The sequence below is a fragment of the Sphingobacterium sp. UBA5670 genome (assembly GCF_002420705.1).
In the GTDB taxonomy this organism is placed as follows: Bacteria; Bacteroidota; Bacteroidia; order Sphingobacteriales; family Sphingobacteriaceae; genus Sphingobacterium.
Genome location: NZ_DIIM01000021.1, coordinates 577,595 through 635,265 on the forward strand (window position 1 = coordinate 577,595; position 57,671 = coordinate 635,265).

The following is a 57,671-nucleotide window of genomic DNA, read 5'->3' on the forward strand; positions in this document are numbered from 1 at the left end:
GGGCAGATGACAATGTACTGTTCCAGGCCAGGCGGCCAAACGCATACCAGTTGGCTTGGGCAAAATGATGCCCCGTCCAATTGATATCCTCACCAATATTGGCAACAGCGGCAATGGCAGTTTTCCGTCCCGGATGCCCCCTGCTGCCAGTCAATTTTGCCACCGTTTCGCCATTGCCATTGGCATACGTTTCACTGTTTAACACCTCCTTAAACAAAGGAGCCAGATAAACCAGATGGTTAGAAAATCCTAGATACTCCTGTGTCAATTGAAACTCGAGCATTTTTACCGTATTTGGCATCGCTCCCAATAAAGGGTTAAAAGGTTCCCGGGGCTGAAAATCTATTGGGCCATTTTTTACCTGAAGGATCACGTTTTCCCGAAACTGCCCATCCAGGGGCACAAACTCTTGATAAGCCTGTTTCGCGCGGTCATCTTTAGTCGGATGATAGACAAAAGCCCGCCAAAATACAGTTCCCCCATAGGGACGTAGCGCATCGGCAAGCATGTTGGCACCATCCGCATGCGTGCGACCATAATCTTGCGGACCTGGCTGTCCTTCCGAGTTTGCTTTGACCAAAAATCCGCCGAAATCTGGAATCAGCCCATAAATCTCCTTTGCTTTGGATTTCCACCACTGCTGAACATCCTGATTTAACGGATCCGAATTAGATAACCCTCCTAAATTTTTTGGTGCCGAGAAATTGACCGACAAATAAACTTTGATACCATATTTACGAAAGACATCCGCCAGTGCTTTAACTTTCAGCAGATAATCCGTCTTCAATAGTTCTGAAGAAGCATTAACATTATTCAATACGGTGGCATTAATGCCAACAGATGCATTGGCCCGTGCATATTGCTCATATCTGGATGAAAGTTTATACGGCAATTCCTCCCATTTCCAGAGTGAATGCCCTGCATAGCCCCGTTCTATAGTTCCGTCCAAATTATCCCAATGATTCAAAATCCGGATATCATAAGAGGGTATTTCTGTGAGTCCCGCATTCGGTATTTGACCTTCCGTCTCCTGAAGACGCAGTAAATGATAGGCAGCATATAATAGCCCTACCGATCGGCCAGCGACCACATGAACCTGATTTCCATGCTGCCTTATTTGATAACCATCTTTTAATTCCTTTCTCCGATGATCAAGCTTTAAAATGACATCCATACCCTTCCAGTAAAGCTGCAGCTCCTGCTTTGCTAACATGAGGGTTGCATCCGCTGATTCTCCGCCTGCAATCCGGACGGTACCCGTAGGTTTTCCCTGTTTTGAAAATCGCAGCCACAATTGGCTACCGTCCTCTGCCCGTACGACAAAAGGAACAGCAGCTAAAAATGCCAACAACAAGCAATATAAACGCATGATAGGCCTCATTCGTACTAAAAATTAAGAAGTCAATCCGTCGATAGGCTTAATACAGCCATTTTCATCATACTCCAGCTCAATCACTTTCATACTTCTTAGCCAGGTCTTTCCGCCAGATGGGACCGAGTCATGATAAAAAAGGTACCACTTATCTTTGAATTTCAGAATACTGTGATGAGTTGTCCATCCAACAACTGGTGACAAAATAACGCCTTGGTAGGTAAACGGCCCGTAGGGATTGTCTCCCGTTGCATAACAGATCAGATGGCTGTCTCCTGTAGAATATGAAAAATAGTATTTATCCTGATATTTATGCATCCAGGAAGCTTCAAAAAACCGCTTTTCCGTATCACCATGCTTCAAAGGTTTTCCATCTTCATCTAAAATAACGAGATCACGTGGCTGTTCCGCAAATTCCAGCATGTCGGCAGACATCCTGACAACCTTTGGAGACAATGCGGGTTCATCAGGTTGAGGCAATTCATTGGGAGAAACAATCTTATTATTTCGATAAAACTGCAGCTGCCCGCCCCAGATACCGCCAAAATACAAGTAGTATGTACCATCTTCATCTTTAAAAGCACAGGGGTCTATGCTATAACTTCCCTTAATTGGATTGTCCTGGGGCACAAATGGTCCATACGGATGATCTGCGATAGCGACACCAAGTCTAAAAATATCGTTTTTGTCTTTCATCGAGAAATACATATAGTATTTCCCGTCTTTCTCCGTCACATCAGAGTCCCAAAGCTGACGACCAGCCCAGGGAATGTCCTTAAGATCCAATACTTTCCCATGATCAACCACCTCGGCATGGCTATCTTCAAGTGAAAATACATGGTAATCCTGCATATCAAAATGATCACCATTGTCATTTTCGGGCATTCCGCTCTCCCGGTCATGGGAAGGATAGATATAAATCTTGTTTGCAAAAACATGCGCTGATGGATCAGCCATATAATCCCCCGCAAATAAGTATCTGCTCTTGTTCATATTTCTTATTTCTTTTTTTTTTGAGTCAATGCAATAATATCCTTCACAAATGGTTTAGGTTGATAATTCCGGTCGAATAGTAAGGGATAATCTGTACGTCCGGGAATAGGCCAGCCATTCTTCCATGAATCCCCATCGCCGACACCCCACAAAGTCACACGGGATATTTTATCATGATGTTTGAGATACAAGCTAAAAAAGTCAACATACCTCTTCCCAAGCTCTTCCATTTTCTCGGCAGGCAGACCTTCTTCATAAGGATTCATTTCTTTACTGTACGCGTGGCGTTCCCCAATTTCTGCCCCCATATCAGGACGTACATGCGGGAGAACCGAAATATCCATTTCAGTAACCATTACCTTCACACCAAGACCTGCAAATCCAAGGATGGTTTTTTCAACTTCGCTGATTGATGGATTGTCCAGTCCATTATGCTCCTGCATACCAAGGCCACTGACATGACCACCCGCAGCCTTTACCTGCCGGACCATAGCTATAATTCCATTCCTTTTTGCAGGAATGGCTGTTGAATAATCATTATAATATAATTCAGCTTTAGGGTCTGCCTCATGGGCAAATTTGAAAGCCAATTCAATAAATTGAGATCCAATAATCTGATAGAATTTGCTTTTACGCCATTCACCATTATCCAATATCGCCTCATTCACCACATCCCACCCGAACACCCGGCCTTTATAACGGGATACAACGGTCTGTATATGCTTCTTCATCCTTGCGATAAGGACCTCACGAGAGACATCTTTACCATTTTTATCAACAAAAAACCAGGCCGGAGTCTGCGAATGCCAAATCAGTGTATGACCGATAATCTGCATCTTATTTTTTTCACCAAACGCAACAAAACGATCTGCATCCTTAAAATTGAATACGCCCTCCTGCGGCTGCAAAAACATACTTTTCATACAATTTTCGGCAACGATGGAGTTAAACTGTGTTTTCACCACAGCAACAGCCTTCGAATCCCGCTCCCAGATCTGATCAAGATTTAGGGCCGTTCCTATAAAAAATTTATTTTCAAAAGCATCTTTCAAGATCACCGAATCCGTTGCTTGTTTAGCGCTTTGAATAGCTGCTGAAGCAGAAGTAGCGATCAATAAAGCCGTTACGGCCGTCGTCATAGTTTTTAATATTTTCATGGTCTATTTTTGATTAATAAATGGATCTGGATTCAATATCCCGATTGATTTTATCGATGGTCACATCATCCAGTTCGTATTTGGAAATAACATACATGGCCAACACCAAAAGTATGGCAGGAATAACGGCCACCAACCATAGAATTCCTTTTTCAGCCATAGGAGATTGTGTTGTTGCATTATCTTTATCAAATTCTACATAAGCCAGTACCAAACCCGGAACAACTCCGCCTAGTGCCATCCCTGCTTTGTAAAAAATACCGGTCAGCGCATTGACGATACCAGAGATACGTTTACCGGTTTTATATTCACCGTAGGATATGACCTCAGGCACCAGGGCCCACATATAACCAGTGGCAACGATCACACCGGTTGATTTAATAAACTGAGCACCCAACACCAGTCCGATATTTCCCTTCAGGTTATCGTTGGATGAAATAACGTATAACATCAGCATGCCAAGGATTGCAATACCCAAAAAAACATAGAACATTTGCTTTTTGCCTATTGCACGTTTGATAGCCGGAACCAGTGGCATAAAAATAAACGCAGGCAATGATCCCAGTGCCATAAAATAAGGCAACATATCCGGCGCATTTACATTGTAGATCATGTAGTAGGATCCGGCCGAATTACCGATAGCCATCATCGCAAATGCGGTAATGAAGAAAAATGCCAAAATACGCAAGGGCCTGTTATACTTAAACTCCTGCCAGAGATCAGACACCCGAACATTATCTGTATCCTTCTCGTCCATAATAACACGTTCCTTTGTTTGTGAAAAACAAAAAAATAAAAGAACTAATCCGGTTAGCGCATAAATTAGCATCGTCGTGAACCAGGCTTCTGCCGAATCCTTCGAATTAATCTTGCCATCTGCTGAAAAATATTTTACCACAAGGGGCACCCCGTATCCGACAGCCAGCCCCCCCACATTAGCCATAAACATCCGTGTGGAAGTTAGTTTTGTCACCTCATTTGTATCCCTCGTCAGGGAAGCATTTAAAGCACCATAAGGAACATTAATCAGTGTATACAACATGGATAGGCCAACATACGTGATATACGCATAGGTTAGAGATCCCGAAAAGCCATTCCAAAAGCACAGAATAGCAAAGCCTGTCAAGGGAATCCCCCCCAAAATGAGATAGGATCTATACTTCCCCATCCGCGGATTCCGCTTATCGACAAATGCCCCTACCATGGGATCCCACAAGACATCAACAACGCGAACAATAAGGAACATCACTCCCGCCGAGGCAGCGGAAATTCCATAAACATTGGTGTAGAAAATCAATAGATACATTGAAACAGTCTGATAAATAAGGTTCTGTGCGAGATCGCCAGCACCAAATCCCACACGCTGTTTCATTGAAAGTTTGTAAAAGCCTTTTAAAGACTTTACCTCTGTCATACTTTGGTCCATACAATTGGTTATTCGATTAGTTGAATTACAGCAGTAAAACTACAAGTCCACTTTAGCCGGCACCCGATACAAATGTTTTATATTCCAATAAAAATGTTTAAAAAGACTTCCTATAAAAGAAATTACCATAGAAAAAGGGAACCCTACTGGATTCCCTTCCCCAACACTACAGAAGCCCCCGATCTCTTAATTGGATCAATTCGCTACATATTTCACCATATAGCTTTTCGTTTGCCCTTTGTAAACACAATCGACCTGTGCGAAATCGGTCAACGAATGGGCTTGTTTAACCTTGATTTCAACTTCAGGGTTATTTGCCAGAGCCTTCACTACAGGAATCTTCTTGTCCTTGGCTTCCATTGGAAAAGCAACTTCATAATGGTTGTAACCAACAATACCGTTCTCGTCGGTAGATCTCACAGGAATCGAAGGCAACACTAGTTTTTTGCCATTCACGGTAATCGTGACCGAAGGTGGTACCGGACGTTCAATTTTTTTGTCTTTCGAACTAAATCCCAGTCCTATAAAATCAAAAAGGGGCTTGCCTTCTTCACCTTCGGCGACCAGAAACAAAGCATGTTTGCCATCCAGTTGATCGACGTAGCGAGAAACATCTACCGTAAATTGCTTTACTGTCGCCGCAGTATTGGCTGGCACAGTTATCTGAGCAATCCGTTTCCCTTTCCAGGTATCGTTATCCCAAGGGCCATCCAGCCAAACATTGACTTTAAATGAAGTTTGTGTTTTTGGAGCAATAAATAGATTAAAAGCTGTGAGGTTCCCTTTTTCCGTCCCCTTAAACGCCTTCAAACCAAACTTATCCTCTTTCAGGCCACCAAATCCAAAATATTTAAAACCAGCAATATTTCCATTTTTCATATTTGTCACAGGCATATGGTTGTCCCATACATCCCATGAATCCTGCTGCAGACTGATATCTGAAAGATAACAGGCATATCCAGCCGAATAATACTGATAAGGATCCAATCCATAAAAATGAAATCCCTCCGATGTTACCTCAGCACCTTTATATTCTTTTCCCTGCTTATCTTTGATCGTCAAATTTTCCTGAAAAGGATCAAAAGCCCGGATAGAAACCATTCCGCCTTCCTTTACGCTTTTTTCATCCCACGAAACTTTGATTGGTTCGACCACAGCCTGACGTGCAAAACCAAATCCACGTGGTGGCCTATGGTAAAATACATACCATTGGCCATTGATCAGTTCGATACTGCCATGGGTATTATGACCCGCATTGCTGGTTTCAATGCCCGAACCGTCCTTATTTAATACCGGCGCACGCGAATCGACCAAGACACCGCCACTCTTCCATGGCCCTAGTGGCGAATCTGCTACAGCATAACGCAGGGTTGAATTTGAGCTACCTACTCCATATTCCGGACCTGAATAACCACTATATACCGAAACATACTTGTTCCCTACTTTACGGATTGATGACGCTTCAAAGAAATTGAATGTTCCTAAATCCTCCCCCTCAAAAATATTAGGGTATAAAGTACCTTTGGGATCACGTAATTCACCATACCGTGCACTTGCCGGCAATAAATAATTGATAATTTCCGTACCGGGCCGCAGCGAATACATCGTTTTCTGATCTAATTGTGCCGCCATGGAGCGTTGAAAACCCCAGAAACCGTATGCACGGAATCCGATTTCAAAATCAGGATCTTTCGGATCCGTAACATATTCAATGTAAACCGCAGGATCAAATCCAAGGATACTTCCAGGCAGGGTACGCTTGCCATCTTCGGTGAGATTTATGGGTTTAAATGGACCGTTCGGCCGATCGCCTTTCACAACCATTGCCTCCCGTTTATCGCCCCTGCTGTGTGGAAACAGGTAGTATTCTTTTTTCCCATCTTTGCGTTTCACCTCTACCAGATCTGGAGCATACATCACATCCCATTTTCCATCGATCGGATAGGTAAAAATAGCCCCCTCATCGCGCCAACTCGATAAATTTTCAATCGGTGCAGACCACATTCTGATATCAGGGCCACAATAACTGCTAAAACGTAAATCATGGGAGCCAATGATATAAGCACGATATTTACCTGGCTGGTCGGGATCTTCAAAAACACGGGGTTCACCATCAGGAAGATGCTCCCAAAGCGGTAGGTAAGGATTACCAATGGATTGGTGTACATAACCTTTACTGTAATCCTTCAGGATATTTTGCTGCTGTCCTAACACGCTTGTTGCTGATAAAATTCCCGTAACGGATAATAAAAATACCATTGTCCGTTTTTTTAAGACAATATTTAGTCCCTTCATAAACTGATTAAATTAATTACTTAAATTATTGCTGAATTATATGATATGTTCAATTGACTTTCCTTAACTCAAATTACTTTATGCTACCAGTTATCGGTACGAAATGGCACAGCTAACAATCCCTCCTTATTGATTAGATTTGCATCTTCGGGATTATTGCTCCAAGCGTAGCGCACCGCCTTGGGATCGCTGAGGTTTGGATGGCTCACCACCACTTCATTTCCCCGTATCACTGCATTCGCCCATAGGAATTTGCGATCCGAACCGGCAATTGCAAAGTGCTGCAGTTTTTTACCATGACCGATAGCCAGTCCTTTTCCGGTCTGCTCAAAGGAAATGACAACCTGATCGCCCTCCACCCGCATACGCTGATACTGCGGTCCGGAGGCGACGACATCTTCGCCATACAGCATCTTACGCGCACATAGAAATAATCGCTTTGCCATGTCTTTTTTATTTAGCGGGTGTATATCGTTCCACTCCCCTACATCATAAGTTACCGCCAATGCGGTGAAAGGGATCTCCTTGCTCGCCTGAAATTGAGCTTCCCTGATTCGGGCCCAATTCGATTCCCCCGGCACCGTATCTTTGGCCATAAAGTTGGGCAGCTGCACTAGCAAAAAAGGAAGCTGTGGCTGACCAAAATGCACACGCCAACTGCTAACCAACGAAGTAAGATAATCCCGGTAATGTGTAGGATCGGCGGTATTTGCTTCCCCTTGGTACCAGAGCACACCTTTTAATCCGTAGTCGCGCAAAGGATGGATCATTCCATTATACAAGCCCGAACCAACCTGGTTCATATGCCGAAGACGGTTTTTATACCCATCAATTTTATCCTGGTCAAGCGCAATTTGCCAATGCCATTCGCCTACCAGATCAATACGCACATCATCCAGCTTGATTTTATAGGATTTATCCGGCGTAAACCCGCCATCTCGTCCATCCGTTCGCAGACGGACGGTTAAATTATTATTTCCTGCGTGTAGCACACCTGCAGGTATATCGTAAATCCGCGGCGGATATCGATAGGATGTAGAACCGACAAAATGACCATTGACATACACCGAGTCGCTATCGGCCAAAGTCCCCAGATATAACTTAGCGTGCCGTCCTTCCTTAGCTGCCGGAACAACAAAACTCCGCCTAAAATAACTGACCCCTCTATGGGTCTGCTGTGGTCTGCTCCAGTACTCGGGCACTTGCACTATGGGCCAATTTGAATCGTTATAGTGTTCTTCAGTCCACAAATCCGCTCCCCGATCTCTTTCGGCCAACCGAAGGCTATCGATCGCATGCCGATCGATCAGCAACTCAGGAAATTTTTTCAAATATTTCTGATCGATCCAATGCGTTATCCCCGATCCCCCCAGGCTAGATACGATCATCCCGACAGGGATCCCATTATGCTGATAAGACTCCAATGCATAAAAATAAGCCAGTGCAGTCCAGTTCATGACATCAGAGGCAATCCCCGAATGCCATCGTTCAACGGGTGGTATATCTTCCTTTACATCGGTCAGACTATTTTGCGTCGGAACCTTGAAATAGCGGATCATATGATGATTAGATTCATTGATTTCAGGAAAACGTTCGACGAGTCGCTTAATTGGCGTTTCCATATTAGACTGGCCCGAACAGAGCCAGACATCGCCGATTAACACATCCCGAATGACCATATCATTGATCTCCATCATATAGGGGCCACCATAACGTTGTGGCGGGATCCGCACATGCCACTTGCCATCCTCTCCCCCTTCGGTGTAATAATATGCCCCCCTAAACCGCAGCGTAACCTTCTCACCTTTCGTTGCCCATCCCCAGATGTTGAGATCGACATCCCGTTGCAGCACCATTTGGTCCCCCATAATTGCGGGGAGCCGTACACGGGCAACACTCGTTAGCCCGCAAAAAAGCAAAACAAAAATCAGTGTCAGATGACAGAAAAAAGAGGAAAGACAAAAGAATTTTTTAAATCTAAAAGCCATATGCTGCCACCTTACCGTCCAAATTTCCAACAATCGAAAAACAGGATATTGGATGGAGCCTTGCCTTTAAAGACAAAGTATAGATCGTGTATCCCTTTTACACTATCCGGCAGAATAGTCTCTACGGTAGTCCATCTATCATCGCCTCCTGTCATAGGAACCTGTATGGTGGCTAATAAAGGCCCGTCTGTAGCCCCCGATCGCACCTCCATACTGACACCGCCATGATGTGTCGTTCCTACCCGGGCAAAAAAATTGCGGGCTCCTTTCTCACCAAAGTCAACGTTTTTCACAACGATATAGGCGCCGTCTTTCTTCGCTTTAATAAAAACACCTACTTTTTTGTTTTGATAGGATTTAACATGCTCAGACCAGGCAATCATTTCGGCCTGATTAAGCGCGTAGGGGTTCACTGTCGCAAGTGCATTCGTAATTCCGGCAGTCATTTTTATCGGCGGGATACTGCCGTCCGGATGAAAATTCAATTCCTGAACAGCGACCGAACGCGTGAAACCTCCCCCTCCGGGCAATGCACCATTATGGTAAAAGAAATAACTTTTCCCTTTAAAATCCACAACACCGGGATGATTTGTAAATGCTTTTCCTTCAGCCGGCATCAGCACCCCACCATACTTCCAGGGACCCTCTGCTTTTTTACTCGTCGAATACCCAATAAATTCCGGAAGAGGACCTCCCGGCCAGAAAAGATAATACAAACTGTTTCTTTTGTACAACCAGGGGCCCTCCTCATAATTAGAAGGACGTTTAGGGTCGCCCTCTCTTTTTCCAAACGATGCCGCCGTCATCGGAACCTCAACGATATCACCTGTATAGGAGATCATATCCTCATTCAGCTTGACATATTTCAGCTTCGGATTACCCCAATACATATGGGCCTGACCATCGTCATCAACAAATACTGTAGGGTCGATATCGCCCCATTCACTCTGCAGCAACGGCTTTCCCAAAGGATCATGAAATGGCCCCAGTGGACTATCGCCCACAGCAACACCGATTGCACCACGATTGTTCAGCTTAGAAATCACAGGCACATACAAATAAAATTTGCCGTTTCTTTCAACACATTGTGCCGCCCAGGCATCACCTTTTGCCCATTCAAAATCAGTGTAAGAGAGAATTGCGCCGTGATCGGTCCAGTTCACCATATCATTGGTTGAATATACACGCCAATTGTTCATATTAAACCAGGTGGATTCCTCTTCATCCTGCGTGGTATAAAGATAAAGACGGTTGTTATACACCAATGGTGCCGGATCTGCAGTATAGGACGTCTGTACAATCGGATTCTGCGCCCTTAATACATTTATCGTGACCACGAACATCATCAGAAGCCCAAACTGTAATCGTGTAAAAAATTGTTTTCTCATATCATCTTAATTTGTGGTCAAATGGAAGTAATCAACATCTACATAGCCGCCGGCTGCTTTGCTCGCATAATTAAAAATTCCGAACCGATACCCCATAAAATGAGGTATCGTATAGCTCATTGCCAGCTCATCACCAATTGTATTCCAATGCTGTCCATCCATACTATAAAAAAATTGAGCCCTGTCCCTTCTGTCGGTAAAATCGCAGCTCGCTTTGAGATATACACGCGTCTGTTTGACACCGATCCTAGCCAGTTCTCGCGGTACACCTGTTGCTGCATTGAGCATAACCAATGATCTGGTATTTCCTTCCATACGAATTCCCACTAATCCATAATTTTTCTGCAGCAGCGATAGGCCCGCAAAATCACCATCTTTCATTTTAGAAACCTCAAGAGCGATAGAAGCGCTGCATTTTGGTCCCGTGGTACGTTGCGTCAATGTATTTCTGGCGGCCAGAAAATCATCGGTACGCTCGCCGGTACGCAGTCTCAGAAAACCGCTGCGTTCGGTCACCGACCATAGGCTGGAGTCTGGGTTATGGTTCCATTGCCATACCAAAGGGAGAGCTGCCTGACCAGCTTTCCTGTCAAAATTATCCGAATTAACGATTCCGGGACTTAAACTTTTATTTGCAGGAAGATCCAATGTAGCTGGGACTTTTCCGTCAAGACCAAGTATAGGCCACCCATCTTCCCATTTGACGGGAACCAAAAACGGAATTCGGCCTACTGCACCGTAATCCTGAAAAAGGTACGCATACCACTGTCCACCCGGCATATCGATCAGACCACCTTGCGCCACACCCTGATCCTGTAGCCCCACTTTACCTTCATAGGGACCTTCTAGTTGACTCGCCCGATGCACAATCACGGTGCGCATTCCTCCTGCTGGCCATGAAATATTAAAAAGATAATACATGCCATTGATCTTAAATAGCTGGGATCCCTCTGCCGGTAAACCACCTTTGCCCTCTTTAGGCTTGGCGGGTAAGGAGGCATCGTCTATCAAAACACGTTGTGTCTCCGCCTTTATCCCTGAAAAATCTGGTAATAATTCAGCCATATTGATCCGGCCTCCACCCCAGATCATATAGATTTTCCCTTGGTCAAAGAATAAGCTGTGATCATGCATCATCGGTCTAAATTCGGTTGAAACCCAAGGTCCATGCTCAATATCACGTGTGCGATAGATATGTGTTTTCCCAGTGTTGGCAGAAAATGTGCTCACAAAGTACTGCCCCTCATGAAAACGTAAACTGCTCGCCCAAGAACCATGTCCATAGGCATTTTTTTTGTCTGACAATTGAAGTTCATCCTGATCTCCAAGGCGATCGTACGCGTAGTTGACCAAGGTCCAATTGACCAGATCTTTGGATTTCATAATCGGAACACCGGGACTCATATGCATCGTGGTACTGCTCATATAGTAGGTATCACCGACACGTATCATGGACATATCGGGTACATCGGCAAAGATGATTGGATTATGGGCCTGTTGCGCTGTTGCCCAAAAAAACAGGTTCATCAAGCAGAACACCAAAGCGCTGATTTTCATTCTTAACATATTGACAGGATTAATTAATTGCATTAATTCAGTTGCTCCCTAAACGTGTAGTTCTTCCCCGGCAAGGTCAGCACATCGTATTCATAAACACTTGGCAATTCAATTCCTTTCAAATGTGAATCTGCCGACTGAATAGGCCCTGGTATTTGTATTGGATTTAAAAGAGGGTTTGTCTGATTCCCTTTTGCGACCTGGAGCCCAGGGCCTTTTAATGGGAATCTTGTACGCAAGCGCAAATTGCCCCCTAATGCCGAAAATACCTGAAGCTCCTTTACCTTTCCTTTTTTCCACTGCAGGTCAATTTCAAACCCACCGCGCGTTTTTATTCCTTTTACCCATCCCTCTTTCCACAGCTCCGGAATAGCCGGCAGCAGATGCACAGCTCCATCGTGGCTTTGAATCAGCATTTCGGCGATACCCGCAGTTAGGCCAAAATTACCATCGATCTGAAATGGTGGATGTGCAGTAAACAGGTTTGGATAGGTACGTCCATCAGGATGATTTTCATCGGAGACTGTCAGCATTTTTTTTATAATCTCGTAAGCATGGTTTCCATCCAGTAGACGCGCCCATAAATTTATTTTCCATCCGATTGACCATCCTGTGGCAAAATCTCCCCGATAGACCAATGAATTACGCGCCGCTTCAAACAGTTCAGGCGTGCGGAAAGGCGAGATCTGATTTCCGGGAAATAATCCATATAAATGTGATACATGCCGATGTTGATTTTGAGGGTCATCGACATCCTCCAGCCATTCTTGTAGCTGATTATATTTTCCGATATGCATCGGTGGAATACGCCGCGCCGTAGCCAGCAGTGTATCTTTATAGATGGAATCGATCCCCAGCGCTTCTGCGGCTGAGGCCGTACGGGTCAACATAGCATAGCAGAGCTGATTATCCATCGTTACTCCTGCAGCGAGCGGCCCCTGTTCTGGCGAAATGGAAGGGCTTAATACAAGCCATTTTTCCGCAGGATAACCGCGATGCGTTATCAGCGTGGACAAGAGAAAATCACAAGCCCCCTTCATAACAGGGTAATATTGCCTTAAAAACATCTTATCGCCCGTAAAAAGATAATGCTCCCACAGATGCTGAGACAACCATAGCCCCCCACTGGGCCACATTCCGGCAGCCGCAAAATCAATCGGACTGGTCACACGCCAGATATCTGTATTGTGATGAGCCACCCAGCCCCGTGCATTGTACATGCTCTTCGCTGTTTCTGCTCCACTTTCACTGAGCTCTTTGATCATGGAAAATAATGGTGCATGCGTACTGGAAAGATTAGTGACCTCAGCTGGCCAGTAATTCATCTCGGTATTTATATTGATTGTATATTTACTGTCCCATGCAGGTTGCATGGACCTGTTCCAGATGCCTTGAAGATTGGCCGGCTGACCACCCGGCTGCGAAGAGCAGATAAGCAAATAGCGTCCAAACTGAGCCAACAGTGTCACAAGTGCCGGATCCTGTGTACGGGCAAAATTTGCAATACGCGATGGTATGGGCTCCAGCTGTTCGCTGCTATCGCTCCCCAAATGGAGTTGAAAACGACTAAATTGTTTATGATAAGCGACCGTATGTTGCCGCAAAGCGAGCTGATAATCCTTGCCCATGGCCTTTTGCAGCCGTTCTGCCGCCAGCGTATAAGGATCAGCTCCCAATTGTTTATAATTCTGGAAATTGCTCGCAATTGAAATATAGATACGAATGCTGCTCGCTTGCTGTATATCGATCGTCGAGTCCCTTACGACAATATTACCATCTGTATGCTGTAAGCCTGTATGAATTTGGTAGACAACCTGTCCGTTTATCCCCTCATGATCCGTCCCCCTACCCGCTAAAATAAGATTTTGCCCCTTTTTAAAAATACGATGCCTCGCTTCATTTTCATAGGTCAATGTACCGTTGAGCGCTCCCTTCTTGCTTGATGTAATCTGCATGATAATCACATCGTCGGCAAATGAAGTAAAAACTTCTCTGGTAAAAGTCACCCCATCAACTTGATAGCGTGACAAGGAGATTGCCCGTTCAAGATCCAGTTCACGATAATAATCCTGAAACTGTTCATGACCCCGAAATTGGAGCAGAAGGTCACCCGCTGTCTGATAAGGCATCCCATGTGTCTTAGTGAAAAAAGTTTCATTGGCCAGCCGGTCAGCTTCAGCAGATTTTCCATCGAATATATAATTCTGAATGGTTTGCAATGCCGCCCCGCCCTTCTTATTATCATTTCGATAAGGTCCTCCGGCCCAAATTGTTTCTTCATTGAGTTGTATTCTCTCAACAGCTGGAATTCCGTAAACCATAGCTCCCAACCTTCCATTACCGAGCGGCAGGGCTTGCTCCCATACCTTAGCATCGGCAGGACGATCATACCACATCGTTAATGCCGATCGTTTCTGGGCAAATGTACTGTTCAGTGATAACATCACGAACAGTACACCAACACATTTAAAAATAAATTTTCCGATCATTTCTCTTACTTGCATCATCTACTGTTTCGAATTATTTTTTCAGGTATTCCATCCCCTATTGAGATCTACCGATCCAGCGTGCCGAACAGGAATCTTCTGATTTATATCGTAGCCGGACACTATTTCACTTCCTTACTTTTTGTTCCCTTAAACAACAACTGGGAGACATTATAGAGGTCATTTCTCCATACATTGAAATCATGTCCTCCCGGTTCTAAATAATATACATGCGGAACCTGATGCTCCAGCAAATAATCATGGGTCCGCTTACTGATATTGAGCAAGCCATCCTGGTCGCCACAGGAGATCCACAGCAGCTTGAGCCTGTCTTTAGCTTCTTTCGGAACAGGTAGCAATTCCTGCGGTAACTTCGTGTTAGGTGCCGAAGAAAAACCACCGACCCAAGCAAACGTGTCGATATGGCCAAGTCCGAAATTCAGGGCCTGCCCCCCACCCATGGACAATCCAAAAATTGCCCGGTGTTCGCGGTCCTTTTTGACGGAGAATCTAGATTCTACATAAGGGATCAGATCATCGAGGAGATCTTTTTCAAAAGTTGAAAATGCAGCGACCCGATCCGGAGCCATGACATTTCCACCGGCGCGGTCATCTGTCATGGCACGGCCATTGGGCATAATAACCAGCATAGGTTCCATTTTTCCTTGCGCATAGAGGTTATCAAAAATAACCTGGGGATTTCCATGTCTCAACCATTCTCGCTCATCTCCTCCAATTCCATGCAACAGATAAAGCACAGGATATTTCTTTGTCGTATTATATCCCGGTGGTGTATATATGACCGCTTTTCTAGATACACCTACAGTTTTTGATGGATAAACTATAGAATCTATTTTCCCGGTTGATGCCAGTTGCTGCTCAACATCAAATCCTTTGGGTGCAACCTGTTGTGCCTGTGCGATCAGGTTGACGGACAAAACGCACAGCGCCGTGCAGATCATCTTTTTCATATTATAATTGGTTTAACAGTACATAAATATCAGGTTAAGCATTCCTATTATTAACAACCCAATTTCAATTAAGCCATCACTTTCCTTTTCAGTACCCGTAATACCGCTGCTACAATAGCGTCGGCGTTTAGGCCATATTTATCCATCAGTGCACTTGGCGGCCCCGATTCACCGAAGCTATCGTCTACAGCCACATATTCCTGTGGAGTGGGCATTTGCTTGACCAGCAGCTGTGCCACACTATCTCCGAGTCCGCCGATCCGGTTGTGTTCTTCAGCCGTAACGACACAGCCTGTTTTGGCAACAGAACGGAGTATCGCTTTCTCGTCCAGAGGTTTGATGGTGTGTATATTGATGATTTCGGCATCGATACCCAATGTTTCCAATTCTTCCCCTGCACGTATGGCCTCCCAGACCAGATGTCCCGTCGCCAGAATAGTCACTGCAGTACCCGGATTGAGCAGCACAGCTTTTCCGATCACAAATTCCTGATCTTCTGGCGTAAATACCGGAACTACAGGACGACCAAAGCGTAGGTAAATTGGTCCTTGGTGCCTTGCAGCTGCAATCGTAGCCGCTTTCGTCTGATTATAATCGCAGGGATTGATAACCGTCATCCCCGGAAGCATTTTCATTAATCCGATATCTTCCAATATCTGATGTGTTGCTCCGTCTTCGCCCAAAGTCAGACCTGCATGCGAAGCCGCGATCTTCACATTCTTATCCGAATAGGCGATAGACTGTCTAATCTGATCGTAGACCCGTCCCGTAGAAAAATTGGCAAAGGTACCCGTAAAAGGTATTTTTCCACCGATCGTAAGGCCCGCCGCGATCCCCATCATATTTGCTTCGGCAATACCGATCTGAAAAAAGCGTTCTGGAAATGCCTTGATAAAATCATTCATTTTGAGGGAACCGATAAGGTCTGCACAGAGTGCAACTACATTTTCATTTTCCTTTCCTGCTTCCAGCAAACCTGCACCAAATCCAGAACGTGTGTCTTTGGACGCTGTATATGTATATTTTTTCATGTTATCTCGTTCGAAATCTCCTTATTTACGAGACGATGTAATCGCCTAATGTTTCTGCATTTTGGTTTAAAGCCGAGGACAGCTGTTCATCGCTAGGAGCTATGCCATGCCACTTATGCGACCCCATCATAAAATCAACTCCATTCCCCATTTCGGTATGTAGCAGGACCATCACCGGCACTCGGTTTGCTGCCAAGGCTTGCGCTTTTCGAAAACCTGAAATCACAGATCCAATATCATTTCCGCGCATGATTTCAATAACCTTCCAGCCGAATGCCATCCATTTGCGTGGTAAATCGCCCAGCGAGAGGACATCGTTGGTCGCCCCATCGATCTGGGCTCCATTATAATCGACAATAGCAATCAGGTTGTCCATTTCATTGTGCGCAGCATACATGGCCGCTTCCCATACCTGACCTTCCTGCAATTCGCCATCCCCCATCAGCACATACACCAAGTGATGATCCTGATTTAGTTTTTTGGCCTGCGCAGCACCAATAGCGACAGAAAGGCCTTGCCCCAAGGATCCCGAAGCAACGCGTATCCCCGGTAGCCCCTCATGCGTGGCTGGATGTCCCTGAAGCCGTGAATTGAGTTTCCTAAATGTGGCAAGTTCATCCACTGGAAAATAACTCGCCCGCGCCAATACACTATAAAATACCGGTGATATATGCCCATTGGACAGAAAAAACAGATCTTCGCCCCCTCCATTCAGATCGAACTCCGCCTTTCGCTGCATCAATTCAAAATACAGGCAAACCAACAATTCGGTACAGCCTAAGGATCCGCCAGGATGTCCAGATTGGCAGCCATGCACCATACGGACGATATCTCTTCGGACCTGCTTCACAATAGCTTCTAAATTATGGATACTATGTTTTGTCATGACCATCTCAATTGTTGTTTTGCGCAGCGACACGTTTGTGGTCGGCTAAAAACTGAGCCAGCCCACTATCCGTCAGCGGGTGTTTTAATAAAGAATAGATCGCCTGCAGCGGTCCTGTCATCACATCAGCACCGATCTTCGCACAGCCCAGGATATGGGCACTATGACGTACCGAAGCCGCAAGAATCTGGGTTGGAAAAGCATAATTATCGTAGATCGTACGTATTTCACGTATCAATGCCAGGCCATCAACAGATATGTCATCCAGGCGACCGACAAATGGAGATACGTAAGCTGCTCCCGCCTTAGCTGCCAAGAGGGCCTGACCAGCGGAAAAGACCAGGGTACAGTTTGTCTTAATTTGTTTTGTACTAAAATATTTGATTGCTTTAATCCCATCTTCGGTCATCGGGACCTTCACAACAATCTTGTTGTCCAGTGCCGCCAAGAGCAGTCCCTCCTCAATCATTGTTTGATAATCGGTCGAAATGACCTCTGCACTTACATCGCCATCAACTATGGCACATATTGCTCTATAATGTGCATGTACTTGAGCCGTGCCCGAGATCCCCTCTTTTGCCATCAGCGAAGGGTTGGTAGTTACCCCATCCAAGACACCTAGATTTTGAGCCATACGAATCTCAGAGAGACTTGCTGTATCGATAAAAAATTTCATTTTTTTGAGTTGATTAGTTTAGTATTCGCCAGACTTCCAGCGATTGGTTATAAAGCAAAACTATAGCTTTCAACAAGATACGGTTGCAACAAATAAAAAAAAGAAGGGTAAAAATGTTTAAAACAGATTACCCTTCCGAAAAATAGATCCAAAATGATCTTTTTAAATAACAATTCAACAGACCGCCTTACACCGAAGTGCTTTTTTGCAGCTGAATATATTCACTCGGTGTCATCTGATATTTAGCTTTGAAAACTTTTGTAAAGTAATTCGGGTTAGCGAACCCCGTTTCATAAGCGATTTCAGAAATAGACTTATCACTTTTTTCCAATAGGTTCGCTGCTTTCTCCAGTTTTACTGAACGAATAAAATCCACCGGCGACATGCCTGTAAGTTCCAGCAGCTTGTTGTATAAGGAGGCTCTACTCATCGATGTATGCGCACTCAAAGCCTCCACCGATAATTGAGGATTATCAATATTATCGTGAACATAATTCAACACTTTTTGTAGAAATTTGTCCTTTTCGGAGTTGATCGTCAATTCCGGAGGTAAAATAGAAACCTGTTTGCTATAGACTTCCTTAAACGCTTGATTCAGCTGGAGCAAGCTATTTATCTTCGCAATCAGCACATCCATATCAAAGGGCTTGGTCAGGTAGCCTACGGCACCGGACTCTAGACCACAGACAAGGCCATTATCGACCTGTGAAGCCGTCAGCAACACCACAGGAATGTGTTTCGTCCGTTTATCCTGTGCAAGTTTCTGCGAAAATTCCATCCCGTTTAGGTATGGCATCTGTACATCGCTCACCACAATGTCGGGATGATGGAAAAGCGCCTTTTGCCAGCCATCTTTTCCATTGGTCGCCTCAATAATCTGGTAATGCTCTTTTAAGGACTCTTTGAGATAATACCTAAAGTCTTCATCATCTTCGATAATCAGCACCAAGGGGCTCTGTCTAGCTTCCACAGGTTGCACCAGCGTGATAGCTTCCTGTTCAGGTATCCCGTCGTATACCGGCTCAGCTTGGTCTAACCACAAATCAAATTTAAAACTACTGCCTTTCGCAGGCTGACTGCTCACCGAGATTTCGCCATCATACATCTGAACAAAAGATTGTGCGATCGAGAGTCCAATACCTGAACCTTGGCTAGCCATCTTACCATCATTATCATACTGAAAGAAACTCTCAAATATCGATTGCTGTAACTGCTCAGGAATCCCGATACCGGTATCTCGTACTTCGAGGTAAACATGCAGCTTTTTGTCAACCACGCTCACAGATGATATACTTACGGCGATATCCCCATCCTTTTTCGTAAACTTAAAGGCGTTATAGATTAAATTAAATAAAACGCGCTCCACCTTATTGCGGTCAAAACGGCAATGTAATTTTTCTTGACAGGGGAAAAAAGAATAGTCTATACCTTTTTGCAAGGCCATGTCCTGAAACGAGCGGTATACCTCCTGCACAAAAGAGACCAATTCACCATCTTCATCCTGCAGCTTGAGTTCATGATACTCCATCTTTCGAAAATCAAGCAACTGATTGACCAGATTTAAAAGCCGGCGTGCATTACGACTGATCAAATTAAGCTGATCAGCAAGTTTGCTATCTTTATTTTTCCCAATCAGCGCATCAATAGGTCCCATAATCAGCGAGATTGGCGTGCGGAATTCATGACTTAAATTGGTTAAAAACCTGATTTTCATTGCATCCAACTGATGTTTGGTCTCAGCATCTCTTTTTTGTTGCTCAATGAGCTGTTTCGCCTGGGTACGCTCCTGCTCAATCGCAAATTTTTGCTTTAGCTTTTCAATCCCACGATGTCTCATCCATAGAAGTACCCCCACGGCTGCGAACACATAAAATAGATAAGCATAAATCGTGCGCCAAAACGGTGGAGCAACATGTATAGCAATCGATTTGATTTCCTTGTTCCAAATTCCGTCGTTGTTACTCGCACGTACCTCAAAGACATAATCTCCCGGATCCAGATTAGTGTAATAGACACTATTTTCTTTTCCGTTGCGAATCCAGTTCTTATCAAAGCCGACAAGACGGTACTCATATTGGTTATCCTCCGGCACAGTGAGGTTTAGTGCAGCAAAAGAAATTGAAAAATTCTGTTTATATTTTAGTTCGATACGATCAGCGGTCAACAACGACTGCTGTATTGGACCTTTCTCCGCCGATTGAATGATTACATTATCAATTTTTAGATCAGTTAGTGCAACCTTAGCAGGATTACTGTTTGTTTTTAAATGAGCTGGATAAAAATGATTAAAACCCTTCTGACCACCAAAGTAGATTTCTCCATCGCTCGTTTTTAGCGAGGCACCGAGCATAAAAGCGCCCTCTTGCAACCCTACAGCATTCGAATAATTTTTAAACTTATTTTGTGCCGGAGAATAACAGCTCAGGCCTTTGTTCGTTGAAAACCAAATCCGTCCCTTATCGTCTTCGACAATACTCTGGATAGCGCCATTAGCCAGTCCGTCCTTCTCAGAAAGTGTCTCAAAAACTAATTTCCCTTTTCGCAGCAACCCTATCCCATTGCCATTGGTTCCAACCCATAAATTCCCTTTTTTATCAGTATATATTGCTAATATATAATTGCTGGGTAGCTTGTTGTTTGCCTTATCAAAAATTTTGGAGCGCTTTGTCAAAGGATCATACATCACCAATCCCGAGCCATAAGTACCGATCCACATGTGCTGTTCCCGATCTTCCGCCAGCGCCCGTATAAAATTCCCTGGCACCTGGATTCCATCGCCTAAATGATCATCCCGCTTATATTTCTTGACAATTCCACTCCCTTTTTGAATGATGTTAACACCACCTCCATTGGTCCCAACCCATGTATTCCCCTTAAAGTCGACTTTTAAACAGAAAATATCGTTATTATTCAGATTATCTTCTTTATTGCCAACAATGTACCTTTTTAGATTTCCGTTAACGAGGTCATAACAAACGACGCCTTGCTGATAGGTCCCGATCCAAAGCTGATCGAGCTTTCTCTCCAAAGTGAGCACCGTTAGATCTCTGGGTAGATTGGCAGAAAGGCTGACGGATGATAATCGATCAGTCTCCCTGTCGTATTTCCAGACACCGCCACCGTCGACGCCTAAAAAAATCTTATTTTGATAGGCCGCAAACGAGGTTACTATGGCCGGATCGCCGGTCATTCCTTCCAGAAAATCCAGACTTTTTAATCTAAATTGACTTAAATTGGTGTCGAATTTATTCAACCCTCCCTGAAAAGTACCTATCCAGTAAATTCCGCTATTATCTACAAAAATAGACCGTATCGATTTGTGAGAAAGACTATGCACATTACTTGGATCAGGCTTAAAGGTGCGAACTGTAAAATTATTGGTATTAAGCACATCCAAACCATTGTCCGTTCCGATCCATAGATCCTGCTTTTGATTGTGGCACAAGGTATAAATCCGGGGACTGCTTAATGCCCCATTCCCCTGCTTCGCAATAAACTTATTGAACTCCGAATCGCCAGGATTGAGGTATTTAAGTCCCAGCATAGACCCGATCCAGATCCGACCCTTATCATCTTCAACAATGGAGCTGACTTCAATCCCGTTCCCATATCCTTCCTGTTCCGATAGGACTTCAAAACGTTTTATTGTTTTGAAGTCTGCCGAGAGACGGAATATTCCATTCTCTGAGGATACCCACATATTGTTTTGCCGATCGCGAAATACACAGCTCGTCACTTTGCCGGCAAAAGTTTCGACAATACGCCGATAGGTTGGATCCATTTTCTTTTGTAGATTATTGACATCCAGTATATATAAAGCACCATAGGAAGCGACCCAAATATTTCCATTGGCATCCGTATCGACAGCATTAATTGCGGTACTGAGCCATTTCCCATCAGGTGTAAGATTATACGAACGGATGCGGTCTGCTTCACGATCATAATAACTCAATCCCCCGCCGTTGGTACCAATCCAGATTCTTCCCTTCTTGTCTTCACACAGAGCCGAAATATGATTGGCCATTAAACTATTCTCTTGGTTGGCATCATATCGATAGACATTATACCGACGCCCATCGAAGCGGTTCAGTCCATCTTCTGTGCCCAACCAAAGAAAACCATAGCTATCTCGATAGATACAATAGATCGTATTGGAGGAAAGTCCATCTTTTGAAGAATAACGCTGAAATGTTACAGGATGGTTTTGCCCGTACGAAAAAAACGTCAGCAACATCCAGCTTAATGCCAGTAAAATGCGTATCATATATTTAGGTAAATAAGCTCCACCACAAAAATTTGAAGTGAACTGTGAACTAAATTATCAAATTAATCCCTTCCAAACTAGCCTCGATCATAATTTATGCGCTATTGCCGGTCATTTTTGACATTCTTATCCTTCATTTAAACATTCTTGCTATCCGTCAAAATTTACATTGGCTAGCTTTGGTCTACAATTATAAACTGCTTTGAAAGGTTTCCCTATCATGGGAAAATTACACACCAACAATGCAACCGGTTGCGGCAACGTGAAGATCGGAAAAATTAACCAATTATTAAACAAAATATGACAGCACAAAACGGTCCGTAAATGGCGTTTATTTTTATCAAAAATGAGCCCAATACAGGTATTAGTCTACCTAACAAATTCAAGAAAATTTAACCAAGATTTTTTAAACCTATTTATCAATCCACAAATGCTATGATGATTACATTTACAATCACACTAGTAAGGCATTGGAAAAAGCTATGGGGTATAGCTAAGCCATTTACTTTACTGCTGTTCCTGATCTATATGGGACAGTCCACACTACATGCTCAGACCAAAAGACAGGTAAGAGGTGTTGTAGTCGATAGCAACCATAAAAAGATCGCTGGCGCGTCCATTAAGATAAAGGGGACTTCATTGGCTACAGCTAGTGACGACAACGGCAATTTCACCCTTCAAGTACCTGCGGATAAAAACTTATTGACCATTTCCAAGCTGGGGTATGGTCAAATTGAAGTCGACATCAACAATAAGAATACCGTAGAGATACAGCTGATCGACAAATCGATTGAAATCGAAGAAACAATTGTTGTCGGTTATGGCCGTCAGAAAAAAGAAACCGTCGTTGGAGCCATCGCCCAGACTTCAGGCAGAGTTTTAGAGCGTGCTGGAGGTGTTTCGAGTGTAGGGGCTGCGCTGACGGGCAACGTGCCGGGAGTAATAACCACAGCAAGTACCGGAATGCCCGGAGAGGAAGATCCCCGTATTGTAATCCGCGGACGCAGTACCTGGAATAATACCGATCCTTTAGTCATGGTTGATGGTGTAGAAAGACCGCTATCTGCCGTTGATATCAGTTCCATTGAAACCATCTCCGTACTCAAAGACGCATCAGCAACCGCTGTTTACGGTGTAAGAGGAGCCAATGGCGTAATCTTAATCACCACCAAACGTGGTATGGAAGGGCAGATGCTGATACGTGGTACTGTCAACAATATCATCAAAACAGTTTCGCAGCTTCCCGGTAAAATGGATTCATATGATGCCCTGATGTTGCGCAACAAGGTTATCGAAAATGAATTAGGCATCTCACCTGCCAGCTGGGCCAACTATCTTCCACAGGATATCATCAACAAATACCGTTTTCCTGCCGACCAGACAGAACGCGAACGCTATGTAAATACGGACTGGGCAAAAGAATTATTTAAGAGCCAAGCTTTTTCACAAAATAGCAGCGTCAATATTGCCGGTGGTACACCCTTTGTCAAGTATTTTGCCAATGCAGATTTTCTTTACGAAGGCGATATGTTCCGTCAATTCGAAAATGCACGCGGTTATAAAGCCGGTTACGGATTTAACCGTCTGAATGTACGTTCCAATCTGGATTTCCAGCTCACCCCCACAACTAAATTCTCCACCAACCTGGCAGGATCCCGTGGTGTCAAAAAAAGCCCATGGGGCGGTGGCAACGATTATTCGTATTGGATTGCGGCCTATACCGTAGCACCTGACGTTATCTATCCACGTTACGCCGATGGAACATGGGGCTACTATGTGTTAAACACGCAAGCAGGAATAAACTCCGCCCGCGTGCTGGCGATCAGCGGTACTGAATATGTAACCACAAGCCGTATTACGACGGATTTTACACTCGAACAAGATCTCAAGTTTTTAGCGAAGGGCCTCAACGTTCGCGGAACGATCTCACTGGATAATACCTTTGTCGAAGGTGGCCGGGGTATCAATGACGCCAACAATAGCACACAAAGTAAATGGATAGATCCCAATACGGGACTGCCAACCTACCAGATTGCATTCGACGGTACCAACAGGTTTGATTTTGTCGAAGGTATAAACTGGACAACCGGCGCCGGACAAGTCAGGGATTGGTCCACCTACAGAAGATTGTTCTATCAATTGCAATTAAACTATACAACCACCCTTGGCAAAGACCATAACATTACCGCGATGGGACTTTTCAACCGCAATCAAACCGGTACAGGAAGTATGATCCCCTCCTATCGTGAGGACTGGGTATTCCGGACAACCTATAATTACAAAAACAAGTATATGCTCGAGTATAATGGCGCCTATACGGGATCAGAAAAATTCGGTCCTGATAACAGATTTGCCTTTTTCAACTCAGGAGGTCTCGGCTGGTTAGTCAGCGAAGAAGAGTTTATGAAGCCGGTTTCATTTTTGAATATGCTCAAGCTCCGTGCTTCTTACGGTGACATCGGTGACGATAGTGGTGGGCGGCAATTTCTATATCTAACCCAATGGGCTTATGGCGGCACCGCCGGCATGGGTGTTGAGGGGCGCTACTCTTATTCCGACGGCAATACCAGCCCCTATGTCTGGTACAAGGAAAGTGCGCTCGGTAATCCAAATATCCGTTGGGAAAAAGTCAACAAATTCAATGTCGGACTCGATTTTGGTCTATTCAATAGCCAGATAAGCGGTAAGGTCGACTTTTTTAGGGACCGGCGGACAGATGTTCTCATCAGCGGCGCCAATAGGGCCATCCCTTCCTATTTTGGGATGGAGGCACCAACAGCCAACCTCGGCAAAGTTCAAAACAAAGGATTTGAGGTTGAGCTAAAATTCAACAGAAAGCTCAATGTCGACTCGAGAATATGGGCGGATATCAACTTTACCCACGCCAAGGATAAAGTCATCAATGCCGATGCGCCCGAATTGCTACCTGAATACCAGAAACCAGACAATAAACAGGTCAATCAGACTTACTCGTACGTCAGTGCAGGCTACTATAATACCTGGGACGAACTTTATTCGAGTACTGCGCACGAAAGTAATGATCTAGCCAAACTACCCGGCAATTATCATATACTCGATTATAATGGGGATGGTATTATCGATGCTAAGGATAACATCCCTTACGCCTTCCCTTCGGTTCCACAAAACACATACAATTGTACGATTGGGTTCGACTGGAAGAATTTCAGTGTCATGACACAATGGTATGCCGTCAATAATGTCACCCGTCAGGTTGTTTTCAACAGCTTTTCTGGCCAGCTAAACCTGGCTTACGACGAAGGTTCCTATTGGTCAAAAGACAATGTCAATGCCGATGTACCACTGCCTCGCTGGCTATCGCAATCGAGCACCTATACACCCGGTAGTCGATATATGTTTGATGGTTCATACATCCGTCTGAAAACAGCCGAAATTGCTTACAATTTTAACCGGGAATCCAGCATCATCAAACGCATGGGACTTCAAAATCTTCGCGTATTCCTCAATGGAAATAACTTAGTTTTCTGGTCCAAAATGCCGGATGACCGTGAATCCAATTATGCTGGTACCGGCTGGGCTTCACAGGGAGCCTACCCGACTGTAAAGCGGTTTAATCTAGGTGCAAACATTACATTTTAACCCTTCCCATATGAAAAAGTATTTCAAGGTAATCTTTATAGCTGGTGTGATCTGGTCTTCCTCTTCCCTACTCTCGTGTAAAAAATATTTAGACAAAGAAGAGCAGTCCAATGTGTCCTCCAAAGAAGCATTTAAAAACTTTATTAACTTCCAGGGATATACGGAAGAGCTCTACAGCTGTGTTGTCAACTTCAGTAATAATTACTGGACCAACTCCTGGAACTGGGGCGAGGATGAAATGACCTCAACGGCTGGCAATTATCATTTCGTCCACAAAATCGACAACGGCAATTTCTGGGGCTGGCAAAGAGAATCCGACGGCTGGGGCTCCGGCTGGATGGATCAAGGTGATTTTACCACAGTAAACGGGGATGTCTTTGCCAACCGCGCTTTTCGCGATTTATGGAGTGCAGCCTGGTTTGGTCTGCGAAAAGTAAGTCTCGGATTAGAGAATATTGACAAATTGACCGAAGCTACACCGGAAGAGAAAAATCTGATCAAGGGGCAATTGTTATTTTTCCGAGGCTGGTTTCACCACCGCCTGATGGAATATTTTGGCGGAATGCCCTATATCAATTATGTACTTCCCAGCGACGAAAAGCTTCGGTTGCCAAGACTGAGTTACCATGCCTGTGCGGATCTTGCTGCGGCCGATTTTAGAGAAGCAGCCAATCTCTTACCGATTGATTGGGACAATACCACTGCCGGAAAGCGGACTTTAGGAAAAAACCAGCTGCGCATCAATAAAATCATGGCGCTAGCCTATCTCGGCAAAAACTACCTCTGGGCGGGAAGTCCTTTGATGAATTTTCAGTCGACAGGAACTAAAGCTTACCATGCCGATTATTGCAAAAAGGCAGCCCAAGCCTTTGGCGAACTGCTCTCCCTCGTCGAGAGCGGACAAACGAATTACGCCCTCGTTCCAATGGACAATATTCATTTTAATTTTTACACAACTGGACAAAACTGGGCCATGCCGGGCAGCACAGAAGCAATATTCAGAGGTCCCTATATTGATGCATGGGTATCCAATTATGGTACCAGTAAACAATATATTCCACTGGTCGTCTCCGATGGGGATGCTCTGAAGTTTATCCCAACAGCAAATTATGTGGACTACTATGGCATGAAAAACGGTTTACCGATCAAAGACATCACCCAGTCCGATGCAGCGTCAGGTTACAATGCCGAATACCCCTGGAAAGACCGGGATCCACGTTTTTATAAGGATATCATCTTTGACGGAACAAAAGTCGTTCAGGGAAATACGCAGGACGAGAAAAACCGTTACGCCAACCTCTACAGCAATGGAAGCTACCGAGATATCCAGTCCGGCAGCCAGACAGGTTATGTATTACGCAAATTTGTCCCTATAACAGCAAACAAATACGATCAAGCCTATAATTATGGCACCAATCTTCATATTTATGTGCCTTACATGCGCTTATCTGATGTTTATCTGATGTATGCCGAGTCAGCGATGATGGCTTCCAACTCGGCCACGGGCAAAGCAGACAATTATAACAAAACAGCTGTAGACGCCATCAACATCGTTCGGGATCGCGCCGGGGTAGGCCATGTGGATGCTAAATTTCTAAGTTCAGCAACTGCACTATTGCCCGAGCTACAGAGAGAACGTGCTGTGGAACTCGCCTTTGAAGGCCATCGCTTTAATGATCTTCGACGCTGGTTGTTATTGACCGAATCTCCTTACACCCTAAAAAAATCAGTTTCTTTTGATCGGGCAGGGACCTTTAATACCGTAGATCCATCCCAAAACCGCATTGTCAACATCAAAGAAAATGTGCTTTTGGAACGCAAATTTACAAGCAAGCATTACTGGTTACCCCTAAAGGTAAGAGATGTCAACATGTATCCCGAGTTCTATCAGAACCCAGGCTGGTAACAAGTTTTTCATTTAATCATTCAAAAAATGAAGTACAAAAAATTAAGCATAGCACTATGTCTTGGATTAAGCTGCATAGCGGTCACCGATGGGATGGCCACAGAAGTCTTTAATCCAACCATTGGACAGTATAAAAATAGATTCCCGGCATTTTCGACAGCCGCTCGTCCGGATAGTACCGGCATAGACAGTACAACGCTTGTACAGGTCGCTTTCCGAAAAGTGCCGAAAAAAGACCTGATGGGTAATGTACAATCCATCAACATCCCGCAGTTACTCGACAAGAGTTACAACACCTACAGTCTGGAGAATTTAGACGCCTTTATTGCTGGTTATAATGGCAATATTTGGGGGATGAGCGGTTATCTGGTTTTAGTGGATGGATTTCCACGCGACGCCAATAACGTTATGCCGACAGAAATCGATCAGATCAGTGTGCTAAAAGGAGCAAATGCCATCGCCCTTTATGGTAGCCGGGCAGCCAAAGGCGTCATCAGCATAAGCACAAAACGTGGAAAAGCTGGCGATCAGAAAATTAAAATTAGAGCTAATAGTGGTATCAATACAGCAATCAGTTATCCAAAATACCTGGGCTCAGCAGAATATATGACACTCTACAACGAGGCCCGGCAGAATGATGGTCTCTCTGCACTTTATAGTGCCGAAACTATCTACCAGCATGCCGCCGGAACAAATCCTTATCGTTATCCCAATGTCGATTACTACGCCTCGGACTACATCAAAGATCATTACAACCGTTACGATGCAACCGCAGAAATTTCCGGTGGCAATCAGCGCGCGCAATACTATACCAACTTTGGGTTTTGGTCGGAAGGCTCCCTGCTCAATTTTGGTCAGGCGAAAAAAAATGGGGGCGCCAATAGATTTAATATGCGCGGCAACATTGACGTTAAAGTCAATGATCTGATCTCCCTGAATGTAGATGCTGCCGCCAGTTTTTATATTTCTAAAGGGGTGAATACGGACTATTGGGGGGCGGCGGCCACGGGACGGCCACATCGCTTCTCCCCCCTCATCCCGATTGATATTATCGAAGAGAACGATGTCAACTCCATGGTGTATGTCAACAACAGTAATTTTCTCATTGATGGCAAATACCTGCTGGGCGGAAGCCAACTGGATCAGACCAATGCTTTTGCCAATGTTTACGCCGGAGGTACAAACCGCTATCTTAACCGGCAGTTTCAATTTAATACAGGCTTGAATTTTGACCTAAAAAATATCCTGGAAGGCCTCGTTTTCAAAACCAATCTCGCGGTAGATTATCAGTCAAATTACAACCAATCCTATAACAACAATTATGCGGTTTATCAGGCTTCGTGGAACAACTACGACGGAAAGGACCTCATAAGTAGCCTGACAAAATATGGTGATGATCGTATATCCGGCATACAAAACATCAGTGGTAGCACCTATAGGCAGACCATCGGCCTTAATGGATCCCTAAACTTTAACCGTACCTACGATAACAACCATCATGTTTCGGCGATCCTATTGGCGAATGCGTTTCAGATCGCTGCCTCCGGAAGCTACCACAAAATCAGCAATGCCAACCTCGGACTTCAGTTGGGCTACAACTATTCGAATAAATATTATGTTGACTTTAGTAGCGCTTATAGTCATTCGGCCAAATTGCCCCAAGGAAACCGTCAGGCCCTCTCACCAACGTTAGCACTTGCCTGGCGCCTGTCAAAAGAAAATTTTCTCGCCAACAGCAAAGTTGTCAATGAGTTAAAATTATCCGCCTCTGCAGGTATCTTAAACACCGACCTGGACATCTCCGATTATTATCTTTATCAGGGATACTACACGTACAACGATGCTGCCTGGTATAGCTGGCGCGATGGCGACCTCGTCCATACTTTTGATAGACGTCGCGGAGACAATCCTAACATGAAGTTTCCTAAACGCAAGGAATTTAACGTCAACCTTGAAGGCGGACTTTACGACAATTTAATCACCTTCAATACTTCTTACTTTTTTAATCGGATGAGCGGTGGCCTTGTGCAGGCGGCAACACAGTATCCGATGTATTTTATGACTTATTGGCCTGTTTACTCGGATCTTCCTTACATCAATTACAACAGTGACGAACGCCGCGGGGTCGACCTTGGTATCAATCTAAACAAACAAATAAACCAAGCTTTTGTATCACTGGGTTTCAATGGGATGTATTACTCGACAAAGGCTGTGCAACGTGACGAATTATATCAATTCGCCTATCAGAATCGGGCCGGAAAACCTTTGGATGCTATATGGGGACTACAAAACGATGGGTTCTATAATAGTCAGGCCGACATAGACAATGCTGCATTTTCCTCATTCGGAGAGGTAAAACCCGGAGACATCAAGTATAAAGACCAAAACGGCGATGGCACCATTGACACCCGCGACGAGGTCTATTTGGGTAAAGCTGGATGGGCTGGTGCCCCACTGACCCTAGGTTGCAACCTGACCGTCAAATGGAACAATTTTACGCTGTTTGCTGCTGCCACTGGCCAGTTTGGAGCCAAAGCCATGAAAAATAGTGCATACTTTTGGGTCGACGGAGAAGACAAATATTCGGTGGTGGTACGTGACCGCTGGACTGAGTCAACCAAGGAAACCGCAACTTATCCGCGCCTTACGACGTTCAACAGTGACAACAATTTCCGAAGCTCAGACTTTTGGCTTTATAAGACCGATCGCATCAACCTGTCCAAAGTGCAGCTTTCCTATGATTTCCCAAAGCGTCTATTCAATTCCAAATTTATCCACGAACTGGGTATTTATGCCATGGGCTCCAACCTTTTGACGATTGCAAAAGAAAAGGAAACAATGCAACTCAATATTGGCCAAGCACCGCAGATGCGTTTTTTCAACATCGGCCTCAAGGCACTATTTTAATCATGAATATTTAAACCGAGAATGATGAAAAGAATACTAACCATAGCCATCCTAAGTAGCTTACTATTTTCCTCCTGTGAAGATATGTTTGAGCCGGCTCTAGAGAATAATCTTGAAATTGAAACGGCCAACAGCCGTCCCCTCTATGCCCAAGGATTGCTCCTAAACGGGTACAACCGTGTTCCGGGCAATAGTTATAGCTTTGATGATGTTGCCACCGACAATGCAGTAAGCAACGATAAAAGCAACACCTATCTTAAAACAGCCACGGGGCAATGGACAAGCATAAACAACCCTTTCGACCAATGGCGCAACAGTTACGCAGCTTTGCAATACCTCAACAACTTTTTATCCCTGAGCGATAAGGTGGAATGGGCCCTGGATCCAAAGGTCAGCATCCTATTCAACGACCGGATGAAAGGTGAGGCATATGGCCTTCGTGCGCTATTTATGTTCCACCTGCTGCAGGCACATGCTGGGAAATCAAGTACCGGAGAAATCATGGGTGTCCCCATCCTTCTGACTCCCGAAACCATCAATTCGGACTTTAACCATACACGGGCACCATTTGAAACCTGCATGCAACAGCTCTACGATGACATCAAAAAAGCAGAAGACCTGTTGCCGATGGATTATGAAGACATCAGCGCCGATAGTCAGATCCCGGCCAAATATGAAGGAACGATCAATAAGGACGATTACAATCGCGTATTCGGATCTTATTTCAAACTCCGGATGACCAAACGCATCGCACAGGCGATCCGCGCCAGAGCAGCATTGTTGGCTGCAAGTCCAGCATACAGTGAGGGCAGCAAAACGACTTGGGAGCAAGCGGCCACCTATGCCGGACAGGTCATCCAAGCCAAAGGCGGCCCCACTGGCATCGATCCTAAAGGATTTACCTGGTACAATAAAGATGTAGTCGACGGTTTAACCTCCGGATCAAATCCCGCCGAAATCCTTTGGCGTACCGACAAAGGAAATAGCAATAGCATGGAACAAGACCATTTTCCGCCAACTTTATTTGGAAAAGGAAGACTCAATCCCACACAAAACCTGGTCGATGCCTTCCCCATGGAAAATGGATATCCGATTGGAGATGCCAATTCCGCCTACAATAAAGCCAATCCTTATGATAAGCGGGATCCTAGATTGAAGACTTATATTATTGTCAATGGAGCAACTGCAGGTGTCAGCAGCACAGCGATCAATACCACTGCCAACAGTCCAACCAACGATGGGCTAAATAAGGTCGAAACATCTACACGAACGGGCTATTATCTCAAAAAACTCCTACGCCAGGATGTTAATCTAAATCCATCATCCCCGACCCAACAAATGCATTTCAATGTCCGCCTACGGATGACAGAAATGTATCTGGCTTATGCCGAGGCAGCTAATGAAGCCTGGGGACCTACTGGCATGGGGACCTTTACGTTCTCTGCTTACGATATCATCAAAGCTATTCGCAGACGTGCCGGTGTCGGCACCAACAATGGCGATCCCTACCTGGAGCAAGTAAAAAACAATAAAGATCAAATGCGGCAGCTCATCCGCAACGAACGCCGACTGGAGCTCTGCTTTGAAGGATTTCGGTTTTGGGACCTCCGCCGCTGGAAGATGGATATCAATGTTGTTGCAAAAGGAATCAGCATAAATAACAACAGCTACACGGAAATTCCGGTTGAAAATAGACTTTACGAAACCTATATGTACTACGGTCCGATCCCATATAGTGAAGTACTTAAATATAGCAACCTTGTACAGAATACGGGATGGAATTAACATTAATACGCACATGATGAAAAAAATCAATCTCCTTTACGCAATCGCATTAGTAAGCCTGGCGTCTTGCAAAAATAACGACTGGGTGTTCCCAGACTTCGAATTTCAATCGGTATACTTCGCTTATCAGACACCTGTCAGAACGGTAACACTGGGCGAAGACATCATTGACAACAGCCTCGACAATCAGCATAAGGTCAAAGTCATGGCGACTACAGGCGGGGTGTACAACAACAGCAAAGACATCCGTATCGATTTTGTGGTCGACAATAGCCTCACAAATGGTCTCAGCTATCCAGGTGGACAGCCGGTCACACCATTGCCGACCAACTACTATCAACTGGCCAGCAACCAGATCACTATTCCAAGTGGCAGTCTAACAAGCGGCGTTGAGGTACAGCTAACCGACGCATTTTTTGCCGATCCCAAAGCCTTGGAAACCTACTACGTACTGCCCTTACGCATGTCAAAAGTCGTCAACGCCGATTCCATCCTATCCGGCAAAACTTCCCTACAAAATGCCAATAGGGCTATTGTATCCGATTGGGATGTTGCACCAAAAGATTTTATTTTCTACGCCCTCAAATATATAAATCCTTGGCACGGCAATTACCTACGTCGGGGCACCGACCAAATTGTCGGCAAAGGTATCAACAGCAGCTTGACTAAAAATATTGTCAGACATCAGGCTTATGTCGAAAAAGACGAAGTCAAAAACGTCACGACAGCAGCGCTAAAGAAATCGGTGTTACCGCTATCTTTTAAAGGGACTGATGACGTCAATATTAATGTTAATCTGGACTTAACTTTTGATGACGACAATACGTGCAGCATCAGCTCGGCAACTGCCGGCATATCTGCTACAGGAACAGGAAAGTTTGTCAAACGGGGCGAAAAAAACAGCTGGGGCAATACGGATAGAGACGCACTTTATCTTTCCTATGCGATTGAAATGCCACAGATGAGCGTCACAAGCAAGGATACTCTCGTGATGCGGGACAGGTCCGTAAAAATGGAAACTTTTACCCCCATCAAAAAGTAGTATCAATTCAACCATGAACAACGATGAAAAAAATCAATAAAACTATCGTCATCCTACTTTCGCTCAGCACCGTCTGGAGTTCCTGTACCAAATATCAACCATTGGAATTTGCCGTCGATAAACCGCAGGAAGTGCTGGCGCAGGAAGATATAAACGCTTACAATCCCCTGAAAAGTTATTTAGATAAACAGACAAGTCCGGGTTTTAAGCTTGGTGTAGCCCTCAATATGAACGATTATTTTAACAAGGGGGTCCTCTACCGTCTGGCCAACCGCAATTTTGAAGAAATGGTCATGGGCTATGAAATGAAGCATGGCTCCATTGTGCAGGCGGACGGAAGCCTGAACCTATCTCGTGTAGAACAGCTGATCACAGCTGCACAGGAAAACAACATGGCACTGTATGGCCACACGCTGTGCTGGCATTCGGGACAGAATGCCGCCTACCTGAATAAGTTAATTGCTCCTGTCATTATACCAGGTTCTGGAGGACCAGCTCTAGCGGGACATGCACTAAAAATGAGCAATCCTTCTGTTGTCAATGCCTGGGAAGCACAGACAGCCTATGACGTTACCCCTACGGAAGTGGGTAAAGAGTATGTTTTGAAGATTGTGGCCCGGGGTAGCAAAACAGGCAATATTGGTATTGATCTGCAGAGCACTTCCAATTATACCGGTGATAATATGGGCTCTTTGGCATTAACAGCAAGCTACAAAGAATACGAACTTAAAGTCACCGCAACTGCTGCACGCAACCGTTTTATTATCAATTTTGGTCAATACGATGGCACTATTTTCATCGACAAGGTTGTGCTGACAAAAACAGGCAGTTCGACTAATCTTATCGCCAACAGTGATTTTGAAAACAATATCGATGGTTGGTTTGGCTGGGGAAATAACTCCTCCAGAGCACAGTCCGCCAATGGTGAAGGGTATGGCAGCCCGGGAGGTAGCACAATCGAGAAAACACCTGCCGAGAAAGAAGCCATACTCACAAAAGCACTGGAGACATTTATTGCCGGGATGTTGGAGAAAACCAAAGGGTATATCAAAGCCTGGGATGTAGTCAACGAGCCGATGTCCGACTGGCCAGACCAATATGCCTTAAAGACCGGAATCGGAAAAACCGATCTGGCTGATGACGAATTCTACTGGCAGGATTACTTAGGTAAGGATTATGCCGTGAAGGCCTTTCAATTCGCCCGCAAATATGGCAATCCCAATGACCTCCTATTCATCAATGACTACGGTTTAGAAGGCAGCGGCAACAAATGTAAAGGGCTGATCGCCTATGTCAGCTACATCGAAAGCAAAGGCGCCAAGGTTGATGGTATCGGCACACAGATGCACATCGATATCAATACAAACAAAGACAACATCGTCAATATGTTTACGCTGCTGGCGGCCACCGGCAAGTTCATCAAAGTGTCTGAGTTAGATATCGGGCTTGGCACAGGTATTAAGACTACTAATGCAACAGCTGAAATGTATCAGAAACAAGCGGACTTATACAAATTTGTTGTTGAGAAATATCTCGAGATCATTCCCAAGAACAAACAATATGGTATTACCATATGGAGTCCATTAGACAGTCCTGACCAAGAGAATTCATTCTGGCGGCGTGGAGAACCGATCGGTTTATGGACCGAAGGATTCGTTCGAAAGCCAGCCTATCAGTCTGTCGCTGAAGCATTGCAGGCTAAAAAATAAGATCATTAATCACCCTTTAATATTTAAATTATGAGAACAAACAAAATGTGGTTACTGCTGGTCTTTTTATTAACCATTCTTTCCAGCTGTTCGCGGCTGGAAGAAAAAATCTTGACCAGCGAATCCGAAAGAAGTCTGAAGTCCAATGTTTCTGCGCAAGCTGTCACAAGCTGGCCACGGCCGACACCGACCCTACATGTAGGCGGAAAGTACCTCAAGGATCCCTGCGACAATAATATTGTCCTGCATGGGGTAGCCATTACGCCAAGCCCCTGGTTCAATGGCTGTCAGTATGGAGCCAACTCGGGGTACTGCACCTGGGACAATTACAATGTCCAAGGAGCACTCAATTACAACAAAGCCGTCATTGACAAACTCAGCAGTGCGGCCGACGGTTGGTATCTCAATTATATTCGTCTCCATATCGATCCTTATTGGACCAACGATCCTGGTGCACCTATTCCCGAAGATGACATCTCAAGGTTCAATTACAATCGCTTGGTTACGTATACCGACCAAGTCATTATTCCGTTGATCAACCATGCCCGCAGTCGGGGTATGTATGTCATCTTGCGCCCTCCGGGTGTATGTCCGCACCGTATTGCGGTCAATGATGCCTATCATACTTATCTCAAAACCGTATGGACTTTTCTGTCACAGCACCCTGCACTGAAGAACGCCGATAATGTGATGTTTGAGCTGGCCAACGAACCTGTTGAAATCCTGGGCACAAATGGTACCTGGGGAACAACAGGAAACGAGCATTTTGCTGCACTTAAAAATTTCTTTCAGCCATTGGTCAATATTATCCGTAACAACGGTGCCAACAATGTATGCTGGATACCCGGTACCGGCTGGCAGTCTCATTACCAAGGCTATGTCAGTAATCAAATTACCGGTGGCAACATCGGGTACGCTGTACATATTTATCCCGGGTATTGGGGTGGCGTTAATACCTATCAGGCCTTTCAAAATGCCTGGAATACCAATGTTAAACCTATTGCTGACATTGCACCAATCGCCATTACGGAGACCGACTGGGCACCGCAAGGATATGGCACCTTCGGCACAGGCTCCACAGGTACTGCCGGTGGCAATGGTTTTGGTGCCAATTTCAAATATATCATCGATCAATCCGGCAATGTGAGTTGGAATCTTCTCGCCCCCGACGACCTGCTTCACAAAGGCGATCCCAATGCAGGTACTGCCTTCAATAACGATTGGGAGGCCTGCGCTGCTCCCAGCAAACAATGGTTTCAGCAATATGCCGCCTCCAATTATCCCAGTTCAAATTGCAATGTTACCAGCCTGGTCAATAACGGTATTTACGAAATCGAATTTCAGACCGATGCCAACAAAGTCCTTGATTTAAAATCAGGGGAAGACACCAACGGCGCTGTACTCAGACCCTGGACCCGAAATGGTGCAAATGCACAACGCTGGATTGCTATCGATGCCGGCAATGGCTACTGGCGTTTTGTCTCCAAAGCTAGCGCAAGTAATCGCTGCATTGATCTGGCCAGCAACAGCAATACCCTCGGCACTTCCATCCGCCTCTGGCAGAACTACAACAATGATGCACAAGCTTGGCAGGTGCTGGCAGTAGCCAATGGCTATTCTAAAATCCTGTCGAAAGTGGATGCCACACGTGGATGGGATGTACCCAACTGTACGATGGATGGAAACTCCAACCTGCAGCTGTGGGATTATTACGGTACATCTTGCCAATTGTTCAAATTCAAGTTTATAGCGATGAACTAAACCTCAGATAAACTAGACCTCCTCTTTTTCGCGGTAAGCATAGCTTACCGCGAATACTTTTTTACATACAGATTCAAAAATCACTATGCGACAAAAATCTTCTCAAATCCTCCGGCTTCTTATACTGCTTTACAGTTTAACGGTTACGGCTGCTTTTGCCCAAAATAAAAATTTCCATATCTACCTTTGTTTTGGACAATCCAATATGGAAGGACACGGCAAATTTGAACCACAGGACACCCTTCCCGTCAAACGTTTTCATCTTCTGGAAGCTGTAGACTGCCCCGAATTAGGACGTCAATCAGGCAAATGGTATCCTGCCCAGCCTCCGATTACACGCTGCCATACCGGTCTTACCCCTGCAGACTATTTTGGCCGGACACTGGTCGACAGCCTTCCAGAAAATATCGAGATTGCTGTTATCAATGTCTCTGTTGGCGGCTGCCATATCCAGTTATTCGATCAGGATAGTACGGCAAATTATGTTGCAAAAGCACCAGACTGGATGAAGTCCATGCTCGCCGCCTATGACAACAACCCCTATAGGAAACTCGTGGCATTGGCCAGAATTGCCCAGCAACGAGGCGTTATAAAAGGAATTCTACTTCACCAGGGCGAATCCAATACCGGAGATCGCGATTGGCCCAACAAAGTAAAAAAGGTCTATCAGAACCTGCTGAATGATTTGCAGCTCAAAGCAGAAAATGTTCCTCTACTGGCTGGAGAATTACTTTCTGCAGCAGACGGTGGGAAATGTGCAAGTATGAACAGTATCATCCAGACACTGCCATCCACCCTGCCGACCGCTCATATTGTCTCCTCAGCAGGCTGTGGCGGTATTGGCGATGGACTCCACTTTAGTCCAGCCGGATATAGGCAACTGGGCAAAAATTATGCGAGCAGCATGCTTAAGATCCTGAAGAAAACACGGCAATAAAAAAGCTAGGGATTCAATCCCTAGCTTTAATATTTACCCCGTCGTTTAGAGAAGATCATCAACGTGTATCTTTCGTATACAGTATCAGCATTCCAATCTCGGGTCAATGAGCTTGCATTTGACCTTTAGTTCCCAAAAATTTTGGCTAATTCCTGATGCAGCAGTTCTCCTTTGATATTGATAGCGACAATGTTTCCTTTCGGATCCACTAGATAATTCTGTGGCACAGCACGTACGCCATACAATACCGCCGCCTCATTGCTCCAACCCTTCAGATCCGCAACATGGATCCAAGGCAGACCATCATCCTTAATCGCTTTTATCCAGGCATTTTTTCCTTTTGTATCGTCTAGGGATACCGCAAGGACTTCCAGTCCCTTACCTTTATACTTGTTGTACGCCTTTAATAAATTAGGATTTTCCGCACGGCAGGGACCACACCAGCTTGCCCAAAAATCGATCAGCACATACTGTCCTTTGAAATCGGATACCTTGATCATTTTCCCATTTGTATCCGGCTGAGAAAAATCAGGCGCTTTATTTCCAATTTTCACACTTCGCTCAGCCAAAAAGCGTGCTTCCAGCTGCCGCGCATTCGTCGTTTGACGCACCTCTTTCGAGAGCTTCAAAAATAAAGGTTCGATCTCACTGAGCTTACGTTTGTTGGCCGCATCTATAAGCGCATCCACCGCAAAAATTGAACTCGGATTTTTTGCTGCAAATGCAAGTTCCTTTACCCGGCGTGCTTCAAACCTTGCCTCAAACTTTTCGTGGATAGCTTTGTACTGTTCATTGGCATCAGGCGCATTTTTATCTACAGCAGCAAAAGCTTTATTCCCAGCATCAATAATATCCATAAAACCGCCACCGATTTCATTCAAATAAGCGACATACGCATTATGCAAAGGAGACCCTTTTACTGCAGCCGTCCGCAGCGAATCTTTGATGGTCATGTTGTAAGTCTCATTACCCAAATAAAAGTATAAACGGTCACCGATATTCTGTGCGATCAATTTTCCTTTACCCTCTTGATCAAAAACCATTCTTGAATAAGCAGGCTCCTCTACCGTCCCGCTAAAACTAAACTTGCCATTCACAATAGCAGATGAATCCGATGCCGGAAATCCATCTTTTGTATAGTCCAGATACACTTTCTTACCATTGAAAGCTTTTGGTGCACTTCCATTGATCTGGAAATTTGCTTGCTGTGCAAAGGATGCCATGGGTAAAAATGCCAATGCCACTATTTTTAAATTTTTCATGTTTATATGATTAGATATTATTTTATTTTTTTATTTACGCCAGGTCATGTCCACAGGATTTCCCGGGATACCGTCGATTGTTTTGAGGAGCTCACCTTGCTGCCCTACTCGAATGTCCATGTAATAAAGTGCGCCCTCTCCACCTGCGATCAGGGTACTTTCATCATCATCCAATTTGAGCAATCCGATATCCGATTTGATTGCTGCTTTTAACTGTTCCACCTGCTGATTGAGCGGATTGTAGCGAAATACCTGATTTTTGTAGGCCACGTAGATATAGCCATTTCGGGTCGCCACCATCTTGGTTCGCTCATTGATCCACTCCTTTTTTGAAAAGAGTCTTTTGTGTACCGCAGTGATCATAAAAGGTCCATTAAAGTTGGCATTGAACTTCAGCTCATAAATGTTCCCGTTGCTATCTTTCACATACGCATAAGTGTCCGTGCTATTGATCTGCACCATTCGGATCAAATCCATACCCACCTTTGTCGGATCAAAAATTTCAGTATTGACTGGACTATATTGCGTACCGAAATACATTGGACTTCCATAAATATTGATGCGTACAAATTGCTTTTTATTCTTTTCGAAAGCGATGACGCTAAAATTGTTGTCTACCGCGGTCAAAATAATTTCCGGAGCCAACTCATAATCTCCGTCCGCATATGTTCCAAACATCCCGTAGGTATTCGATTGATCCCAGGTATTCGTGGTTCCACCATAAAATTTGCCATTGATAACACCCATCATTACGCCTTGCGGATGGGCAATCAGGCTTCCAACATCAATCGTCGATGGAGCCAGAAAAAAGTTATCGTGCAAGGTCCCTGGTTTTACGGCTTCTTTGACCAGATTGTTCACGTCCAGCCGCACACCTGCCTGTTTGGAAATAATCCAATACCCCAGAGGTGTGTTTCCCGTGAACTGATTTTTCAGGTAATGGATATGCAGTGGATCAGGAGGCAATGGCTCGCCGTTGATCGCCTCATAAATATTGGGTTGTACAGTATTATCGGGTTTGATAAAGGAGAGTTTGCTGACGCCGTTTTGAACAGATAGCACAAGTGATCCACGCGAAAAGGCTGTCGTTCCCTGAATTTTGAAATTGTAGAAATATTTCATTCCATTGGCGGTATTGGTCACCGTAAGCCGGGCTGTATACCTTTTGGCCTGCAGCCCGAAAACGATACGCAGCGCAGCCCCTTCATAGTGGTTAGCTTCAGGGACAATTGCTTCAGGCACATCGATCCGCCAATTACATTTAACGGAAGCCGCATCAATGCCGGTAATTTTGGGCGCTATAATAAGACTGTCTCCTACCGAAGCTTCATACAAGGTATCCAAACCGGTCACCTGAGGGCCTCCGGGCATGTCGATAACATAATTCCCCTTGTCTTTATAACAGCTGCCCAAAGCCAATAAAGTTAAAGACAACACAGCAGCAAATAGTATTGCTCTTAATTTGTTTACATCTCTTTTCATCTTATCTGACTTCCTTTCCTGATTCATCTATAAAATAATACTTACCCGAAGCGCTATTTTTTCGTAAGAGGATACTTCGGCTGGGATTGTCCAGGTGGTAGAACTGGTAGGTTTGCCCGTTGTCTTTGCTGTTCAATACGTATTTTTTTTCAGGATGATCCTTGACCCATTTAAATGGATCGTTGAGCATCATGAGCAGCAGATTTGCAAAGTAAAGATTCTTGGGTGCATCGAGTCCCACCATGGAAAGCGAACGCTGTTCGGTGACAATTAAGAAGAGCTGATGTTTTACTCGCGAATAATTGTCGAGCCACATCGCCCACCAGGCTGGCTGCTCCAATTGGGCCGAAATAATAATGCGTGCCCGTATTAGCGCGGGATTTTCAACACCAAAGTCATCGCTTGCTTTCAGTTTGACGAGCAGTGATACAGATTGATTTTCAAGTTCACTGATATTGTGTACGATGATTGGAATTAGAGCCTGGCCGGCATTGCTTTCCAGTGTATATTCGGATTTCAGCGCATCATAATGTAGCTCGGCACGGGCCGTTGATGAATCCTTTTCCACGAAGGCCTCAAAATGCCGTGCTTGCTGATCACGATACCCCATCACTTTGACGGGAATAAAAACCGTATCCTGTGCCTTGGTCATATCATAGGCAAACGTGTAGACAATGCTATCTCGATCCGCATCGCTCAGATCAAAATAAACATTTGCTGCCCTGTCGTAAGTCGTTAAGCCGGCCTTTTTACAAGAGCACAGCAGCAGCAGCGGGAGTAACAGGAGTAATAAAGTATCTTTTTTCATTTTTGATCACTATTTACCGTTGTCCATAAATTATTTCATCATCAGGCAAAGGCCATACATAGATCTGCTGATTGGCAGGAATTGTTGTGCCTTGCTGCCCTACAATCGGTACATTCAACCTTTTATAAGCAAAGAACAATTGCCCTTCGGCAAACATTTCTTTCCGGTATTCCTTCAGCAGTTCGCTCTGCAGCTTTGCATAGGTCGAGATATCCACTTTCTGGCCGATGCCCCGATGTTCACGCACCTCATTCAGCCATGCTGCGGCTTGGGCCGGCGCTGTTTCATAACTACATTCAGCAGCGATATAATAGATTTCAGCCAAGCGGATTGCTGGAGCTACCAAATAGTGCAAATTAGCTGCAAAGCTGTCGCCCAGTGTATTCCGACGATATTTATGAATAGGTGATATAAAAGAATTGCCAACGCTGACTGTTCCAAACCACTGGGTATAGCGCATATCACCGCCTCCAGCACCTGCAACCTCATAGATGGTCTTTGCTTCGTCCTGATCTAGGTATATTGCACTGTTATTGTCCTGAAACCAGTCATTGTTATACGTGCTGTTCATGGCGGGGATGTACCAGGCAAATAACAATTCCTTATAGAAAATCCGGTCTTTTTTGTCCGCATCGACCGCTAAAAAATCAGTCGCATTTGTCCATGGAAATTTTTTGACATCAATCACTTCACGTGCATTCAGCAACGCTTTAGTTTTATCTCCTTTATACAAATAAGTTCGCGCCAGCAACCCGCATACCGCATAGTAGTTAAGCCGGTGTCTTCTGTTCTGTAAAAAGAGACTTTTATCCTGAAGCTCTGAATTTTTCAGGGTGTCACCGACAGTCGGATAACCGACCACATAAGATTTCAAGCGGATCGGATCAATTTTGAGCAATTCTTTGGCTTCCTCCAAATCCCGCACGACCGAATCCAGCACCTGTGACACCGTCGACAATTTGGTGGATTTATTTGAATAGCCGGTTACATAAGGAATGGCTTCGGTTTTGTCATTTACAACCGGAGCAGGAGCAAATAGGCGCAAAGCATCAAAATGCAGATAAGCTCTCAAAGCCAGCGACTCCCCTTTGATCAATTGGTAATTGCTTCCCGTAAACAATTGCTTCTTTTGATCGATCTCAGTCAGAATCAGATTGGCATTCACAATGCCATTGTACAGACCTTTCCAGATATTGTCCTTGCGTCCGATAAAATTGCCATCGTTGTATTTAAACAACTTTGTTTGTTGATAACGCAAAGGGTCATTGCTTGATAGCGCATAGTTCTGCGCCAATACTTCCGGTGTTCCAATTGTTAGCTCCTTTCCATAGAGATCATCTTTGGCACAGCGGGTATAGACCCCGATAAGGGCTTCTTTAAAACCATCTTCGGTGGCGAAAAGAACCGATTTATCTATTTCGCTTTCCGGTTGTATATCTAGCCACTTAGAGCAAGAAAGCGTACTCAGGGCTGTGAATAGTATTAAAACTATAGTTAACTTCTTCATCTGTACATATTTTTTTCCATCCGTCGGATGGTACTTACCATCTTTTATAATCCTGCCTGTAAGGTAAAAGTCACACTCCGGGCGAACGGGTATGTAATTCCACGTTCTACTTTCACCGAAGACCAGCGAAAAATATCATTTGCAACAAGTCCGACACGCAGACTTGACAATGCTAGTTTTTTAGCGAACTCCTTTCGTGCATCGTAAGAAAAATTAAGCGACTGCAGTGCAAACAGGTTATCAGGCATAATGAACCGCGAGGACACTCTCGTCTGGCCCAAATCCTGAATACTTTTATAAAAAGTTACATCTCCTGGGCTTTTCCATTTTTCCTCCAAAACCCTACTGTCAACATTATAGCGTGGATCGGCATTTTCAACCCGGTCTACCAAGGTTTGGTTATAGGTTTTACCACCTATCCGTGTCTGGAAATAAGCGACCATCATAAACTGTTTATAGCGCAGTGTTCCTCCAAAAAATCCTTCCATTTTTGGAGTGGCCACCCCCACGACATCAATATCCCGTGCATCCCAGTCATATGACAGTGTTCCATCTTTTTTAATATAAACTTCCTTTCCATTTTCGGGATCTATTCCTAGAGAAGGAACTGCGTAAATCGCATCGAGCGATTGGCCTTCTTTGTAGCGAAGTAGCGGTACCGCCATTAGATCGCTCCCCTGCTGTGCTTCGTCGACACGTTCGTTGTAGCTTTTCAGTGCATTTGAAATACGGACGATTTTATTTGTATTTCGGACCAAATTGGCCAATAGGCTCAGTGTCCACTTTTGATTTTTAATGGGAACCCAATTGGCATTGAGCTCGAATCCTTTATTTTCAAGATCGCCAAGATTCTCCTTATACGAGCTGAATCCCGTAGAAGGTGCCAGGTTGATATCCGCTAAGATATCGCGTGTGATCTTATGGTAATAGCGTGGAGAAAGTGTCAACCGATCATGCCAAAGTCCAAGATCAAGACCAACATCGGTACTCTGGGTCTTCTGCCAGGTCAGGTTTTCATTACCATAATTACGGACCGTACTTCCCAGTCCCGAGCTATACCAATTGCTTTTATCGTAGCTATAAGTTGTGCGCGACATATAAGGATCAAACTGTACAGATCCCGTAAGACCTATCGTTGCACGGAGACGCAACTGGCTGATAACATCGTTGGTAAACCATTTTTCTTTATGCATATTCCATCCGATACCTGTAGACCAAAAGGGAGCGGTACGTTTATTGGATCCGAATTTGGAAGAACCATCAATGCGGAACGTTGCATCCATTAGATAACGGTTATCATAGGAATAGTTGGCACTTAGGAAAGCGCCAAATAACCTGGAGGCACCCAGGCTACTCGAAGGGCTCGCATTTTCGGCATATCCTTTGGCAAATCCCACACTTGTAAATCGGTCATTAGGAAACCCAATGGCCGTAAAAGAACGCTCGTCGTAACTTTCTGTCCGGATATTGGTTCCCCCAACCACATTGAAGCTGTGTTTATCAATATTGCGCATCCAATTGAGCCTGATATTTGCATCCCAGTACAATTCATTGTTTGTATAGCTGCTATAACTACCTTTTTCATCTGTCTGAGATGTTGGATAGAAATAAAAATCATTGGCTAAGGGCGACCGGAAATTATCATTGGTATTCAAGCGCTTTAGCAGGCTCACTTGTCCCCGCAGGCGAAGTCCGTTATTGAGATCAAAATCACCAGAGAAATTATTCAGCAATTCGGTGTAACCAAGTTTATTGAAACTATTGAGTGTCGCATTATAAAGTGGGTTCAGGACATACTCCCGTTGCGCGCTACCGGAATTTGCCACCCTTGTCCACATATCGGCCTCCTGTATAATATTGCCGTTATCATCGGTCATGCGGTAATACGGATTCATCCTCACATAGTCCGAAAAACTTCCATAAGGAGATTCGCGGCCATCGACCACGGTTACGGCAAGCTCATTCTGGAATCTAAATTTACCTTTTAGGTTATAGCTAAAATTCAGCCCACCCGAATATTGATTTCTTCCCGATCCCTTCATGACACCTGGCCTGGTCTGATAGCGCATGTCTACGCCATAACGGAAAGTCTCCGAACCGCCTTCTAGATAAAGTCCGTGTTTTTGTCCGACTGCAGTCCGCACGGGTTGCGAAAGCCAATACGTGTCCACACCACCGAGAACATTTGCCAGTTTTTGATAATAGAGTTCATCCAACGCATCCTGTGGCTGACGCTGAATTGTTGCATCGTACAGTCCCGCCAACTTCTCATAAGCCAGTTTATCCGCCGCATGTAAAACATCGTAGCCTGTCAGATCCGGCATATTCACATTACTCTCATGCGTATAGGTCAATTGTAATTTACCATCCTTAGGCATTTTTGTGGTGATGACCATGACACCATTAGCGGCTCTTGACCCATATATTGCGGTCGCAGCAGCGTCTTTTAAAATCGTGACACTCTCAATACGTGTCATATCCAGGTCCAGCACCTTCTGTACGCTCACTTCAAACCCATTTAATATAAAGGCCGGCATATTGATTGTGGTGGTAATATTGTCCCTTCGGAGCACTTCATTCCCTCCGGTAGGTAACGAAGAGGATCCACGGACATTAATATTTGGTAAGGCATTGGGATTGGATCCAGCGAGATTATTGTCCAGCAGTTTAAAAGAAGGATCAAATACCTGCATGGCTTGTAAGACGTTTTGTGGATTTACCTGTCGCAGTTCATCCCCGCTTTTGGTAATCGCGGTTCCGGTATAAGAATCTTTTTTTAACACCTGATACCCCGTCACAACGACCTGTTCCAACGCATTTGCTTCCTCTTCCATCTGCACATTGTACTCCTCTTTATTTTCGACTAGATTGAGGGTAAAGTTTTTATAGCCAACCATACTTAATGTAAGCGGTTGCATAGTACCAGCGAAGGAAAATCGTCCATCCTTATCCGCTACCGCAATGGTATTGCCCATTTGCGAAATATTCACTCCCGAAAGCGGCTTACGGTCTTTACCGACGACTTGTCCCCGGACCTGCAGCTGGGATGGCTTATCCAACGAGGGATAGTTTTTAGGTTCGGTTTTCCGTGGACTGGATTTCCTTTCCAGGAAAATTGTCTTTGATTCAATTGTGTATCCGATTCCCTGCGGACTTAAAATCTTATCAAGAAATAATTTAAGGGGCATCTTGTCCGCTTTAATCGAAATTGGGCGGGCCGATTCCAAAATCTTTTTTGCTCCTAAGACTTCGTAATTTGTCTGGAGCTTGACCGCCTGGAGCACATCCATCAAAGGAACATTGTGCCCGGCATAGGTGACGGTTTGTGCGTTTACCTTATGACCTAGCTGGAGTAAGACAGCAAAAAGTAGCCATAAAAGGGGTCTGGTCGCTTGTGAAAAACAACTTAATTTCATTAATTCTAGTTAGTTTAGTTAGGTTAGATTGCAGGATTCACTGCCCAATTTGTTAATTCATATTGTATGGTAATGTATAATTTTACGTTTTTTACTGCCCTCCTTTCTGTCCTTTAGGATCACTTTTTTCAATGATGAGCTTTCCATCGTCCGTCAATTGATACGACAAATCCTGGTCTTTTAATATTTTCAGGATGGTAGATAATTTACTCGTTCTGAATGTTCCTCCGAAAAAGGAGACATCAGGTATATCGCCCTTATAGACAACATCAACTGCATACCATTGGGACAGCTCATCCATCACTTGCCGAAGCGACTTTCCATCAAAGTTAAATTTGCCGTATACCCAAGCCATCTCCTGCTGCACATTGACCGGATGTCTAGAAAGCTCCGCACCGGAGCTAACAGATTGATCGCCGGGCATCAAAGTGACCTTTTGACTTTTAATCAGTTCTTTTACCTGCACTTTCCCCTCCAACAGTGTTGTTTTTATCTGCGCTGATGTTGGGTAGGCATTGATATTGAAATGCGTTCCAAGTACCTGTACCTCCTGATTTTTGGTCCGCACGATAAAAGGCTGATTCTTACGTTTGGCAACTTCAAAATAGGCCTCTCCCCGAAGGCTGACTTCGCGTTTATCTTTAGCAAATATGGTCGGATAAGATAGTGTCGTTCCTGCATTTAGCTTGACCATAGTACCGTCGGGCAAGGTAACCTCGTAAGTACCGCCACGCGGTGTTTCTATTTTGGCAGACACCGCGGCATCGATCGATGCAACTTCATGGCCGTCATCATAGCGTATTCCACTACCATTGATAAGAACTTGCTTTTCTCCCTTGTTTAGCTCATACCGTCTGCCATCTGAGAGCGTTATGATGGCCTGATTAGAAGCCGGTAGCCGATCACTTACAGCCCCTATCTGTACTTCTGCCGGCCGGCTGTTATCCCTATTCCAAAACCAGACAACACTGAGGGCAAGTAGTACGCTAGCTGCTGCAGCATAAGGCCATAGGCGTTTCAGCAGTGCGGGCTTTCTCGTTGTTGGCTGAAAGGAAATTTTATTTTTTAGCGACTCAAAATTACGCTGCTTTTCAAAATGCTGCAGACTGGCATACGCTTCACGCTGCCGCTGTCCATCCAGACAACGTTGATAGATCTCTTTGTTCGATGCTGATTCTTGCAGCCAGTTTTCCAAAAAAAGACGGTCTTCGCCTGTTAGCGTTCCCTGCAATTCCTGGAGGACCAGCGCACTGATACGGATAAGTTTTTCTTCTTCTTTAGGATCCATTTTGAGCTATTTCATCTATAGATACCACACCGATTTAAAAAAGTACCAAAGACAATTAAAAAAAATTAAATTTTTCCAAATAGAACAATCAACGAGAGTAGATAATGGAAGGAATCCCGTTTCAAATGCTCGCGCAGCAGGCTCAGGGCACGTAATTTTTGATTTTTTACGGTTTGAATACTGATCTGCAATAGATCAGCAACTTCTTGATTGCTGTTGCCTTCAAGGTAGCTCAGCTCTATGATTTCCCGTGCTTTGGGTGGGAGCTTCTGAATGGCTTCGTGGAGTTCGGCCATTGCTTCAGCGAAGACAATTTCATGTAAATGTGATTTTTGATCCTGTTCCTGCTGTGCAACATAGCTGTCGACCCGATTCAGCCTACGCAGTCGAGCTGTCTGCTGATTGAGTCCTGCATGGCGTGTTGCCTGATAGAGCGCCGCTTTGAGATGCGACAAGCTGTCAAAGCTCCTTTTACCTTGCCACAAGCGAATAAATCCCTCCTCGGCAATATCTTCCGCTTCTTTACTTTCATCCACAAAGCTCGAGGCGTATAAACAAATGCGATTGAAATAACGGTTGTATACATGCGCGCAAGCCTGCTCTTTCCCTTTTCGGAAATCGTCAAGCAGCTCTTTTTCGCTCGTATAATTCATTAGTAGATTCTTTTAGCTAGAGGTCAATCTTTTCGTGGATAAAGATAACTAAAAAGAATTGATACTTCCTATCGACGACTTATTCCTAAATTCTTCCTACTAAGTTTTCACAATTTCACCGTATACGCCATAAATTTTTCGGCAGACAGTACCAAAAAGGAAGCAAAGTCAATAATATATTCAGAACTGCTTAGTTGTTCTTGTTTTTCTGTTGACAAATCTGCTACCTTTGAGCCACGGCCTTCTAAAGCCAAACCTAATCCAATAAATCAACCTGTTCGCAATATGACAACGTGTTTCAAAAAATTTTCTGATCATACAGTCTTTCACTACATTATTATTTGGGCGATTTCGTGCCTAGCCATCTACCCCACTACCTGCTTAGCGCAAACAAACATGTCACTTGGTCATGATATACCGAAATCTACCCTTGCCCGGGCAATGGCGGCATCGATAAAAATGTTTGGTATTGACAGTATCAGCGGCCAGCAAAACAGTGCCCCTTTCAGTGGTGCTATTGTGACTGTGGATGGAGCTATACTGACAGTGGCACATTCCACAAAGCCGGGCAATTTCTATCGCGTAATTTTTTCCGATGGTAAACAGGGAGTCGCCAAGGCGCTCGGAAGACTGGTCGTGGATCAACAGAGCAACTTGCCTGATATTGCTATGATGAAGATGCAAGGCGAAGGCCCATGGCCCTTTGCTGAAATGGGCTGGTCATCATCTATCGCTGAAAACCAGTTCTGCTTTGGACTATCTTATCCCGAAACACTGCCCTTCTACATTCCCTTTTTGCGCACAGGTCGTATTCTTAAAAAAATGGACGACTATGGTTTTATTCAAAGCAGCAGCATCATGGAACCGGGAGATTCCGGAGGCCCTTTGTTTGATGCCATAGGTCGGGTCATTGGTCTTCATAGCCGTATCGATAGTCCCGAAGGCATCAATTTTGAGGTTCCTGTAAATAGCTACCGTAAATATTGGCAGTCGCTCAGCCACCCAGTCGCTATCGACACTTATCCCAGTTTAAGCGATTCGATCGGTAGCGATCCTGAACAGCAGAAACTATTGAAATTGGCGCTAAAAAAACAGACAATAAATCCGCAGACAAACTTTCAGTCCATAACAATCAGCAGTACTTTACAAGACGATAGTATTTCTATATTAGGAACGGTATTTCAATTGCGCAACAAGAAGCAGGTGATCTTATCCAAAAGTAGTTTAGTTGGCAAAGAGCCAACAGTTAAAATTGGCAAGAAAGTCTACGCCTTAAAAGTCCTGCTAAGAGATGAAAAAAGCGACCTGGTGGCACTCATGAGTGATCATAGATTTCCGTCGATCACCATATCGGAAATTTCGCAGCAAGGTATACCGGATACACTGGTAGGTTTAAATTTATGGTCATTGCTTACCGCCCATCAACGTAAAACCGGTGTCCTGGGCATGTCGTCCCGCACTTTCCCACGTATACCCGTTCCAGGAACTTTCGATGCACAGATGCAGGAGTTAGACGGTCTTCCAACCTTAACAACATTAGATAGTATGGGCGCAGCAGCCCAGGCCGGACTCCAGGTCGGCGACCATATGATTGCATTAAATGGTCAGGATGTGGCAAGTGCCATCAAAATCAATGCCGCCATGCAGCAATTTTCCGCAGGCGACACTTTACAGGTTCAATACAGACGGGGAGCCGCAGATCTTCAGACGAAGGTCATCCTTTCCAAATGGCCAACCAGGGAAAATCCACATCCGGCAAACAACATTCCTAAAGGAAAATCAGTTCGTAGGGACAACTTTCCAAGTGTCTTTATTCACGATTCACGCATTCATGCTGATGAATGTGGAAGTCCGATAGTCGATAGCAATGGCCATTTTATAGGGCTCAACATTGCACGCTTTAGTCACACGGCTTGTCTGGCCATCCCTAGAGATGCTGTATTGAAGTTCTTATCCGGCGTCGAACAGTTGCTTTAGCCCTTAAAAAGATCAAGTCATTAGGTAATTTTTAGGACCGCTGCAATATCGTTCTGAACAAAACTGTCGGGGATCTGGACCTCAAGAGCGTCGTCGAGCTGATGAAAAGATATCCGATCTTTACTACCCAATAACTGTATCTTTCCGACCACAGGGCTATCGGGTGCGGAACGCCCCAATGACTTGATTCTAATCTGCTTTCCGGTCGGTGTTCCCATAATAAAGGCATAAAGTACATTTCCCTTTGTCGTAAAACGAACATCATCACCGGTAAAAGCTTTTCCCTTTCCCTCGTTGAACCCCTGAACACTTAGTGAAGGAGCCTCCTCTTGTGCAGGACCCTCCCCAAAAATACGCCATGGTCTGGTTCCAATAATGGCTTCCCGGTGTATAGTCATCCACCCCCCTATCCCCTCGACCACTGCTCTTGCTTTGTCATCGATAGATCCATCACCGCGCAGTGGTATACTCAACAATAGATTACCATTTTTGCTGACCACATCAATCAACATATGAATAACGGTCTTGGCGGATTTATATTGATTATTATCATAGATCCGCCGGTCATAATGCCATGATCCAATACAGGTACAAGTCTGCCAGGGTTGCGGCTCAATGCTGTTACTCTGCCCCCGTTCGATATCCCAGACTAAGCATTTGCGCTGCTGTTCATTCAGTATTTTGCCATTGATTACCACATTGACCTTTCCCTTATTGGTCTGCATGCTCTTATTGTAAAAATCGGCGGCTATCTCCAGCCCGACATTGCTTATCGGCCAGAGCGGAAGGACGGTATCATCGAAGTAAACCATATCAGGTCGGTAGCTTTCCATCAGTTCCAGAGTTCGCGCTTTGAAATTTTCACAATAAGCCTTGTCAGGGACGCTTACGCCGGAGTCGACATCCCAATGCCACTGCCGGTGAACCGTGTGATCGTCTGTGCTGTCCAGACTCGGTTGATGATTCTGGGCATAAAGCTCCTGTGGATCGTAACCGGCCCACCATTTTCCTACACCATCCTTTTTTGTCAGTTTTCCATCATAAGGAACTCCTTCCAACTTACCTTTTTTATCACTTCGCTGAGCCGTTTCGTACCAGGTCCAGGCATGCGCTGCGTGTACGCTCACGCCAAATTTAAGTCCTCTTTTTTTTGCAGCACGTTCCCAGCCACCAACAAGATCTTTTTTAGGACCCACATTGACACTATTCCAGCGATGGTGACTGCTGCGATATAGGTCTAGATTGTCGTGATGGTTGGCCAGAGCCATAAAATACTGTGCACCGGCATTCTTATACAGCTCCATCAGCTCCTCCGGATTCCAGTTTTCGGCTTTCCACTGATGGATCACATCCTTAAAACCAAAAACCGAAGGATGTCCATATTTTTCAAGATGATATTGATATTGGTCCGATCCTTCTTGATACATCCCTCGGGCGTACCAATCACCCCGCTCAGGCTGGCATTGTGGTCCCCAATGTGCCCAGATGCCAAATTTGGCATCTCGAAACCAATCAGGTACCTGATAGTTTTCCAGTGAACGCCAATCGGGATGAAAAGGGGCTTTCCCCAGATAGGCGTGTGCAGCGCTAAATTTGCCAACGAAAAGGGTCGGAATAGTTGCACCGAGAAACTTAATTGCAGTTCTTCTATCCATTATACAATGATCTTCGGTCAGAATGTCTTGGCCCAAATTGCGGGACAAAGTCATTCGGTTTATAATTAGTTATCTTCTTTCATACCAAAATTACCGGTATTGAATCATGTAAGAAACTACATAATCGATGAATACTTGCACAATATCGACGAAGCCCCCATTTTCATGTTGTTGCCCCAAGAAAAAAGACGTCCCCAAAAGGACGCCTTCACCTAACCACTAACTATAAATAAAAAAACACCTAAATCTCAAAATCAATTGTTCATATCGTTACCTTTCAGATTTTTGTTATTGTCCAATTCGGACTGCGGGAAAGGATAATACGTTGCTTTGGGAGACCAACCGCCTTTTTTCAGTGGCTCCAGCCAGGTTGGATTGGCCATCCCCCATCGCAGCAGGTCAAAATATCGTTGATATTCTCCCAAAAATTCAACAAATCGTTCATGTACAATGATATTTTTGATCGTATTCAATGGTATACCATTTTTTACCAGCCCTTGGGCGATCAAGCCGTCTACATCGGGAATTGTCCCCTTCGATTTTTGATACCAAAGGTGTGGTTGCTCGTCTGGGACAACATTATTGGCACGTGTACGGACAAGGTTGATATACTGTTTCGCACCGGTAATATCTCCGCGTTCGTTTAGACACTCAGCATAAAGCAGCAACACATCGCTATAGCGAAAAATCCGGTCATTGTTGCCGTTATCAAAGTCCGCTATCTGAACATCCGGACAATATTTTCTTGTCCCAAAGAAGTCTTTGTTCGTAGCCAGGTTTTTCATCCAGTCGGCATAGGCCGTGACCTTACCGTCCAATTGAGTGAACTTTGCCCCATCCTCGCACCATAGTGTCATGTATTTTCTAGGGTCGCCATTTTCAAATTCATCGTGAGCCATTTTATTGGGAGCCAGATTCCACCAGGCACCACCTGTGCCGTCAAACATACCGATTTCCTGCCATCGCCATGAGCTCGATATATCATCCCCGAGCCAGCCAGGTCCATTGTAGAGCTGGACCTCAAAAATAGACTCTTGATTGTTCTCTTTCTTTTCCAAAAAATTATCTCGATAGGAAGACATCAATTGATATTCCTTACTATCAATCACGCTTTTCAATTGCGCTTCGGCACTGGAAAAGTCAGCTGCCTGCCCTTTGGCCAGGATAGGTTTATAGAGATAAGTTTTTGCCAGGTAGGCCTGTGCAGCACCTTTGGTTGCCCGGCCGATCATTTTACTATCAGCATAGAGCGCTGCCCGCGTTGGCAACAATTCGGAAGCCCTTTTAAAATCATCCACGATCAGCGCGTATACAGCACCAGCCTGTGAATTGCCCGGATAGTAATCTTCATTGGTTTCAACAGGCTTGTTGATCAGCGGGATGGTTTCTCCAAAAAGCATACCGAGGTGTAAATAATGCAGCGCCCGCAGGAAATAAGCTTCGCCCAAAAGTCTATTTTTTCTATTCTGTTCTATTTCACCTGTAAAATTTGTTATACGGTCGATCGCCAGGTTTGCCGCAAACACCCCATTCCAGAGATCTCTCCAGGTCTGTGCAGCCATTCCGTCACTAGCCGGTGTATTGTAAGTATCCTGGTACATGGGCTCCCACTTGAAGGTATGATTATAATCATCTCCCGGGGCCAGTAATTCGTAATATAGACTACGGGCGTAGCCCCCCTGAGTACGACCCACCAGCGCCTGATACGCAGGAATGACCGAATTTTCCAATTCATCTGCTGTTTTATAATAAGTATCTGTCGACAATTCCTGCGGATTGGAGAGATCTAGATTTGGCTTACAGCTCGAAAACTGTAGCAGCAGCGCAACAACAGCTAGTTTTATATAGTGTCTGTTCATGATATCGATATAGTAATTAGAATGTAATTTGAATACCCATAAAATACTCTCTTGAATTCGGGAAGCTTAGCCCCCACGGCGTTTGTCCATCGATTCCACGGCTTAAATTGGAGCGTGTATCCCCCGACCCCACTTCCGGATCATAACCGGAATATTTGGTAAAGGTCAGCAGGTTCTTTGCGCCAAGGTAAAATCTTAAGCGATCGATCTTCCAGCGTTCGAGCGTAGGGCTAGAAAAACTATAGCCGATGTTGAGCACCTTCAGCCTTAAGTAAGAACCGTCCTCCACAAACCTGTTTGACGCCCTTAAATTCTGATTGGGATCACCTAAGACAGCCCGTGGAATGTTTGTATCTGTATTTTTGGGATAAACGGTCGTTTCACCGGACAGCGGATTTTTGAAGATCAGTTCCTCTGCGCGGTAGCGGTCGAGCGTTGACGCAAAATTATTGTAATAATGATACATCCCTTCTCCCCAATATCGGCTATTGTTGTAGATGTCATTGCCCTTGCTCCCCTGCCACATCATCGACAGGTCAAATGTACCTACAGCGCTATGATAACTTAAATCGGCATTGAAGCCATAACTAAAATCAGGTATCGGACTTCCCAAAAAATCCTTATCCTGATCGTTTAAAACCTGGTCTCCGTTTCGGTCATTAAACCGGACATCGCCGAGCGCTGCGTTTGGAGCAAAGGCTTTGTCTGCATCTAATTGTGCCTGACTCGTATATAGCCCATTGGTGGTATACCCCCAAAATTCACCTACGGAGCGGCCAACCGCTGTTCGTGTCACATTTTCACCTCCAGGAGCAATACTTCCCCATAAGATTTCATTGTTGTTGCCCAAGCTCAATACACGGTTTTTTACAAAAGAGATATTAGCCCCAATCTGATAACTGAAATTACCCGACTGATCTTTATAGGACGCCAATATATCCCATCCGCGGTTGCGTATACTGCCCGCATTCAGCACGGGAAAGTTGTTGACATACCCAGCGGTGAACGAAATAGGTACATTGATCAGCATATCTTCGGTCTTCTTATTATAATAATCGACCGTCAAAGCCAGTTTGTGATTAAACAGTTCCAAATCGAGCCCGAGGTCAGTTGAGTATTGGCTTTCCCATTTAACATTCGGATTGGAAGGAGTTTGTGGTAAGGCGCCCGTGACCATCACATTGTTTAAATAATACCAGACATGGTCAAAACTGACGGTCCGTTGATATTGATATTGCGCAATATCCGAATTACCAAGGAGCCCATAACTACCGCGGAGCTTCAGTTCGCTGATCGCAGGAAAAGCTTTCATAAAGGATTCCTGGCTGATCCGCCAGCCTGCCGATACCGATGGGAAATTCCCGTAGCGGTATTGGTTGCTAAAGTTAGCAGAACCATCACGTCGCATATTAAACGTCAACAAGTAACGATTGTCGTAGTTATAATTGACCCGGCCCAACATGGAGTACATAGCCGACTGGCCTACGCCTGATCCCACAAGACGGGAGCTGGCCAGGGAGGCAGAGTTAAGAATCAATACATCTGGACTGGGCAAACCACGGGCACCAGCATTGACGGCATTGTACCGAGATTCTTCCGATGTAATCCCTGCTAAAGCAGAAATTGCATGTTTTCCGAAATTATTTTCATAAGTCAGTGTATTTTCAAACAACCAGCGGTTATTCTGGCTACTTGAAATATTGAGCTCATCCGGGTTATGATTCTGATATTGTCCGACCGAGTAATTTCCAATGTAACCTTCATTTCTAATACGGCTAAGGTCTATCCCCATATTGAATTTATAGGTCAGCCCTTTGATGATTTCATAAGTAGCCCAGGCATTTCCATTGACAGAAAAATTGTCATTGACGTTTTTGTTGAGATAAGCATTTGCTAAAGCACTCTGCACATCTGTTCCGTTGCCGGCCCCTGCAAATCCGGTGCTACTGTTGGCATCATATAGAGGTAAAGTGGAAGACCACTTTTGTGCATCGATGATATTTTTGTCGCTCCAGTTGCGGCGCGTGTAACCCAATGATAGTGTTTCACCTATCTTGAGTTTTCCTTTGGTAAAATCAGAGATAAATTGTGCTCCGTAATACTTGTTTTTGTCCTGAATAATAATGGATTTATCTGTTGCATAAATACCACTCAGGCGAAAATTAGCATTTTGCGAACCGCCGGAAACCGAGAGATTGTGTCGTTGGTAATTGCCCGTCTGTAGCAGCTCATCCATCATATTATACCCTTGACCGATGGCAGACGGCTTGGACAACGCAGCTAAATAGTCCTTACGTGAAGGATCCTTATTGTACATCTCCTCATTAATCAATTCGGCCAATTGCTGTCCGTTCAACAGGGGCACATTGTGGGAAATATTTTTGATACCAGCAAAAGCATTGTAATCCAGCTTCACATCTCCGGCTTTACCTCTTTTTGTGGTGACCAAAATAACGCCGTTGGCCCCCCTGGCTCCATAAATAGCACTCGAAGCAGCATCTTTTAAGACCTGAATGCTAGCAATATTATTTTCGTCGGGCATCGCTCCACCGATCATCCCATCAACCACGTAAAGCGGATCGGTTCCGTTAATAGATCCAACGCCCCGGATGCGGATAGCACCATTGGTCACCTGCACCCCGGGTACAGCACTTTGAAGCGTAGCTATTGTACCTCCTGGTACTTTCACAAGATCTTTGGTATCAACTACAGCAATAGAAGATGTCAGATCGACTTTTTTCTGCTTACCATAACCCACCACGACCACCTCGTCCACAGCAATTTCGGCCGCAACAAGTGGAATACTGATTTCAGAAGAATTTCCGATAACATACTCCACACGATTATAGCCTACATTGGATACAACGATGACCTCTCCCGGATTCAGCTTGAGGATAAATTCACCTTTCTCATTCGTTGATGTACTGAGGGTTTTATCCTTCACTTTGATTGATGCGCCAATAATTGGTTTTCCTTGATCATTTAAGATCTTCCCATGGACAACTTTTTCTTGCGCGGATAGCTGCCCCATGGCCATTAACATCGAAGCCATTAACAACCACTTCACTTTCTTATTCCTTTCTTTCGGAAAACAAAAGAAAGAAGAAACATAATTTTTGTTCATAATCTTTGTTTGAGATAAATGTCCTCTAGCCTCTAAAGGCACTTACTTGGTTATCTATTTTTATATTGGTTATTTCCCCATGCTGTTTTTCTACGTCAACATGTGCCCGAAAACACGACGCATAAATACTTTGCTTCAATAAGATGCACCCTAAAAAAATCAGTATTGTAGTTTAACAGATCACTGCTTTAAAATCGACCGATTATCTGCCAATTGGTTACAAAGCAAAGCTATAGCTTTCGACAAAAGAGCATTGCAACGATTATTTAAAAGAAGGGTAAAAATGTTTAAAATCCATTATCGAACCCAGACCTAACATGTTTTAGCGATCTAAAGATTATTTTAAGATCAAAAACTACAAGTCTGCTGGTAAGGTATTAGTGGAAGGCCCATAAAAAGGCTGCGATTAGATTGTTGGATTTCGATTAAATTTCTAATCTTTTGGAGAAATATCAACCAAATTTTACATCTTGGAAACAGCATAT

33 protein-coding genes (1 of these 33 cut by a window edge) are annotated in these 57,671 nt (G+C 44.6%); 9 read left to right on the forward strand and 24 right to left on the reverse strand.

Annotation, left to right across the window (positions count from 1 at the left end):
- From B3C94_RS20475 to B3C94_RS20540, 14 genes are all read right to left on the reverse strand, one after another.
- Nucleotides 1-1,369, reverse strand: partial view of an alpha-glucuronidase gene (locus B3C94_RS20475; RefSeq protein ID WP_293907202.1) — the 5' portion only. The gene continues 671 nt to the left of window position 1, outside the view; only the first 1,369 of its 2,040 coding nucleotides appear in the window; it begins with the start codon at nt 1,367-1,369; its stop codon lies beyond the left edge, outside the window.
- Between the two features lie 24 nt (nt 1,370-1,393).
- Nucleotides 1,394-2,365: a glycoside hydrolase family 43 protein gene (locus B3C94_RS20480; protein ID WP_293907204.1), complete on the reverse strand. Its 972-nt coding sequence runs from the start codon at nt 2,363-2,365 to the stop codon at nt 1,394-1,396.
- Nucleotides 2,366-2,370: 5 nt separating this feature from the next.
- Nucleotides 2,371-3,522 (reverse strand): endo-1,4-beta-xylanase, encoded by a 1,152-nt coding sequence (locus tag B3C94_RS20485; protein ID WP_293907206.1) that lies wholly within the window; start codon nt 3,520-3,522, stop codon nt 2,371-2,373.
- Between the two features lie 13 nt (nt 3,523-3,535).
- A complete protein-coding gene (locus tag B3C94_RS20490; protein ID WP_293907208.1) occupies nt 3,536-4,936 on the reverse strand; it encodes an MFS transporter in 1,401 nt (466 codons plus the stop codon).
- A gap of 207 nt (nt 4,937-5,143) precedes the next feature.
- Nucleotides 5,144-7,207, reverse strand: a complete 2,064-nt coding sequence (locus B3C94_RS20495; RefSeq protein ID WP_293907210.1) for a hypothetical protein — start codon at nt 7,205-7,207, stop codon at nt 5,144-5,146.
- Between the two features lie 119 nt (nt 7,208-7,326).
- Nucleotides 7,327-9,231, reverse strand: coding sequence for a sialate O-acetylesterase (locus tag B3C94_RS20500; protein WP_293907212.1), 1,905 nt, complete (start codon nt 9,229-9,231; stop codon nt 7,327-7,329).
- Between the two features lie 11 nt (nt 9,232-9,242).
- Nucleotides 9,243-10,619, reverse strand: coding sequence for a glycoside hydrolase family 43 protein (locus tag B3C94_RS20505; RefSeq protein WP_293907214.1), 1,377 nt, complete (start codon nt 10,617-10,619; stop codon nt 9,243-9,245).
- Between the two features lie 6 nt (nt 10,620-10,625).
- Nucleotides 10,626-12,185: a glycoside hydrolase 43 family protein gene (locus tag B3C94_RS20510; RefSeq protein ID WP_293907216.1), complete on the reverse strand. Its 1,560-nt coding sequence runs from the start codon at nt 12,183-12,185 to the stop codon at nt 10,626-10,628.
- 23 nt (nt 12,186-12,208) lie between these two features.
- A complete protein-coding gene (locus tag B3C94_RS20515) occupies nt 12,209-14,683 on the reverse strand; it encodes a glycoside hydrolase family 95 protein (protein WP_293907218.1) in 2,475 nt (824 codons plus the stop codon).
- A gap of 101 nt (nt 14,684-14,784) precedes the next feature.
- Nucleotides 14,785-15,633, reverse strand: a complete 849-nt coding sequence (locus B3C94_RS20520; protein WP_293907220.1) for an alpha/beta hydrolase — start codon at nt 15,631-15,633, stop codon at nt 14,785-14,787.
- 68 nt (nt 15,634-15,701) lie between these two features.
- A complete protein-coding gene (locus B3C94_RS20525; protein WP_293907222.1) occupies nt 15,702-16,664 on the reverse strand; it encodes a transketolase family protein in 963 nt (320 codons plus the stop codon).
- 25 nt (nt 16,665-16,689) lie between these two features.
- Nucleotides 16,690-17,550, reverse strand: a complete 861-nt coding sequence (locus B3C94_RS20530) for a transketolase (RefSeq protein WP_293907224.1) — start codon at nt 17,548-17,550, stop codon at nt 16,690-16,692.
- A 7-nt stretch (nt 17,551-17,557) separates the two neighbouring features.
- The gene (fsa, locus tag B3C94_RS20535) at nt 17,558-18,226 is read right to left on the reverse strand and encodes a fructose-6-phosphate aldolase (RefSeq protein ID WP_293907226.1); all 669 of its coding nucleotides are present in this window, start codon (nt 18,224-18,226) and stop codon (nt 17,558-17,560) included.
- A 187-nt stretch (nt 18,227-18,413) separates the two neighbouring features.
- A complete protein-coding gene (locus tag B3C94_RS20540; RefSeq protein WP_293907228.1) occupies nt 18,414-22,490 on the reverse strand; it encodes a two-component regulator propeller domain-containing protein in 4,077 nt (1,358 codons plus the stop codon).
- Nucleotides 22,491-22,925: 435 nt separating this feature from the next.
- Here B3C94_RS20540 and B3C94_RS20545 point away from each other — a divergent pair, with 435 nt between their 5' ends.
- The 8 genes from B3C94_RS20545 (at nt 22,926) to B3C94_RS20580 (ending at nt 38,155) form a co-directional block, all read left to right on the forward strand.
- A complete protein-coding gene (locus B3C94_RS20545) occupies nt 22,926-26,108 on the forward strand; it encodes a SusC/RagA family TonB-linked outer membrane protein (RefSeq protein WP_293907230.1) in 3,183 nt (1,060 codons plus the stop codon).
- Between the two features lie 10 nt (nt 26,109-26,118).
- A complete protein-coding gene (locus B3C94_RS20550; protein ID WP_293907232.1) occupies nt 26,119-28,014 on the forward strand; it encodes a RagB/SusD family nutrient uptake outer membrane protein in 1,896 nt (631 codons plus the stop codon).
- Between the two features lie 27 nt (nt 28,015-28,041).
- On the forward strand, nt 28,042-30,921 hold the full coding sequence (locus B3C94_RS20555) for a SusC/RagA family TonB-linked outer membrane protein (RefSeq protein ID WP_293907234.1): 2,880 nt from the start codon (nt 28,042-28,044) through the stop codon (nt 30,919-30,921).
- A gap of 24 nt (nt 30,922-30,945) precedes the next feature.
- Nucleotides 30,946-32,706, forward strand: a complete 1,761-nt coding sequence (locus B3C94_RS20560; RefSeq protein ID WP_293907236.1) for a RagB/SusD family nutrient uptake outer membrane protein — start codon at nt 30,946-30,948, stop codon at nt 32,704-32,706.
- 13 nt (nt 32,707-32,719) lie between these two features.
- On the forward strand, nt 32,720-33,748 hold the full coding sequence (locus B3C94_RS20565; protein WP_293907238.1) for a DUF5627 domain-containing protein: 1,029 nt from the start codon (nt 32,720-32,722) through the stop codon (nt 33,746-33,748).
- Between the two features lie 23 nt (nt 33,749-33,771).
- Nucleotides 33,772-35,457, forward strand: a complete 1,686-nt coding sequence (locus tag B3C94_RS20570; protein ID WP_293907240.1) for an endo-1,4-beta-xylanase — start codon at nt 33,772-33,774, stop codon at nt 35,455-35,457.
- A gap of 30 nt (nt 35,458-35,487) precedes the next feature.
- Nucleotides 35,488-37,218 (forward strand): RICIN domain-containing protein, encoded by a 1,731-nt coding sequence (locus B3C94_RS20575; protein WP_293907242.1) that lies wholly within the window; start codon nt 35,488-35,490, stop codon nt 37,216-37,218.
- A gap of 85 nt (nt 37,219-37,303) precedes the next feature.
- On the forward strand, nt 37,304-38,155 hold the full coding sequence (locus B3C94_RS20580; protein WP_293907244.1) for a sialate O-acetylesterase: 852 nt from the start codon (nt 37,304-37,306) through the stop codon (nt 38,153-38,155).
- Nucleotides 38,156-38,280: 125 nt separating this feature from the next.
- Here the strand turns inward: B3C94_RS20580 and B3C94_RS20585 are convergent, their stop codons facing one another.
- From B3C94_RS20585 to B3C94_RS20615, 7 genes are all read right to left on the reverse strand, one after another.
- A complete protein-coding gene (locus B3C94_RS20585; protein WP_293907246.1) occupies nt 38,281-39,417 on the reverse strand; it encodes a TlpA disulfide reductase family protein in 1,137 nt (378 codons plus the stop codon).
- Nucleotides 39,418-39,447: 30 nt separating this feature from the next.
- On the reverse strand, nt 39,448-40,899 hold the full coding sequence (locus B3C94_RS20590) for a PKD-like family lipoprotein (RefSeq protein ID WP_293907248.1): 1,452 nt from the start codon (nt 40,897-40,899) through the stop codon (nt 39,448-39,450).
- 1 nt (nt 40,900) lies between these two features.
- On the reverse strand, nt 40,901-41,707 hold the full coding sequence (locus tag B3C94_RS20595; protein WP_293907250.1) for a DUF4843 domain-containing protein: 807 nt from the start codon (nt 41,705-41,707) through the stop codon (nt 40,901-40,903).
- A gap of 13 nt (nt 41,708-41,720) precedes the next feature.
- The gene (locus B3C94_RS20600; protein WP_293907252.1) at nt 41,721-43,214 is read right to left on the reverse strand and encodes a RagB/SusD family nutrient uptake outer membrane protein; all 1,494 of its coding nucleotides are present in this window, start codon (nt 43,212-43,214) and stop codon (nt 41,721-41,723) included.
- A gap of 44 nt (nt 43,215-43,258) precedes the next feature.
- Nucleotides 43,259-46,630 (reverse strand): SusC/RagA family TonB-linked outer membrane protein, encoded by a 3,372-nt coding sequence (locus tag B3C94_RS20605; RefSeq protein ID WP_293907254.1) that lies wholly within the window; start codon nt 46,628-46,630, stop codon nt 43,259-43,261.
- Nucleotides 46,631-46,721: 91 nt separating this feature from the next.
- Nucleotides 46,722-47,918, reverse strand: coding sequence for a FecR family protein (locus B3C94_RS20610; protein WP_293907256.1), 1,197 nt, complete (start codon nt 47,916-47,918; stop codon nt 46,722-46,724).
- A 65-nt stretch (nt 47,919-47,983) separates the two neighbouring features.
- Nucleotides 47,984-48,571, reverse strand: a complete 588-nt coding sequence (locus tag B3C94_RS20615) for an RNA polymerase sigma factor (protein ID WP_293907258.1) — start codon at nt 48,569-48,571, stop codon at nt 47,984-47,986.
- A gap of 396 nt (nt 48,572-48,967) precedes the next feature.
- Here B3C94_RS20615 and B3C94_RS20620 point away from each other — a divergent pair, with 396 nt between their 5' ends.
- On the forward strand, nt 48,968-50,548 hold the full coding sequence (locus tag B3C94_RS20620) for a trypsin-like peptidase domain-containing protein (RefSeq protein WP_293907260.1): 1,581 nt from the start codon (nt 48,968-48,970) through the stop codon (nt 50,546-50,548).
- Nucleotides 50,549-50,568: 20 nt separating this feature from the next.
- On the opposite strand, the gene B3C94_RS20625 is transcribed toward B3C94_RS20620, so the two are convergent.
- The 3 genes from B3C94_RS20625 to B3C94_RS20635 all read right to left on the reverse strand — a co-directional run bounded on the left by B3C94_RS20625 (nt 50,569) and on the right by B3C94_RS20635 (nt 57,186).
- A complete protein-coding gene (locus B3C94_RS20625; RefSeq protein WP_293907262.1) occupies nt 50,569-52,203 on the reverse strand; it encodes an alpha-L-fucosidase in 1,635 nt (544 codons plus the stop codon).
- A gap of 254 nt (nt 52,204-52,457) precedes the next feature.
- Nucleotides 52,458-54,062: a RagB/SusD family nutrient uptake outer membrane protein gene (locus tag B3C94_RS20630; protein WP_293907264.1), complete on the reverse strand. Its 1,605-nt coding sequence runs from the start codon at nt 54,060-54,062 to the stop codon at nt 52,458-52,460.
- Between the two features lie 16 nt (nt 54,063-54,078).
- Nucleotides 54,079-57,186 carry a SusC/RagA family TonB-linked outer membrane protein gene (locus B3C94_RS20635; RefSeq protein ID WP_293907266.1) on the reverse strand — a complete coding sequence of 1,036 codons (3,108 nt, stop codon included), beginning with the start codon at nt 57,184-57,186 and terminating at the stop codon, nt 54,079-54,081.
- Nucleotides 57,187-57,671 lie beyond the last annotated feature (485 nt).

What these genes read in the sequence shown, in the direction of transcription:
- B3C94_RS20555 (WP_293907234.1), top strand. Translation starts at nt 28,042, where the DNA reads ATGAAGTACAAAAAATTAAGCATAGCACTATGTCTTGGATTAAGCTGC.
- B3C94_RS20575 (WP_293907242.1), top strand. Translation starts at nt 35,488, where the DNA reads ATGAGAACAAACAAAATGTGGTTACTGCTGGTCTTTTTATTAACCATT.
- B3C94_RS20495 (WP_293907210.1), bottom strand. Translation starts at nt 7,207, where the DNA reads ATGGTATTTTTATTATCCGTTACGGGAATTTTATCAGCAACAAGCGTG.
- B3C94_RS20525 (WP_293907222.1), bottom strand. Translation starts at nt 16,664, where the DNA reads ATGAAAAAATATACATATACAGCGTCCAAAGACACACGTTCTGGATTT.
- B3C94_RS20540 (WP_293907228.1), bottom strand. Translation starts at nt 22,490, where the DNA reads ATGATACGCATTTTACTGGCATTAAGCTGGATGTTGCTGACGTTTTTT.
- B3C94_RS20565 (WP_293907238.1), top strand. Translation starts at nt 32,720, where the DNA reads ATGATGAAAAAAATCAATCTCCTTTACGCAATCGCATTAGTAAGCCTG.
- B3C94_RS20530 (WP_293907224.1), bottom strand. Translation starts at nt 17,550, where the DNA reads ATGACAAAACATAGTATCCATAATTTAGAAGCTATTGTGAAGCAGGTC.
- B3C94_RS20560 (WP_293907236.1), top strand. Translation starts at nt 30,946, where the DNA reads ATGAAAAGAATACTAACCATAGCCATCCTAAGTAGCTTACTATTTTCC.
- B3C94_RS20625 (WP_293907262.1), bottom strand. Translation starts at nt 52,203, where the DNA reads ATGGATAGAAGAACTGCAATTAAGTTTCTCGGTGCAACTATTCCGACC.
- B3C94_RS20550 (WP_293907232.1), top strand. Translation starts at nt 26,119, where the DNA reads ATGAAAAAGTATTTCAAGGTAATCTTTATAGCTGGTGTGATCTGGTCT.
- B3C94_RS20480 (WP_293907204.1), bottom strand. Translation starts at nt 2,365, where the DNA reads ATGAACAAGAGCAGATACTTATTTGCGGGGGATTATATGGCTGATCCA.
- B3C94_RS20615 (WP_293907258.1), bottom strand. Translation starts at nt 48,571, where the DNA reads ATGAATTATACGAGCGAAAAAGAGCTGCTTGACGATTTCCGAAAAGGG.
- B3C94_RS20570 (WP_293907240.1), top strand. Translation starts at nt 33,772, where the DNA reads ATGAAAAAAATCAATAAAACTATCGTCATCCTACTTTCGCTCAGCACC.
- B3C94_RS20585 (WP_293907246.1), bottom strand. Translation starts at nt 39,417, where the DNA reads ATGAAAAATTTAAAAATAGTGGCATTGGCATTTTTACCCATGGCATCC.
- B3C94_RS20590 (WP_293907248.1), bottom strand. Translation starts at nt 40,899, where the DNA reads ATGAAAAGAGATGTAAACAAATTAAGAGCAATACTATTTGCTGCTGTG.
- B3C94_RS20635 (WP_293907266.1), bottom strand. Translation starts at nt 57,186, where the DNA reads ATGAACAAAAATTATGTTTCTTCTTTCTTTTGTTTTCCGAAAGAAAGG.
- B3C94_RS20610 (WP_293907256.1), bottom strand. Translation starts at nt 47,918, where the DNA reads ATGGATCCTAAAGAAGAAGAAAAACTTATCCGTATCAGTGCGCTGGTC.
- B3C94_RS20630 (WP_293907264.1), bottom strand. Translation starts at nt 54,062, where the DNA reads ATGAACAGACACTATATAAAACTAGCTGTTGTTGCGCTGCTGCTACAG.
- B3C94_RS20515 (WP_293907218.1), bottom strand. Translation starts at nt 14,683, where the DNA reads ATGATGCAAGTAAGAGAAATGATCGGAAAATTTATTTTTAAATGTGTT.
- B3C94_RS20500 (WP_293907212.1), bottom strand. Translation starts at nt 9,231, where the DNA reads ATGGCTTTTAGATTTAAAAAATTCTTTTGTCTTTCCTCTTTTTTCTGT.
- B3C94_RS20605 (WP_293907254.1), bottom strand. Translation starts at nt 46,630, where the DNA reads ATGAAATTAAGTTGTTTTTCACAAGCGACCAGACCCCTTTTATGGCTA.
- B3C94_RS20580 (WP_293907244.1), top strand. Translation starts at nt 37,304, where the DNA reads ATGCGACAAAAATCTTCTCAAATCCTCCGGCTTCTTATACTGCTTTAC.
- B3C94_RS20600 (WP_293907252.1), bottom strand. Translation starts at nt 43,214, where the DNA reads ATGAAGAAGTTAACTATAGTTTTAATACTATTCACAGCCCTGAGTACG.
- B3C94_RS20620 (WP_293907260.1), top strand. Translation starts at nt 48,968, where the DNA reads ATGTCACTTGGTCATGATATACCGAAATCTACCCTTGCCCGGGCAATG.
- B3C94_RS20510 (WP_293907216.1), bottom strand. Translation starts at nt 12,185, where the DNA reads ATGTTAAGAATGAAAATCAGCGCTTTGGTGTTCTGCTTGATGAACCTG.
- B3C94_RS20520 (WP_293907220.1), bottom strand. Translation starts at nt 15,633, where the DNA reads ATGAAAAAGATGATCTGCACGGCGCTGTGCGTTTTGTCCGTCAACCTG.
- B3C94_RS20485 (WP_293907206.1), bottom strand. Translation starts at nt 3,522, where the DNA reads ATGAAAATATTAAAAACTATGACGACGGCCGTAACGGCTTTATTGATC.
- B3C94_RS20505 (WP_293907214.1), bottom strand. Translation starts at nt 10,619, where the DNA reads ATGAGAAAACAATTTTTTACACGATTACAGTTTGGGCTTCTGATGATG.
- fsa (WP_293907226.1), bottom strand. Translation starts at nt 18,226, where the DNA reads ATGAAATTTTTTATCGATACAGCAAGTCTCTCTGAGATTCGTATGGCT.
- B3C94_RS20595 (WP_293907250.1), bottom strand. Translation starts at nt 41,707, where the DNA reads ATGAAAAAAGATACTTTATTACTCCTGTTACTCCCGCTGCTGCTGCTG.
- B3C94_RS20490 (WP_293907208.1), bottom strand. Translation starts at nt 4,936, where the DNA reads ATGACAGAGGTAAAGTCTTTAAAAGGCTTTTACAAACTTTCAATGAAA.
- B3C94_RS20545 (WP_293907230.1), top strand. Translation starts at nt 22,926, where the DNA reads ATGATGATTACATTTACAATCACACTAGTAAGGCATTGGAAAAAGCTA.